Source organism: Acidimicrobiales bacterium (assembly GCA_035294085.1).
GTDB lineage: Bacteria > Actinomycetota > Acidimicrobiia > Acidimicrobiales > Bog-793 > DATGLP01.
In genome coordinates this window covers 1-57671 of sequence record DATGLP010000006.1, presented here as the reverse complement: position 1 = coordinate 57671, position 57671 = coordinate 1, and the positions used below count along the sequence as shown (strand labels likewise).

45 protein-coding genes and 1 riboswitch (1 of these 46 running past the window's edge) are annotated in these 57671 nt (G+C 73.9%); of the genes, 12 read left to right on the top strand and 33 right to left on the bottom strand.

What is annotated here, in order from left to right; all coding sequences use genetic code 11:
* Both VKV23_01600 and VKV23_01595 read right to left on the bottom strand, forming a co-directional pair.
* Positions 1 to 2, bottom strand: partial view of a hypothetical protein gene (locus tag VKV23_01600; GenBank protein ID HLI14735.1) — a 2-nt sliver only. It extends 382 nt beyond the left edge of the window; just 2 of its 384 coding nucleotides fall inside the window; its start codon straddles the left edge of the window (only 2 of its three bases are visible, at positions 1 to 2); its stop codon lies beyond the left edge, outside the window.
* A 362-nt stretch (positions 3 to 364) separates the two neighbouring features.
* Complete coding sequence (locus VKV23_01595) at positions 365 to 991, bottom strand: DoxX family membrane protein (protein HLI14734.1); 627 nt, start codon at positions 989 to 991, stop codon at positions 365 to 367.
* A gap of 332 nt (positions 992 to 1323) precedes the next feature.
* Here VKV23_01595 and VKV23_01590 point away from each other — a divergent pair, with 332 nt between their 5' ends.
* Positions 1324 to 1953: a GntR family transcriptional regulator gene (locus VKV23_01590; protein HLI14733.1), complete on the top strand. Its 630-nt coding sequence runs from the start codon at positions 1324 to 1326 to the stop codon at positions 1951 to 1953.
* Here the strand turns inward: VKV23_01590 and VKV23_01585 are convergent.
* The 10 genes from VKV23_01585 to VKV23_01540 all read right to left on the bottom strand — a co-directional run bounded on the left by VKV23_01585 (position 1925) and on the right by VKV23_01540 (position 11703).
* Positions 1925 to 3379 (bottom strand): MmgE/PrpD family protein, encoded by a 1455-nt coding sequence (locus tag VKV23_01585; GenBank protein HLI14732.1) that lies wholly within the window; start codon positions 3377 to 3379, stop codon positions 1925 to 1927. The two genes, VKV23_01590 and VKV23_01585, sit on opposite strands and share 29 nt — an antisense overlap.
* 1 nt (position 3380) lies before the next feature.
* Entirely contained in the window at positions 3381 to 4370 is a 990-nt protein-coding gene (locus tag VKV23_01580) for an NAD(P)-dependent oxidoreductase (GenBank protein ID HLI14731.1), read from the bottom strand.
* A gap of 20 nt (positions 4371 to 4390) precedes the next feature.
* Positions 4391 to 5875, bottom strand: a complete 1485-nt coding sequence (locus VKV23_01575) for an aldehyde dehydrogenase family protein (protein HLI14730.1) — start codon at positions 5873 to 5875, stop codon at positions 4391 to 4393.
* Positions 5865 to 6614, bottom strand: a complete 750-nt coding sequence (locus tag VKV23_01570) for a GntR family transcriptional regulator (GenBank protein ID HLI14729.1) — start codon at positions 6612 to 6614, stop codon at positions 5865 to 5867. Before VKV23_01570 ends, VKV23_01575 begins: the two co-directional genes overlap by 11 nt.
* Positions 6615 to 6699: 85 nt before the next feature.
* Positions 6700 to 7494, bottom strand: coding sequence for an ABC transporter permease subunit (locus VKV23_01565; GenBank protein HLI14728.1), 795 nt, complete (start codon positions 7492 to 7494; stop codon positions 6700 to 6702).
* A complete protein-coding gene (locus VKV23_01560) occupies positions 7491 to 8327 on the bottom strand; it encodes an ABC transporter permease subunit (protein ID HLI14727.1) in 837 nt (278 codons plus the stop codon). The genes VKV23_01565 and VKV23_01560 overlap by 4 nt, the downstream gene beginning before the upstream one ends.
* On the bottom strand, positions 8324 to 9163 hold the full coding sequence (locus VKV23_01555) for an ABC transporter ATP-binding protein (protein ID HLI14726.1): 840 nt from the start codon (positions 9161 to 9163) through the stop codon (positions 8324 to 8326). Before VKV23_01555 ends, VKV23_01560 begins: the two co-directional genes overlap by 4 nt.
* A gap of 45 nt (positions 9164 to 9208) precedes the next feature.
* The gene (locus VKV23_01550) at positions 9209 to 9847 is read right to left on the bottom strand and encodes an SRPBCC domain-containing protein (protein HLI14725.1); all 639 of its coding nucleotides are present in this window, start codon (positions 9845 to 9847) and stop codon (positions 9209 to 9211) included.
* Positions 9844 to 10257 (bottom strand): cupin domain-containing protein, encoded by a 414-nt coding sequence (locus tag VKV23_01545; protein ID HLI14724.1) that lies wholly within the window; start codon positions 10255 to 10257, stop codon positions 9844 to 9846. The genes VKV23_01550 and VKV23_01545 overlap by 4 nt, the downstream gene beginning before the upstream one ends.
* A gap of 27 nt (positions 10258 to 10284) precedes the next feature.
* Complete coding sequence (locus VKV23_01540) at positions 10285 to 11703, bottom strand: MmgE/PrpD family protein (protein ID HLI14723.1); 1419 nt, start codon at positions 11701 to 11703, stop codon at positions 10285 to 10287.
* A gap of 351 nt (positions 11704 to 12054) precedes the next feature.
* Between VKV23_01540 and VKV23_01535 the strand changes: the two genes are divergently transcribed.
* Positions 12055 to 13704, top strand: a complete 1650-nt coding sequence (locus tag VKV23_01535; protein ID HLI14722.1) for a thiamine pyrophosphate-binding protein — start codon at positions 12055 to 12057, stop codon at positions 13702 to 13704.
* A gap of 21 nt (positions 13705 to 13725) precedes the next feature.
* Entirely contained in the window at positions 13726 to 14652 is a 927-nt protein-coding gene (locus VKV23_01530; protein HLI14721.1) for an aldo/keto reductase, read from the top strand.
* A gap of 22 nt (positions 14653 to 14674) precedes the next feature.
* On the opposite strand, the gene VKV23_01525 is transcribed toward VKV23_01530, so the two are convergent.
* The 5 genes from VKV23_01525 to VKV23_01505 all read right to left on the bottom strand — a co-directional run bounded on the left by VKV23_01525 (position 14675) and on the right by VKV23_01505 (position 21834).
* Positions 14675 to 16315: a thiamine pyrophosphate-binding protein gene (locus VKV23_01525; protein HLI14720.1), complete on the bottom strand. Its 1641-nt coding sequence runs from the start codon at positions 16313 to 16315 to the stop codon at positions 14675 to 14677.
* A gap of 112 nt (positions 16316 to 16427) precedes the next feature.
* Complete coding sequence (locus VKV23_01520) at positions 16428 to 17423, bottom strand: SDR family NAD(P)-dependent oxidoreductase (protein ID HLI14719.1); 996 nt, start codon at positions 17421 to 17423, stop codon at positions 16428 to 16430.
* Positions 17416 to 19065, bottom strand: coding sequence for a thiamine pyrophosphate-binding protein (locus tag VKV23_01515; GenBank protein HLI14718.1), 1650 nt, complete (start codon positions 19063 to 19065; stop codon positions 17416 to 17418). Before VKV23_01515 ends, VKV23_01520 begins: the two co-directional genes overlap by 8 nt.
* On the bottom strand, positions 19062 to 20471 hold the full coding sequence (locus VKV23_01510) for an MmgE/PrpD family protein (protein ID HLI14717.1): 1410 nt from the start codon (positions 20469 to 20471) through the stop codon (positions 19062 to 19064). The genes VKV23_01515 and VKV23_01510 overlap by 4 nt, the downstream gene beginning before the upstream one ends.
* A 133-nt stretch (positions 20472 to 20604) precedes the next feature.
* The gene (locus tag VKV23_01505; GenBank protein HLI14716.1) at positions 20605 to 21834 is read right to left on the bottom strand and encodes an ABC transporter substrate-binding protein; all 1230 of its coding nucleotides are present in this window, start codon (positions 21832 to 21834) and stop codon (positions 20605 to 20607) included.
* A 239-nt stretch (positions 21835 to 22073) separates the two neighbouring features.
* Positions 22074 to 22179, top strand: a riboswitch (TPP riboswitch).
* On the opposite strand from VKV23_01505, the gene thiC reads away from it, so the two are divergent.
* Positions 22168 to 23877, top strand: a complete 1710-nt coding sequence (gene thiC, locus VKV23_01500; GenBank protein HLI14715.1) for a phosphomethylpyrimidine synthase ThiC — start codon at positions 22168 to 22170, stop codon at positions 23875 to 23877. It overlaps the preceding riboswitch by 12 nt.
* Positions 23878 to 23913: 36 nt before the next feature.
* Here the strand turns inward: thiC and VKV23_01495 are convergent, their stop codons facing one another.
* From VKV23_01495 to VKV23_01485, 3 genes are read right to left on the bottom strand one after another with little or no spacing between them, the layout of a single operon-like run.
* The gene (locus VKV23_01495) at positions 23914 to 24813 is read right to left on the bottom strand and encodes a molecular chaperone TorD family protein (GenBank protein HLI14714.1); all 900 of its coding nucleotides are present in this window, start codon (positions 24811 to 24813) and stop codon (positions 23914 to 23916) included.
* On the bottom strand, positions 24810 to 27746 hold the full coding sequence (locus VKV23_01490) for a molybdopterin-dependent oxidoreductase (GenBank protein HLI14713.1): 2937 nt from the start codon (positions 27744 to 27746) through the stop codon (positions 24810 to 24812). Before VKV23_01490 ends, VKV23_01495 begins: the two co-directional genes overlap by 4 nt.
* Positions 27747 to 27763: 17 nt before the next feature.
* Positions 27764 to 29329 (bottom strand): 4Fe-4S dicluster domain-containing protein, encoded by a 1566-nt coding sequence (locus tag VKV23_01485; GenBank protein ID HLI14712.1) that lies wholly within the window; start codon positions 29327 to 29329, stop codon positions 27764 to 27766.
* A gap of 74 nt (positions 29330 to 29403) precedes the next feature.
* On the opposite strand from VKV23_01485, the gene VKV23_01480 reads away from it, so the two are divergent.
* Complete coding sequence (locus VKV23_01480) at positions 29404 to 30327, top strand: LysR family transcriptional regulator (GenBank protein HLI14711.1); 924 nt, start codon at positions 29404 to 29406, stop codon at positions 30325 to 30327.
* A 31-nt stretch (positions 30328 to 30358) separates the two neighbouring features.
* On the opposite strand, the gene VKV23_01475 is transcribed toward VKV23_01480, so the two are convergent.
* From VKV23_01475 to VKV23_01450, 6 genes are all read right to left on the bottom strand, one after another.
* Positions 30359 to 31591 (bottom strand): MFS transporter, encoded by a 1233-nt coding sequence (locus tag VKV23_01475; GenBank protein ID HLI14710.1) that lies wholly within the window; start codon positions 31589 to 31591, stop codon positions 30359 to 30361.
* Between the two features lie 244 nt (positions 31592 to 31835).
* On the bottom strand, positions 31836 to 32576 hold the full coding sequence (locus VKV23_01470; protein ID HLI14709.1) for a PIG-L family deacetylase: 741 nt from the start codon (positions 32574 to 32576) through the stop codon (positions 31836 to 31838).
* Positions 32577 to 32630: 54 nt separating this feature from the next.
* Positions 32631 to 33875, bottom strand: a complete 1245-nt coding sequence (locus tag VKV23_01465) for a dihydrolipoamide acetyltransferase family protein (GenBank protein HLI14708.1) — start codon at positions 33873 to 33875, stop codon at positions 32631 to 32633.
* A 39-nt stretch (positions 33876 to 33914) separates the two neighbouring features.
* Positions 33915 to 34898: an alpha-ketoacid dehydrogenase subunit beta gene (locus VKV23_01460; GenBank protein ID HLI14707.1), complete on the bottom strand. Its 984-nt coding sequence runs from the start codon at positions 34896 to 34898 to the stop codon at positions 33915 to 33917.
* A gap of 10 nt (positions 34899 to 34908) precedes the next feature.
* On the bottom strand, positions 34909 to 35955 hold the full coding sequence (gene pdhA / locus VKV23_01455; protein HLI14706.1) for a pyruvate dehydrogenase (acetyl-transferring) E1 component subunit alpha: 1047 nt from the start codon (positions 35953 to 35955) through the stop codon (positions 34909 to 34911).
* Between the two features lie 71 nt (positions 35956 to 36026).
* On the bottom strand, positions 36027 to 36494 hold the full coding sequence (locus VKV23_01450) for a CBS domain-containing protein (GenBank protein HLI14705.1): 468 nt from the start codon (positions 36492 to 36494) through the stop codon (positions 36027 to 36029).
* Between the two features lie 117 nt (positions 36495 to 36611).
* On the opposite strand from VKV23_01450, the gene lpdA reads away from it, so the two are divergent.
* A complete protein-coding gene (gene lpdA / locus VKV23_01445) occupies positions 36612 to 38051 on the top strand; it encodes a dihydrolipoyl dehydrogenase (protein ID HLI14704.1) in 1440 nt (479 codons plus the stop codon).
* An 18-nt stretch (positions 38052 to 38069) separates the two neighbouring features.
* Positions 38070 to 39272 carry an SLC13 family permease gene (locus VKV23_01440; GenBank protein ID HLI14703.1) on the top strand — a complete coding sequence of 401 codons (1203 nt, stop codon included), beginning with the start codon at positions 38070 to 38072 and terminating at the stop codon, positions 39270 to 39272.
* Here VKV23_01440 and metE read toward each other — a convergent pair.
* The 4 genes from metE to VKV23_01420 are packed head-to-tail and all read right to left on the bottom strand — an operon-like array spanning position 39269 to position 42553.
* Complete coding sequence (gene metE / locus VKV23_01435) at positions 39269 to 41599, bottom strand: 5-methyltetrahydropteroyltriglutamate--homocysteine S-methyltransferase (GenBank protein ID HLI14702.1); 2331 nt, start codon at positions 41597 to 41599, stop codon at positions 39269 to 39271. The two genes, VKV23_01440 and metE, sit on opposite strands and share 4 nt — an antisense overlap.
* Positions 41596 to 41961 (bottom strand): DUF488 family protein, encoded by a 366-nt coding sequence (locus VKV23_01430; protein ID HLI14701.1) that lies wholly within the window; start codon positions 41959 to 41961, stop codon positions 41596 to 41598. The genes metE and VKV23_01430 overlap by 4 nt, the downstream gene beginning before the upstream one ends.
* Positions 41962 to 41963: 2 nt before the next feature.
* Positions 41964 to 42338 (bottom strand): iron-sulfur cluster assembly protein, encoded by a 375-nt coding sequence (locus VKV23_01425; protein ID HLI14700.1) that lies wholly within the window; start codon positions 42336 to 42338, stop codon positions 41964 to 41966.
* Positions 42335 to 42553 (bottom strand): DUF2249 domain-containing protein, encoded by a 219-nt coding sequence (locus VKV23_01420; GenBank protein HLI14699.1) that lies wholly within the window; start codon positions 42551 to 42553, stop codon positions 42335 to 42337. Before VKV23_01420 ends, VKV23_01425 begins: the two co-directional genes overlap by 4 nt.
* A gap of 64 nt (positions 42554 to 42617) precedes the next feature.
* Here VKV23_01420 and VKV23_01415 point away from each other — a divergent pair, with 64 nt between their 5' ends.
* Positions 42618 to 43985 carry a hypothetical protein gene (locus tag VKV23_01415; GenBank protein ID HLI14698.1) on the top strand — a complete coding sequence of 456 codons (1368 nt, stop codon included), beginning with the start codon at positions 42618 to 42620 and terminating at the stop codon, positions 43983 to 43985.
* Between the two features lie 118 nt (positions 43986 to 44103).
* Here VKV23_01415 and VKV23_01410 read toward each other — a convergent pair whose 3' ends face one another.
* The gene (locus tag VKV23_01410) at positions 44104 to 45042 is read right to left on the bottom strand and encodes a DUF2249 domain-containing protein (protein HLI14697.1); all 939 of its coding nucleotides are present in this window, start codon (positions 45040 to 45042) and stop codon (positions 44104 to 44106) included.
* 195 nt (positions 45043 to 45237) lie between these two features.
* Between VKV23_01410 and VKV23_01405 the strand changes: the two genes are divergently transcribed.
* The 3 genes from VKV23_01405 to VKV23_01395 are packed head-to-tail and all read left to right on the top strand — an operon-like array spanning position 45238 to position 53054.
* Complete coding sequence (locus tag VKV23_01405) at positions 45238 to 48927, top strand: nitrate reductase subunit alpha (GenBank protein HLI14696.1); 3690 nt, start codon at positions 45238 to 45240, stop codon at positions 48925 to 48927.
* A 22-nt stretch (positions 48928 to 48949) separates the two neighbouring features.
* Positions 48950 to 51898, top strand: coding sequence for a nitrate reductase subunit beta (narH, locus tag VKV23_01400; protein ID HLI14695.1), 2949 nt, complete (start codon positions 48950 to 48952; stop codon positions 51896 to 51898).
* Between the two features lie 13 nt (positions 51899 to 51911).
* Positions 51912 to 53054: a tellurite resistance/C4-dicarboxylate transporter family protein gene (locus VKV23_01395; GenBank protein ID HLI14694.1), complete on the top strand. Its 1143-nt coding sequence runs from the start codon at positions 51912 to 51914 to the stop codon at positions 53052 to 53054.
* A 16-nt stretch (positions 53055 to 53070) separates the two neighbouring features.
* Here the strand turns inward: VKV23_01395 and VKV23_01390 are convergent, their stop codons facing one another.
* A complete protein-coding gene (locus tag VKV23_01390; GenBank protein ID HLI14693.1) occupies positions 53071 to 54918 on the bottom strand; it encodes a cytochrome b N-terminal domain-containing protein in 1848 nt (615 codons plus the stop codon).
* 263 nt (positions 54919 to 55181) lie between these two features.
* On the opposite strand from VKV23_01390, the gene VKV23_01385 reads away from it, so the two are divergent.
* Entirely contained in the window at positions 55182 to 56849 is a 1668-nt protein-coding gene (locus tag VKV23_01385) for an IS1634 family transposase (protein HLI14692.1), read from the top strand.
* 188 nt (positions 56850 to 57037) lie between these two features.
* Here VKV23_01385 and VKV23_01380 read toward each other — a convergent pair.
* Positions 57038 to 57671, bottom strand: a 634-nt coding sequence (locus VKV23_01380) for a hypothetical protein (GenBank protein ID HLI14691.1), incomplete at its 5' end; no start/stop codon positions are given.

Sequence of the window (57671 nt, the reverse complement as noted above, 5' to 3'; positions counted from 1 at the left end):
ACCGTACGGATCCCCTAGGAGGACGAGTCGCTGAGCGCCCGCAGCACGGCTGCCTGTGGCGGTGTGAGGTCGAGCGGCCGGAGGGCGGCGGCAAGGCGCGCCCTGAGGAGCGAGCGAGCCGTCCGACGCGAGAGCCGGTCGAGCCCTCGAGGGGGCCGGGTACGTGGCGTGCGCCACGGGCGGGAGGGACCGCGGAGAGCACGTCGAGGTCAACCGTAGAGAGCACTACGGCATTCCGCGACTGGTCGCGACGGCCGATCGACGGGGCTCGGAGGCGGCGCCGGAGCGGGTCTGCCCGCGACGCCTCCTCAGGCTCGCTCGAGCGAGGACCGCGCCACGCGCTGCTACCTCGTCACCGCCGTTCTCAGGCGGTCGCCGCGGCCATGCCCGCGTCGCGCTGGCCGTCTGGACCAGATCGGCCGGCATCCTGGCGAGAGGCGTCGTCCTCGCCTCGCGCGGCCTCGTGTCCCGGACCCGTCCCGGCCGTGCTTCTCGTCGTCACCGCGCGGCGGCGACGTCCGATCACCGCGCCAGCAGCCGCCGCGCCGAGCGCGAGCGCGGCGACGCGAAGACGAGGTCGGACCTCGTCCCAGCCGAGGAGTCGGTCGACGGACAGCGACCCCGGACCCGTGAGCGCGAGCGACGCCGCTGCGACGGCGAGAGTCATGGGGAACTCGAGCCCACGCTTGGCGTTGAAGAAGCCGTTGGGCACGTGCGTGCTCGCCGCCACCGCCATCGTCGCGCCGGCGGCCGCTCCGGCCGCGGGCGTCGCGAGGCCCGCCGCGAGGAGGAGACCGCCCCCGGCTTCGCCGAGCCCGGCCGCGAGGGCACTCGCACGGCCAGGACGAAAGCCCATCGTGTCGAAGGAGCGGGCCGTCTCCGCGAGGCCACGCCCCCCGAACCAGCCGAACAGCTTCTGTGCTCCGTGGGCGAAGAGCGTCAGCCCGACCCCGAGGCGGAGCGTGAGGAGTCCAAGGTTCTTGGTGGTCATGTCTCGATGCTACGGGGCGCCGCCCCGGCTGGCCGCGCCCGCGTCCCGGGCCGGTTCCGCTACGGCGGGAAGCGGGCAGATCCCGGACCCCGCGACGCCATCACGGGGAGGACAGCCGTCGCGGAGATGACGGGGGAACGCCTCGTCTCGGCCCGCTGGTAGCCTGAGCACCGGTTTCCTCAGCGCGGGCCGCCGGTAGTGCCGGTACGGAGGGTGCGGCGACGATGCGGACGATGCGTCGGTGTAGGCACGGTGGTGCAGACGTGTTCGGGGCGCGTCCGCACCGGGTGCCGCGGCGCCGTCCTCGCGCCGGTCCGGGCTAGCCGCCCGCGATGGCACGCTCCGTCTACGACGCGCTGCGCGACGAGATCGTGACGGGGAAGCTCGCGCCCGGTACGCCACTCGTTGCGACTGCCCTGGCGAAGCGCTTCCGTGTGTCGAGGACGCCGATTCGCGAGGCGCTGCTCAAGCTGCGCCAGGACGGCCTCGTCGAGCCGACGGGTGGTGGCCTCGAGGTGCGGCGCCAGAGCCCGGAGGAGATCCTCGAGATCTACGAGCTGCGCGTCCTCCTCGAGGAGTTCGCCGCACGCTCGGCCGCGTCGCGCCGGAGCGAGCTCGACCTCAACCGCCTCGTCCACCTCCACCGGGACATGTGCCAGCTCCCCTTCGAGGACGCCGACGCGAGGATCCGCGCGAACCGGGCCTTCCACGAACAGATCTGGGTGGCGAGCCACAACCGGACGCTGCGCGACCTGCTCGAGCGCATCAGCACGCTCCTCCACCGCTACCCCGAGCCGACCCTCAACTACCCCGGACGCTGGGAAACGGTCCTCAGCGAGCACGAGGCGCTCATCGAAGCCATCAGCGAGGGGAGGGCCGAGGAGGCGGCGAAGATCGCCGCACAGCACATGAGCGCGGCGCGCGACCTGCGGCTCAAGATGTACTCGGAGACGCCGGCCTAGCGGCGCGCGAGGTGGCGCGCCCTCTCGCCCCCGGCTCTTCCGACGCACCGAGGTCGGCGATCGTCGCCATCAACGGCGCCAGCGTCGGGGCCTCCTCGATCCGCCACCACGCGCCGCGCACCGTCTCCCGCTGCGATTCGGTCAGCCGACCGGCGCAGGCCACGTCCAGCTTGGCGTTCACGTCGTCGTCGTCGAACGGGTTGCGCGCGTGGCCCTTCGGGAAGGAGGCCTCCGCCTCGAGCACCTCACCGGATCGCTTGCGCACCGTGATCCTCGCGCGCGGCGCCCCGGAGATCTCGCTCCTCGCCGGGCGGTAGCCCGCGGTGAGGTCCGGATCCTCGCGAATCGAGATGCGTGCCATGAGGGGGCGCAGCGCCGGGTCGGCGAGGCGCTCGGGGGTGAAGGAGGCGGGCGTGACCGCGCCGTCGACGAGGCCGACCGCGAGGAGGTACGGCAGGCTGTGGTCCGCGGTCTCGGGCGTCTTCGGATCGTAGACCGAAGGGTGCGAGCCGATCGCGTTGCGCAGCACGGCGTAGGCCTCGATCTCGATCGCCTCGATCTCCTCGACGCTCGTGAAGGCGCGAAGGCGTGGCAGGAGCCCGAGGAGCGCCTGGGCGTGCGACTCGGCGGGGAACAGCTTCTGGTGGGAGAGCTCGATCACGAGGGCGCCCTCGGGGTCGGCGGGCAGCTGCGGCTCGATGCGGCCGGTCACCTGGTCGAAGACACCGCAGGGCCCCTCGAAGGGGTGCGAGGGGCCGGTCATGCCTGCTTCGGCGAACGCGACAGCGTTCGTCGCATTGAGCAGGGCCCAGGCCGTGGCGGCGTTCTTCCACATCGAGATCTCTCCCCGCCGCGTCACGAGCAGCGGGACTGCCGGCACGAGCGACAGCGAGAGCGCATTCGCGAGCTCGCGCTCGCGCAGTCCGAGGAGCTTGCCCATCGCCAGCGCCGCGGCAGCGCCGACGAACAGCCCCTGGTCCCACCCTCGCTCGGTGAGCGGCGCGACGCGGCCGAGCGCGCCGAGGAGCTCGTAGGCGAGGACCGTCGCCTCGAGCACCTGCGCGCCCGACGATCCGGCCACCTCGCCGGTCGCGAAGAGCGCCCCGAGCATGTCACTCGGGTGGCCGCCGCCACGGGCGAGCATGCCGTCGTTCCAGTCGAGAGCGCGCACCATCACGGTGTTCGCGAACGCCGCATAGGCCGGCGCGCTCTTCGTGCCGGCGCCGATCACGGTCGCGCCGGGCTCGTGGCGCAGCGCGCCGGCGAAGCGCCGCGCCCGGCGCCCTGGCTCGGTGCCGTAGCCGGCGATGGCGCACGCGACGGAGTCGACGATGTGGCGCACGGCAGCCCGGCGGGCCCGATCCGGGACCTCGGCGAGCGAGAACGACGAGGTGAGCTCGACGAGCCGGCGAACCAGCGCGTCCACGTCACCCACCGAGGCCGGGGTGCTCCGCGCCGGGCACGAAGATGCGGTCCTCGGCTGGCAGCTCGCCGCTCGCGAGGTAGGACGAGACGTTGGCGAGGGCGCGCTCGACCACGAAGGGGAAGTTGTCCGCGACCGCTCCCGCGCAGTGCGGCGTCAGCACGACCGTGTCGAGCGCGCGCAGGCGCTCGCTCACCACCGGCTCGCCCGCGAAGGTGTCGAGTCCGGCACCAGCGAGCCGACCGCTCGCGAGTGCGTCCGCGAGCGCGTCCTCGTCGACGAGTCCACCGCGCGCGCAGTTCACGACGACGGCCCCCTCGCGCAGTTGAGCGATGCGTTCGGCGCTCAGCAGGTTCGCGCTCGACGGCGAGTACGGGACGTGGAGGGAGACGACGTCCGAGGAGGCGAGCAGCTCGTCGAGGCCGACGAAGCGCAGGCCGAGGCGCCGCTCCGTGGCGCGCGGGGCGCGGCGCAGGTCGGTGTAGAGGAGGAGGACCTCGAAGGGGCGAAGGCGCTTCGCGACCTCGGTACCGACGTGGCCGAGACCGACGAGCCCGACCGTCTTGGCCCGCAGCTGCCGCTGGAAGGCGCGTGCCTCCTCCTTGAACCACTCGCCGGCGCGCACCCTGCGGTCCGAGCTGGCGAGGCGCCGGAGCGACGCGAGGACGAGCATGACGACGTGCTCGGCGACGGCGGGCGCGTTCACGCCGGCGAGACGCGCGACCGCGACGCCCCGCTCCCGGCAGCACTCGAGATCCACCTTGTCGACGCCGACGCCGAGCTTCTGGACGAGGCGGAGGCTCGCCGACGCCTCGAGGACCGGGCGGGACACGGCGGACCAGATGACGAGGACCGCGTCTGCGCTTCGGGCCGCCGCGGCCTGGTCGTCGGTGCGCGCGGAGGCCGCGCAGGCGAGCTCCCAGCGCGCCGGGAGGCGTGCCCTGAGCTCGCGCAGGAGCCCCTCGTCGAGCGGGTCGAGCAGCCCGAGCCGCACCGGTCGTCCTCCGGCCACGGCTAGGCGAGACCCCAGTAGAGGCTCTTCGCCTGCTGGTAGCTGCGCAGCCCGAGAACCCCCTTCTCCCGCCCGAGCCCGCTCTGCTTGAAGCCGCCGAAGGGCGTCGAGATGCTGAGCTCCTTGTAGGTGTTGACCCACACGGTCCCGGCCTCGATCGCACGAGCGACGCGCCACGCCCTGCGGTAGTCGGCAGTCCAGATTCCGCAGGCGAGGCCGAAGGGCGTGTCGTTCGCCTCGGTCACGAGGTCCTCCTCGCTGTCGAAGCGGACGATGCAGAGCACCGGGCCGAAGATCTCCTCGCGAAGGACGCGCGAACCGGCCGCGAGCCCGTCGATGACCGTCGGCAGGAGGTAGGCGCCGCGATCGTACGCCGATCCCACCGGCCGGTCCCCGCCGGCGAGGACGCGCCCGCCCTCGGCGAGCGCGGCGGCGACATACGCCTCGACGCGCTCGCGCTGGGCGAAGCTCGCGAGCGGCCCCATCTGTGCGTCCGGCGACGCCGGGTCGCCGACCCGCAGCGCCCGAGCTCGCTCGACGAGCGCCGAGACGAAGCGGGAGGCGATCGGTCGCTCGACGAGGACCCTCGAGCCGGCGACGCAGGACTGCCCACTCGCCTGGAAGATGCCGGAAGCGACGGCGTCGGCAGCCGCGTCGAGGTCCGCGTCCGCGAAGACGATGTGCGGCGACTTCCCGCCGAGCTCGAGCACGGCCGGGATGATCCGCCGCGCCGCCGCCGCGGCCACGGCGTGGCCGGTCGTCGTTCCGCCAGTGAAGGAGACCATGCGGACCGCCGGCTGCTCGAGGAGCGCGGCGGCAACGTCGCCCCGGCCGGGGAGGACGTTCACCAGGCCCGGCGGGAGCCCCGCGTCGAGCGCGAGCCGGGCGAACTCGATCGCCACGCTCGGCGTCACCTCCGAGGGCTTCAGCACGACAGCGTTGCCCGCGGCGAGCGCCGGGGCCAGCTTCTGGGCCTCGAGGGTGAGGGGCGAGTTGAACGGCGTGATCGCTGCCACGACGCCGTACGGCTCGTAGAGGCACATCGACAGGTAGGGGCCGCGCGGTGGCGTGAGATCGCCGTCCACCGTCTCGCAGACCGCTGCGTAGTAGCGGAAGGTCGCCGCTGCGGCGCGCGCCTGGGCGCTGCACTCGCGTGCCAGCTTGCCGTTCTCGCGCCGCTGCACGGTCGCGAGCTCCTCGGCGTTCGCCTCGATCGCAGCCGCCAGCCGCGCGAGCGCCCGGGCCCGCTCGTGGGGCAGGAGGTCGCGCCAGCCGGAGGAGCGCCACGCCTCGTCGGCGACGCGCACCGCCTCGACGACGTGGTCCTCGCGGGCGGCGCAGACCTCCCAGTTGACGCTGCCGTCGGCCGGGTTCGTCGACACCAGGACGTCGTCGGCGTCGTCGACGAAGCGGTCGCCGATGATGAAGGGCTTCGGCACCGCTGTCCGGCCCTCCAGCTCGCGCCCGGCGCGCCTGCTACTCGGCATGGGGGCGGGCGAGCGGGCCGTCGACCGCTGGCGCCTGTCCGGGAGCCCCCGTCCCCGAGAGCATGAGCAGGCGGATGCGCTCGGCCTCGCGGATGTGCTCGCGGGCGATCTTGCCCGCCCGGGCAGCGTCCCGAGCCTCGAGCGCGTCGACGAGCTGGCGGTGCTGCGCGAGGGCGGACTCGGCGCGCCCGGGGAAGTTGTAGGTCGTGCCCGGCAGCGGGACGCTGTGCGTCGTCCCGGGCACCGGGAGCAGGGCGGAGGCGTTCTCGAGCGATCGCAGGACGATGACGAGGTAGCGGTTCCGAGCCGCTCGGTAGATGACGTCGTGGAACGCGGTGTTCTGCTGGGCGAGGGCGATCGCGTCCGTCGCCGGCGTCTGCGCCTGCTGGTCGAGCAGCGCCCGCAGCGTCGCGAGCTCCGCGCTCGAGGCGTGCTCGGCGGCGAGCTCGGCGGCGAGTCCCTCGAGGACGTCGCGCACCGCGTAGATCTCGGACATGCGCTGCTGGTCGAGTCCGGTCACGACGCGCCCGCCTCGAGGCGCGGCCTCGATCATGCCCTCGGACTCGAGGCGGTTCAGGGCCTCACGGATCGGGGTGCGGCTGATGCCGAGCCACTCGCCGAGCTCGACCTCGCGAAGGCGGGTCCCCGGCTGGAACTGACCGGTGTGGATCGCGGCCTTGAGCCGCAGGTAGGCGCGGTCGACGAGCGACCGCGTCTCGCGCTCTTGCTCTAGGGCCACCGTTCCGCTCCTTCGTCAGCGCCGCCGTGAGCCGCCCGGCACGGCGGACAACCCGGGCACGCCGCGAGCGCGGCCGATGCCGCCATCATCCTCGCGCGCTCCCCGCCATGCGACCGAGGAAGTGCGACTCGACCGCGCGCGACGCCGCCATCAAGACGGCGGAGATGATCGTCCCGACCAAGAGGGCCCCGAGCACCGCGGCGGGGCGGAAGAACTCGCCCGCGGTGTACAGCGTGCCCCCGATGCCGTTGTCCGCCCCGAAGAGGATCTCGGCGCCTACCGCCACGGTGAGGGCGTGCGGGATGACGACGGCGATCGACGTCATGAGGTAGCGGAACATGTGGGGGACGATGAGCGTCCTCGCCACCTGGCGGCGATTCGCCCCGAGGAGGAGGAGCATCTTCACCTGGTCGGTGTCGACGGTGCGGATCCCGCCCACCGTGTAGATCGTCACGACTGGCAGCACGGCGGCGAGCACGAGGTAGGCGCGGGGCAGAAGCCCCGTCCCGACCCAGACGAACAGGATCGGGGCGAGCACGAACTTCGGCATGGCGTAGACGCCGCTGACGACCGGCTCGACGACCTTCGCGAACAGGCTCGGCAGCACGCCGATCGCAACCGCGAGGAGGACGCCGATCGTTGCGCCGAGGGCGAAGCCGAGGAGGGCCTCGGAGAGGGTGACGCGCACCATCGACCAGAGCGCACCGGTCTCGGCGAAGGACCGCAGCTGTGAGAACACCTGGTTGGGCCCCGTGAAGAAGACGGGGGAGAGGTGCGGCGCGAGCACGAAGCGCCACAGCGCGTACCCGAGGCCGAGCGAGCACGCCCACTGGAGGACGGAGGCGCCGGCGCGCCGGGCGAGGCGTAGGGGATTGCTCACGTCGGGAGTCCGACGCCGATGGACGTCGTGTAGGCGCGCAGCCGGCGCCCGATCACGAGATCGAGCAGGTAGCCGATGAGGGCGGTGCACAGCATGATCGCCATCGCCGCCGCGCCGTCGCCAGCGGTGATGAGGTTCTGCAGGAGGACCCCGAGCCCGCTCGAGGTCGGGGCGCGCAGCTCGGCGAAGATCTCGGTCGCGAAGGCGAGCGGGACGCACAGGCGGATCGCGGCGAGCAGGTGCGGGAGCGCCGCTCGCAGGGCGAGCGAGCAGACGAGCTTGAGGCGCGAGGCGCCCATCAGACGCAGCGCGGTGACGACGCCGGGGTCGAGCTCGAGGATCGCCTGGCGGGTGGCGTAGTAGAAGACGAAGAGGATCTGGCTCAGGACGAGGGCCACGTGCGTGTCGGGGTGCGTACCGAGGAGCAGCACGTACAGCGTCACGAGGCCGACCTTCGGGATCGCGTAGGTCAGGTTCACGAGTGGCTGGAGGAGCCAGCCGATCGGCCGGATCGTGGTGAGGAGGCCGAGGCCGACCCCGATCGGCACCGCGAGCACGAGGGCGTAGCACACCGAGAGCGCCGTGAGGCCGAGCGACGAGAAGAACTGGCCGTCGACGACCAGGTGCCAGAGCGAGGCGAGGATGCTCGACGGCCGACCGACCACGTCCGCGGGCAGCACGCTCCTCGGTCCGCCAGCGAAGACCTGCCAGAGCGCGGCGACGACGCCGAGCGTGCCGAGGCGCGCGGCGAGCGCCGCGAGGTCGACCTGGTTGAGGCGGCGCAGCCCGCGTGCCGTCCGGCCCACCCCGATCGTCTGCGTCGCCAGGCTCATCTCGGCAGCTGCGTCTCGAGGGCGTCCCAGAGCGCGCTGTAGGCGCGCTGCGCCTCCGGCTCCTCGCGGAAGCGAGCCACGGTGCGCGGGTGCGGCGCCTCGATCGCCCGCTCGAGGGCGACGCGTCCCGGGCCCTTCGACATGACGACGACTCGGTGGCCGAGCGCGATCGCCTCGTTGAGATCGTGGGTGACGTAGACGATCGCCACCTGCGTGCGCGCCCAGAGGTCGACGAGGAGCTGCTGCAGGCGGATCCGCAGGAGGGCGTCGATGGCGGCGAACGGCTCGTCGAGGAGGAAGACCTCGGCGTCGCTGAGTAGCGCGCGCGCGAGCGACAGGCGGCTGCGCATCCCCCCGGAGAGCTGGTGGGGCCGGCGACGCTCGGCCTCCGCGAGGCCGACGAGCTCGAGGACCGACCGAGCACGCGCGTAGCGCTCGGCGCGGGGGACCTTCTTGATCTCGAGGGGCAAGGCGGCGTTGTCGAGCGCGCTTCGCCACGGCAGCAGCGTGTCACGCTGGGTCATGTAGACGACGCGGCGGTTCAGGCCGTTGACGCACCTCCCGAAGCAGCGGACCTCGCCCGCGCTCGGGCGCAGCGCCCCTGCGAGGAGGTTCAGCAGCGTCGACTTCCCGCAGCCCGACGGGCCGATGAGGGCGACGATCTCCCCGGCGTCGACCCGCAGCGTCACCTCCTCGAGGATTGGCGCGGCGCCTGGGAAGGCGAAGGACACCGCGTCGATCTCGAGCGCGGCCTCGACCCGTGTGCCGGGGGTGGCGCCAGGTTCCGCGGCGGCTTGCGGCGATCCGATGGCAGCAGTGACCGGTCCTCGCTCCACGTCCGTGCCTCCGTCGTTCGTGCCGACCGGCTGCCCCTGCGACCGCTAGCGCTGCGCGCGCTCGAGCGGCGCGCCAGGGCCGTCGGTAGCCTCCTCGGCGGGGGTGCGCCGGCGCAAGGGGCGTGCGATCCTGCGGAGGAGAGCGGCGAGCGTCGCGCGCAGCGCCTCGAGGACGAGGCGCACGGGGATCCGCCTCGCGGCGCGTGCGGGGCCCTCGACCGCGGCTGCGAGGGCAGGTTCGGGGGCGAGGCGCGCCTGCAGGGCGCGACCGAACTCCGCGGTCATTTCGCGCGCGACCGTGGCGGCGCCGGCCTCGACGACCGAGGCGAGCGGACCGCGAAGGTCGATCCTGCTGTCGATCGTGACGGCGGCGCCGTCGGGCTCCTCGAGCACGTGGAAGGTGGCGCTCGCGTGGAAGCGCGTCCCGCCCCGCCCGTCGCGTCCCTGCGCCTGGACGCGCCCGCTGAGCTCCCCTTCCTCGAGCTCGAGGGTCCCGCGCCCTCGGAAGGTGACGACCATCGGCCCGAAGCGCACCGCGAGGCTGCCGCTGAAGGCGCCGTCCAGGACCTCCGGGTCGAGCGATGCGCCCGGGATGCAGGACGCGACGGCGCGTACGTCGGCGAGCACCTCGAAGACGGCCCTCGGCGGGACCGGGACGGCGATGCGCTCGGCGACCTCGATCACCGGGCGCGAGCCTCCGAGGCGTCCCCGGCTTCGACGCGGCGAGCCCGGGGCTGGCGGGGATCGGGCGCGGGTGCGTTGATGGCGATGTGGAGGCTCGGCTCGTGCGCCTCGTTCGCGACTCGGTGGGGCACCTGCGGCGGGAGCACGACGAGACCGCCGGGCTCGACGCTCAGGCGCCTTCCGTCGACGTCGACGCTGAGGGTGCCGTCGAGCACGTAGACGAGCTGCTCGACCTCGTGGACGTGCAGCCCCTCGGGCGAGGCGCCGCCCGGCGGGGTGCGGATGACGGCGAAGGTGCAGTTCGCCGCGCCCGAGCTTGGGTCGAGGAGCCGCTGCGTGACCCGCTCGGTTGCAGGCGTGGCCCGCAGCCGCTCCCAGTCGACGTTCCGTAGGTACTCGAAGTGGTCCACTGCGCTGTCCCCTCCGTGCTCGGTGTCCTAGTCGTCGCCGACGCCCACCGCGTCGCCCGTCGTCGGGGGGGCGAGGGACGAGAGCGTTCTGATCGCGTCGCCGACGTCGTGCAGCGAATCGAGCGACCAGAACGCGGCGCGGATCTCCTCGCGTCTCGCGGGAGCCACGAGTGGCGCGCAGGCCGCCTCGAGCTTCGCATCCGTCTCCCCGGGCGACATCGGGTTGCGGTAGTGGCCCTTCGGGAAGCCGACCTCGGCCACGAACGGGGCGCCGGTGCCACCTCGGACGGTGATACGGGTGCGCGGCGAGCCGGCGATCTCGCGGCCGGTCGGCCGGTACTGGGCCGTGAACTCCGGGTTCTCGCGTACCTCGATCTTCGCCATGAGGTCGCGCAGCGCCGGGTCGGCGAGGCGCTCGGGGGTGAAGGAGGCGGGCGTGACCGTGCCGTCGAGGAGCGCCACAGCGAGCAGGTAGGGCAGGCTGTGGTCGGCGGTCTCGCGAGTGTCGGGGTCCCACTTCGCCGGGTCCGAGCCGATCTCGTTGAAGGCGTGCCAGTAGGTCTCGACCTCGATGGCGCGGATGTCCGTGGGGTCGACGGCAGCTCGGATTGCCGGCGCGAGCGAGATGAGCGCCTGGGAGTGGGACTCGGCCGGGTACGGCTTCAGGTGCGAGAGCTCGACCACGCTCGGACCACCCGGGTTCACCGGCAGCTGGAACTCGAAGGGCCCCGTCACCTGGTCCCACAGACCCGACCTGCCCTCGAACGGCTCGGCGGGACCGGTCATGCCTTCGCTCGCCAGCGACACCGCGAACAGGGCGTTGCGCACGGCGGCAGCCGACGCGCACCCCTTCCACATGGACAGGTGGCCGACACGAGTGACTCGCAGCGGGACGTTCGGCACGATGGCGAGCGACACGGCGTTGGCGAGGTCGTCGGCGCCGAGGCCCGACAGCCTGCCGATCGCGAGGGCGCTCGCCACCGCGATGAACGTCCCCTGGTCCCACCCCCGCTCTCGCAGCCCGGTGGCGCTGCCGAGCGAGCCGAGGACCTCGTAGGCGAGCACGATGGCGGCGAGGACCTCCCGCCCCGAGGCGTGGGCGACCTCGCCGGCCGCGAGCACGGCGGGGATCATGTCGCTCGGGTGCCCCCCGCCGCGCGCGAGCATCCCGTCGTTCCAGTCGAGGGCGCGCACCATCACGGTGTTGGCGAACGCAGCGAGCTCGGGCGCCGTGGGGGTGCCGTCGCCGAACACCGTCGCGGGCAGGTCGGCGCGGACGCGGCGGGCGAGGCGCCGGGCGACGCGCGCCGGGGCCGTGTCGTAGCCGGCGATCGCGCAGGCCACCGAATCGACGACGCGCTGCAGCGCGGCGATCCGCACCGCGGGGCGCAGGTCGGTCTCGGCAGCGAGGGCGTAGGCGACCAGCTTCTCTGTCGTCGCGTCCACGAGCGGCTCCCCTCGCCCCCCTTCGTCTCGCTGCGCGCCACGAACCTGGCGCGAGCGCCGCGCCCGTCACCCCGCCGCGCTCGGCCGCACCATCGGGCCGGGCCACGCGCGGCGGCGGGCGGGCCTTGACGCTTTGTACACAACTGTATACGATACGGCCGTCTCGGTCGGGCGTCAACGGTGCTCGATCTCGAGGGCACGCTGGAGGGGTCCCGGCGACCGGCCCCGTCGCCGTGGCGAGGGGTGCGGGCGAGGTACGCGGTGGCCCCGACCGCGGGATCGGGTCCGTCGGCCCGTCGTCGAGGTGCATCGGCGGCGGGTGCGTCGCCGTGGTCGAAGGGAGCTGGTGAGGTGCGGGTCTACGAAGCACTGGCGAGGGCGTTCGCGCGGGAGGGCACCTCCGCGGTGTTCGGCATGCTCGGCGACGCCAACATGTACTGGATGAACGCCCTCGACGACCTCGGCGTCGAGCAGTACGAGGTGCGGCACGAGGGAGCGGGCCTCGCCATGGCGGACGGCTTTGCCCGCCTCGCCGGCGAGCCGGGGGTGTGCACGACGACGAGCGGTCCCGGGTGCGCCCAGCTGGCGACGACCATGCTCGTCGCCAGCCGGGCCCGCACGCCCCTCGTCGCCTTCTGCGGGGAGGTCGCCTGGGGCGACGACGAGGCGGTGCAGTGGCTCGACCAGCAGCGCTTCGCCGAGGCGATCGAGGCCGCCTTCGTGCGCGTCACCGCGGCGGATACCGCCTACAAGGCGGTGCAGCGCGCCTTCTACCTCGCCCGGCTGGAGTCGAGGCCGGTGATGCTGAGCGCCCCGATGGACGTCCAGCAGGAGATCGTCGACGATGACGAGGAGTACGTGCCCTCCCACGCGCTCCTGCGGACCCCCCCTGCGTACCCGAACCCCGAGCGCCTGAAGGAGGCGGCCGAGATCGTCGCCTCGAGCGAGCGACCCGTGATCGTCGTCGGGCGCGGCGCGATGCGCGCCGGGGCCGGCGACGCCGTCCGTCGGCTCGCGTCGCGCATCGGCGCGCTCATCGCGACGACGCTCATGGCGAAGAACTGGCTGAACGACGCCGAGTTTCACGCGGGGATCTCGGGCCTGTACGCGACCCGCTCTGCCATCGAGCTGTTCCAAGAGGCGGACTGTGTCATCGGCGTCGGCGCGAGCCTCAATCGGTACACGACCGAGCACGGCCTGCTGTACCCGAACGCTCGCGTCGTCCACCTCGACTCGCGGCCCAACGTCGTCATGGGCGACGGCCGTCTCGCGGACTGCTTCGTGCACACCGACGCGCGCCTCGGCGTCGAGGCGCTCGACCGCCTCCTCGAGGAGCGGTCGGTGACCGCCGTCGGCTACCACACGCCGGAGGTGAAGGAGAAGCTGGCGAGCGCGTTCGACGACCCGGCGCGCTTCGACCTCGAGCCGGGCACGGTCGATCCGCGCGAGGCCTGCCGCGTCATCGACTCGATCGTGCCGCCCGAGATCGGTCTCGTCCTCGGGGGCGGCCAGCAGATCTGCTTCAGCACCATGCTGTTCAACCGTGGGCGGTCGTGGCTGCTCGCGAACCAGCACTTCGGCTGCATCGGCCAGGGGCTCACGACCGCCATCGGGGCGCTCGTCGCGAAGGGCAAGCGGCCCGCGTTCCTCGTCGAAGGCGACGCCGGGTTCCTCATGCACCTCGCCGAGTTCGAGACGGCCGTGCGCTACCGCCTGCCCCTCCTCGTCGTCGTGATGAACGACGAGGCACTGGGCGCCGAGTACCAGAAGTCCGTCGCGAAGGGACTGAAGGCCGAGCTGGCGCGCATTCCCACGCCGGACCTCGGTGCCGTGGCGCGAGCCATGGGCGGGGCGGGCGCCCTCGCGCGCACGATCGACGAGGTGCGGGACGCGACGGCGGCCTTCGTCGCGCAGCCCCGACCGACGATCATCGACGTGCGCATCTCCCGCCAGGTGATCAGCATCCCCTACCGGCGCCTGTGGTTCGGCCAGGACGCCTGAGTCCTGCGGGCAGGCGGCGCGGTGGAGACGAGGCGCATCGGTTCGCTCGAGGTCTCCGTCCTCGGGCTCGGCTGCGGCAGCCTCGGCGCGATGGTCGACGAGACGGGCGCGAGGGCCATCGTTGCCGCCGCGCGCGAGCAGGGGGTCACCTTCTTCGACCTCTCGGACCGCCAGGTAGCGGCCGAGGAGTGGGTGGGGCGAGCCGTCCGGTCCTCGCGCGACGAGGTGGTGCTCGCGACGAAGTTCGGCTCCCGCGTTGCACCCGGTGTCGAGGCGTGCGCGGCGCCGGCCCACGTGCGTGCCGCCGTCGACCGGAGCCTGCGGCGACTCGGCACCGACCGGATCGACCTCTACCAGCTGCACCGTCCCGATCCGGCCACGCCCATCGCCGACACGCTCGGCGCCCTCGCGCAGCTCGTCGCTGCTGGCAAGGTCCGTGAGATCGGGTGCTCGAAGTTCTCCGCGGACCAGCTGCTCGAGGCGGAGGCGGCCGCCTCGAGCGGCGTGCGCTTCGTCAGCGTGCAGAACCGCCTCAACCTCCTCGAACCCGGCGACGCGCAGAGCGTGCTGCCTGTCTGCGAGCGGCTCGGGATCGCCTACGTCCCGTACTGCCCGCTTGCGGGCGGGCTGCTCACGGGCAAGTACGAGCGCGGCCGGCCCCCACCGGCGGGGACGCGCTTCGCCGAGTGGGACCGCTGGCGCGCCCGGGTGCCCGAGTGGCTGACGGCGGAGAACTTCGATCGCCTCGACCGCCTCGCCGCCTGGGCACGCGAGCACGGCCGCAGCCTCGTCGAGCTCGCCTTCGCCTTCCTGCTCGCGCACCGGCCGGTCGCGACGGTGATCGCCGGCGCGTCGAGCCCGGCGCACGTCGAGCGGAACGCGGCAGCCTGCGGGTCCTGGCACCTCGAGCCGGACGAGCTCGCCGAGCTCGAGCTCCTCGCGGGCTGACGCGGCGCTCGCGTCGGCGAGCTCAGCCGCGGACGAGCTCGAACCACGACGCGCGCGAGCGCTGGTCGACCCGAGCGCCGATGAGCGCCGGGGCACGCGAGGCCATCGCCTCGCGCAGCGCGTCGCGGAACGAGGCGCGGCTGTCCACGTCCCAGCCGACTCCGCCGAAGGCGGCTGCGATGCGCTCGCAGGACGATGCGGCGACGTCGACGCCGACGCGCCTGAGCGACTGACGGTCCTGCTTCACCGCGATCTGCGAGAGGCAGGCGTCGGACCACACGACGTAGATCGGCGCCACGCCCTGCTCGGCGGCGACCCCGATCTCGCTCGCGCGCAGGTAGAGGGATCCGTCGCCGAGGAAGGCGACGACCGTGCGCTGCGGCCAGACGAGCTTGAGGGCGTTGGCGGCCGGGATCGCGTAGCCCATCGTCGACAGCCCCTGGGAGCTGAAGCAGGCGTTGGGGCAGCGCGCCGCCCACAGGAGCGCATGGAGGGGCTTGCCGAAGCCGGCATCGACGGTGACGATGGTGTCGTCGGGGAGCAGCGAGCGAGCGTCGACGATCGCCGCGGGGATCGTGAGCGCCTCGTCGTCGAGCGAGAACCGCTCGAGCACGCCGGCACGGTAGGCGGCGACGTCGCCAGGCTCCCACGCGGACGCGCCGGCGAGCTCGCCGGCGAGGAGGTCCTCGCACAGCGTCCGCGGGTCCCCGACGACCTGGTAGCGCGCGGGCAGGACGCGCTGCACGCTCGTCGCGTCGGGCTCGACGGCGAGGATCGTGGCGCCGTAGCGCCAGGGGCCGTTGAAGAAGTCGTAGGCGTCGAGCCCCACCGCGAGCACGACGTCGGCTCGCTCGAGCAGCGCCGCCTCGAGGTTGCCGTTGAGGAAGGTGCCGGCGAGGAAGGGGTCGCCGTCTCGCAGCGTCCCCTTGGCCGCCGGCGTCGTGAACGCCGGAGCGCGCAGCGCCGCCGCGAGGCGCGCGATCGGCGGACCGGCGTCGGGCGGGCAGCGGCCGCCGACGAGGACGACCGGTCGGCGCGCCGCGCCGAGCGCCTCGCGCACCGGGGCGAGCGCGCCCGGCGGAGCCACCGGCGGCCCGGGGCGGTCGGTGCCGGCGAGAAGGGGGCGCCAGTCGGGCGCGCCATCGAGCGCCGGGCTGCGCGCCACCGACGGCGGGAGCTCCAGGAAGACGGGGCCGGCGGGGGGTGCGACCGCGGCGTCGAGCGCCTTCGCGAGGAGCTGGTGGACGTGGCCCCCGATGGTCGCCCGCCACTTCGTGACCGGCGCGACGAGCGCGTGGGAATCGAGGGACTGGCGCACGATGAGCGGCCGGCGATCAGGGTCGTGCTGGCCGCTCACGACGAGGAGGGGGACGTGGTCCAAGAACGCGCTCGCCAGGCCGTTCAGGGCGTTCGTGATGCCCGGGGCCAAGGTGACGACGGCGAGTCCGGGCAGCCCGGTCGCCTGGCTCTCGGCGGCCGCCATGATGCAGGCCGCGCTCTCGTCGCGCGCGGGCACGTAGGTGCAGCCGGCGAGCTCGAGCTCGTGGAGGAGGAGGAGGTGGTCCTCGCCGGGCAGGCCGTAGACGCGGCGGATGCCGAGGTCCGCCACGCAGGCCGCGATCGCCGCAGCGACCGTGCCGGTCTCGGCACCGCTGGTCGTCACGAGCTCCGCCGCTTCCAGTCGGCTCGCCGATGCCGGCGGGCGCCCGCGCCCCCTCGGCGAGGCGGCCAGTGGCGGACCCCCGCTGCAATCGAGCGACGCGCCCCAGGCGTGCTCATCGCGGGGCGCCGAGCGCGAAGTGCTCGCCGACCTGCTCCTCGGACCACGCCCACAGGCGCTCGGCGGCGTCCTCGTCGAAGATCCACGGCGCGTGGTCGTCTGCCGACCCTGGCGCCCCCGGCTCGGCGACGACGCGGCAGCGGTAGAGGTAGGCGGCGCCGTGCGCGTCGAGCTCGGGCGCCGTGCACGCCCACACCGTCGTCGCGGCCGCGACCTCCACCGGGTAGCGGCGCTTGTCTCGACTCGCCGCCTCGACGAGCTCGGGCCGCTCGTTGCTCGCGCCCGGGGAGGTGGCTCCGGGGCGAACGGTGAAGGCGTGGACTCCCCGGTTCCCGAGCCGCCGCTCGAGACCGAGGGTGAAGAGCGCGTTCGCCGTCTTCGACTGCCCGTAGGCCTCGCGTACGTCGTAGGGGCGGCGCAGGTAGTGGGGGTCCTCCCAGCGCATCGAGGAGTCGCGGTGGGCGCCCGAGCCCACGTTGATGACCCGGGCGCCGTGCTCGAGGAGGAGCGGCGCGAGCCGACAGGTGAGGAGGAAGTGGCCGAGGTGGTTCGTGCCGAGGCTGAGCTCGAAGCCCTCGAGCGTGCGCGGGGCCTCGGTCACCGGCCCGAGCGAGCGGGGGGTGACGCCGGCGTTGTTCACGAGCAGGTCGAGCGCCTCGCCGCTCGCGCGCACCTCCTCGGTGGCACGACGGACGCTCGCGAGCGAGGCGAGGTCGCAGACCAGCGCGTCGACGAGCGCACCGGGCGCGGCGCGCTCGATCTCCTCCTCGGCGCGCGCGAGCCGCCCCGGGTCGCGTCCAGCCAGCACGACGCGTGCCCCGGCGGCCGCGAGCGCCCGCGCGCTCTCCAGGCCGAGCCCCGCGGTGGCGCCGGTCACGATGGCCCGCCGGCCCGTGAGGTCGACGCTGCGCACGACGTCCGTCGTCGTCGACCACTCGCCGAGCGCAGCGGGCGTCGCCAGCCCGGTGCCAGCGCGCGAGGGTCTAGGCATCGAGACCGTAGAAGCGGCGCCGGTTCGGGATGCTGGGGACGTTGCGGGCGATGCGCACGTCGACGAGGGACGGCGCCGGATCGGCGACGAAGCGCCGTAGCGCGTCGCGCAGCTCGTCGAGGGTGCGGCACAGGGACCCTCGGCCGCCCATCGCGTCCGCGACGCGGCCGAGGTCCGGCGTCGGGATGGCGGTCATTCGCAGGTCCACCCCCTTCGCGTGCATCGAGTGGTACTCGGCCGCCATGCCCTCGTCGTTCATCACGACCACGAGGAGCGGCACCCGGTAGCGGACGGCGGTCTCGAACTCGGCGAGGTGCATGAGGAACCCCGCATCGCCCTCCATCAGGAAACCGGGGCGTCGCCCCATCGCGATCACGGCGCCGATGGCCGTCGTGAGGCCCTGGCCGATCGCCGCGAAGTGGAGGTTCGGCAGGAGCCAGTCTCGCGCCTTGTTGCACAGCATGATGCCGAAATGGTTCTGCTGGCCGCCCCCGAGGATCATCCCGACGTGCGCCGGCAGCTCGGCGTCGAGCGTCCGAACCACGTCGCGCGGGTCGAGCGTGCCGGGCGGGAGATCGAAGCTGGCCGGGTCGTCGAGTGCTGAGGCGAGGCGTGCCGTCAGTTCGGGGCGGTGGAAGCCCTCGCGTCGTACCCCGGCGCGCGCGAGTGCGGCGTCGAGCGCCTCGAGGCCGGGGCGAGCGTCGGACTCGACGTAGCAGTCCGCCGCCCGACCGTCGCCCATGACGAGGTGCGGCCTCGTGTCGAACTGGACGAAGCGCGCCGCGGGGAAGAGGTAGCCGGACTCGGTCGTGTAGATGTTGAGGCTCGCGCCCGCGGCGATGACGCAGTCGGCCGCCGCGAAGCACTCGATGGCTACCCGGCTCGAGAAGAGGCCGCACACGCCGACGTGGTAGGGGTAGTCGTTCAGCCAGTTCTTCGCCATGAGCGTCGTCGCGACCACGGCGCCGAGTCGATCGGCGAGCGAGCGCACCGCCGCGCCCGCGCCCGAGCGCATCGCACCGCGTCCGACGAGGAGCACCGGCCGCTCGCTGGCGGCCACGAGCTCGGCGGCTCGCTCGATGGCGTCTGGTTCTGGCCAGATGGGTGACGGGTCGATGATCGAGGCCGACGGCACGTACTCGTCGTCGTCGTCGAGCTCCTGGTCCTTCACCTCGACTGGCATGCTCAAGATGATCGGGCGCGACTCGATCCTCGCCCGGTAGAAGGCGCGCTGGATCGCCGCGTGGGCGCGCTCGGCGCTCGTGAGGCGTACGAACCCGGCCTCGATCGCGGCGGCGAAGCGCGCCTGGTCGAGGTGCTGCGCATTCTGGTCGTCCCCGAGCGGCACGTCGCCGCAGAACGCGACGAGCGGTGTGCGGGCTCGGCTCGCGGCGAGGGCGGTCGTGGCGAGCTGGGCGCAGCCGGGGCCGCCCGTGGTCGTGCACACGCCGGGCACCCCGGTCATGCGCGCCCACCCGTCGGCCATGGCGAGGCCCGCCCCCTCGTGGCGGACGTGGACGACCTCGACGCCGCGCTCGCCGAGGCGTTGCATCCAGCGGGCGTTCGCGTCGCCCATCATCCCGAACACGGCCGTGACGCCCTCGGCCGCGACCGCGGTCGCGAGCGCTTCGTCGACCCTCATCGTGTGCCGCGCGCCGCACCGTCGGCGGCGAAGCTGCCGAGGAGGGCGAGGAGGCCGCGCACGTCGGGTGCGCGCGCGACCTCCCAGAGCGCGGCTCTGATCTCGTCGCGCACGTCGTCCTTCACGACGCCGGCGCAGATCTTCTGCAGCTTGGCGTCGATGTCCTCGCGTGTGAGTGGGTTGCGGAAGTGGCCCTTCGGGAAGGTGACCTCGCGCGCGAAGGTCTCTCCCGTCGTCTTCCGGATCGTGATCCGGACGCAGGGGTTCCCGGCGATCTCGAGCCCGGGCGGCCGGTAGTTGGCGGTGAGTGCGGGGTCCTCGACGATCCTGATCTTCGCCATCAGGGGGCGCAGCGCCGGGTCCGCGATGCGCTCGGGGCGGAAGGAGTCCAGGGTGACCTCGCCGTCGACCATCGCGACGGCGAGGAGGTAGGGGAGGCTGTGGTCGGCCGTCTCGCGCGTCTTGGGGTCCCACACACTCGGGTGCGAGCCGATCTCGCTGTAGACGATGCGGTAGGCCTCGACCTCGACGGAGGCGATCTCCTCGATCGCCGTCCAGGCGCGGATCTCGGGGACGATGCCGAGCAGGCCCTGCGCGTGGGTCTCGGCGGGGTACGCCTTCAGGTGCGAGAGCTCGACGACCCGTGGTCCGTCCGGGTAGACGGGCAGGGACAGCTCAAGGGGGCCCGAAACCTGCTCGATGACGCCGTGGCGCCCCTCGAAGGGCTCGCTGGGCCCGGTGAAGCCCTCGCGCGCCAGCGCAACGGCGTTCGTCGCGTTGAGGATCGCCGCGGCGGTGGCCGCGCCCTTCCAGTGCGAGAGCTCGCCGCGACGCGTCACCATGAGCGGGATCGCCGGGACGATCGAGATCGACACGGCGTTGGCGAGCTGGTCCGCACTGAGGCCGTAGAGCCGGCCGATGCCGAGGGCGGCGGCCACCCCCATGAAGGTGCCCTGGTCCCAGCCGCGTTCGTGGACGGGCGCGGCGTTGCCGAGGGCGCCGAGGACCTCGTAGGAGAGCGTCATCGCCTCGAGGAGCTCGACGCCTGAGGCCCCGACGACCTCGGCCGCGGCGAGGAGCCCGGCGACGAGGTCGCTCGGGTGTCCGCCGCCTCGAGCGAGCATGCCGTCGTTCCAGTCGAGCGCGCGAACCATCACGGTGTTGGCGAAGGCGCCGTAGGCAGGTGCCGAGGTGATGCCCGCGCCCAGCACGGTCACCGGCGTGTCGCTGCCGACGCGTGACGCGACGCGCACCGCGGCCTGCGCCGGCTCGGTGAAGTAGCCCGCGATCGCGCAGGCGAGCGAGTCGGCGAGGTGACGAACGGCGAGGTCGCGCGCGGACTCTGTCAGGTCCGCCCACGCAAACCCGAGGGTGTAGTCGACCAGTCGGCGCGTCGTGGCGTCCATTCCCCTTCCTCGCTCCTTCGTCGTGGCGTGCTCGGTGGCGTGCGCGCCCGGTTCGTCGCGTGCTCGCCGGCCCCGGATCTCCCCCAGCTGGCGGCCTGCGGAGGCCCGACGTCGCGGGACGGCTCGCCGCCGTCTAGCCGCCGCGCAGCGCCCGGCGCAGCGATGCCGGCAGCTTGTTGCGCAGGTACGCGGGCAGCTGCCGCAGCGCGTTCTTGACGAAGACGTTGTCGACGAGCTGGCCGTAGGTAACCGACAGGGTGCTGCCCTTGATCCCCATGTTGGCGATGCGCTCGGCCGTCGTGAAGCCGCCGAGCGTCATCGACGGGCCGACCCAGAAGTCGTAGTCGCCGTGGAAGATCTTGCTGAGCGCCGTCGGGTCGGTGATGTCGATCGTCTTGTTGTAGGCGTCGCTGATCCGCTCGGCGAGGGTTGGGTGCTCGTGGGCCCAGGCCCAGGCCTCGGTGAGCGCGTTCACGAACGCCTGGACGCTGTCGCGGTGCGCCCGCAGGAAGGAGACGGTCGTCACCGCGTAGAGAGTGTCGGCGCTCGCGACCGGCGGGAGGAGCCCGAGGTTGATGGTCACCGTGCCGGGCAGGACGGCGGTCGGCGGATCGTTGACGAGCGCGTCGGTCGTCCCGTGCTCCACGGCGGCCTGCTGGGCCGAGGCGTTGCCGACGGGGACGAAGGTCACGTCGCCGTTCGGTCCGTACGACACGCCGTTCTGGCGGAAGACGGCCACCGCGTAGTCGTAGGCGGGTGCAGCGAGGCTCGTCACGGCGACGGTGAGGTGGGTGCGGCGCAGGGCGGCGAGCTGCTTCCTCGCCTGCGCGGGGGTCGAGCCGGCCGACGGGATGCCCTTCGCCCGCGCGACGCTCGAGCTGATCGTGATCCAGAAGGGTCCGCCGCGGCGCACGTTGTAGACGGCGATGACCGGTTCGCCGGCCTGGCGCGCCGCCATCTCGGTGGGCGTCGCGGTGAGCAGGAAGTCCTCGTGGTTGCCGATGAAGGCGGCGATCGCGCCGCTCGCCGAGCCGCCCGAGGAGTTGACGATCTGGGCGTTCAGGCCGTTCTTCTTGAAGAAGCCGGCGTTCTCGGCGACCCACGCCGGGAGCATGTCGGCCGTGTAGTTCCCCGTGACCGTGATGTTCGCCTGGCTGAGCCGCTTCTTCTTGCCCTTCGCCTTGTGCGCGACGGCCGTGCCGTGCGCCGCGCGCCGAGGCGCGGCGAGCGCCGGCGTGCCGGCGAGGGCCGTGGCCAGTGCGGCGGCCAGGCCGGCGACGGCGGCGGAACCGAGCCTCCGTCTCGGTCGGCGCTCGAGGTGGCGCGAACTGGACTGTGCGGTCGGGACGGCTCCGGTCGACATGGTGCTCCCCCTTGTCACTCCACGCGATCGCCGGCGAACCGTCCGCTGCCCAACCCGCCTGCGGCGGGCCTTCTCCCTCCCGCTCGGGGCGGACGGCTTGTATGCAAAGGTATACCAACTCGCGGTGGCGGTCAAGTTCGGGGACGGTGCTCCTGCCCGACGCTCGGGGATGCCCGTCCTCGCGAGGCTCGACGAGGGCCGTCACGGGCGGTGACACGAACGGTGCCCGGTGGGTAAGAATCGTGGTGCACGGGAGCCCACAGCGGGCTGAGAGGGCGCCACCGGCGCCGACCGTCGAACCTGATCCGGGTCATGCCGGCGGAGGGAGGCACGATGCACGCGACGCGTCGCAAGATCTACCTCGAGGAGCCACGCTTCGGCGTCCGGGTGCCCTTCACCGAGGTCGTCCTGAGCGAGCCCTCGGGCGGCCGCTCCTCGCTCCTCCTCTACGACACGAGCGGTCCGGGTGCAGAGGGCGGGGCTAGTCTGCCGGCGCTCCGCCGGCCCTGGATCCTCGGTCGTGGCGACGTGGAGGCCTACGAGGGCCGCGCCGCCTCGGCGCGCGACGACGGGCGCGCGAGGCTCCGGCGAGCCGGCGTCGCCGGGGGGCGCCCCGCCGGCGCGCCCCGGGCGCGTCCGCTGCGGGCGCGTCCGGGGCGGACGGTGACGCAGCGGCACTACGCGCGCCGCGGGGAGATCACGCCCGAGATGGCCTTCGCCGCACGGCGCGAGGGCGTCGAGCCCGAGGTCGTCCGCGAGGAGCTCGCCGCCGGACGGGCGATCCTGCCGGCGAACGTCAACCACCCCGAGTCCGAGCCGATGGTCATCGGCCGGCGCTTCCTCGTCAAGGTGAACGCGAACATCGGCAACTCGGCGGTGACCTCCTCGATCGACGAGGAGGTGGCCAAGCTCGCGTTCGCGACGCGCTGGGGAGCCGACACGGTGATGGACCTGTCGACCGGCCCCGACATCCACACGACGCGCGAGCAGATCCTGCGCCACTCGCCGGTCCCGGTGGGGACCGTCCCGATCTACCAGGCGCTCGAGAAGGTGGACGGCCGGCCGGCGGAGCTCACCTGGGAGCTGTATCGCGACACGCTCGTCGAGCAGGCCGAGCAGGGGGTCGACTACTTCACGATCCACGCCGGCGTGCTCCTGCGCTACGTGCCGCTCACCGCGAGCCGCGTGACGGGCATCGTGAGCCGGGGCGGCTCGATCATGGCCGCCTGGTGCCTCGCGCACCACGAGGAGAACTTCCTCTACACCCACTTCGAGGAGATCTGCGAGATCCTCGCCGCCTACGACGTGGCCGTCTCCCTCGGCGACGGGCTGCGGCCGGGGTCGATCGCCGACGCGAACGACGCGGCGCAGTTCGCCGAGCTCGAGACGCTCGGGGAGCTGACCGAGCTGGCCTGGCGCCACGATGTCCAGGTCATGGTGGAGGGTCCCGGGCACGTCCCGATGCACAAGATCGAGGAGAACGTCGAGCGCGAGGCGACACTGTGCCGGGGCGCCCCCTTCTACACCCTCGGCCCGATCACGACGGACGTCGCGCCCGGCTACGACCACATCACGTCGGCGATCGGCGGGGCGATGATCGGCGCAGCAGGTGCGGCGATGCTCTGCTACGTCACGCCGAAAGAGCACCTCGGGCTGCCCGACCGCGAGGACGTGAAGCAGGGGCTCATCGCCTACAAGATCGCGGCGCACGCGGCCGACCTCGCCAAGGGGCACCCGGGCGCGCAGGCGTGGGACGACACCCTCTCCGCGGCGCGCTTCGCCTTCCGGTGGGAGGACCAGTTCAACCTGGCGCTCGACCCCGAGACCGCTCGCGCCCTCCACGACGAGACGCTGCCGGCGCCGGCGGCCAAGACCGCCCACTTCTGCTCGATGTGCGGGCCGAAGTTCTGCTCGATGCGCATCACCCAGGACGTGCGCGAGCTCGCGGCGCGCTCGGGGCTGACCGAGGCCGACGCGATCGCGGCGGGGATGCGCCAGAAGTCCGAGGAGTTCATCGCCCAGGGCGCCTCCCTCTACCACTGAGGCGCCGCCGACGAGGCGGTGCGCGCCCGGGCGTCGCTAGGGCGCGAGGCGGGCGAGCAGGGCGGCGGTCGCTCGCGCGCGCCCCTGCCAGAAGGCGCGGATGCCCGCGTGCGGCTGGGGGGCGGCCCGGTGGAGCCGCTCCCAGCGGCCCGCCTCGCGCGCCAGCCAGGCGAGCGTCGCCCGCCGGTCGGCGGCGAGCAGGGCCTCGAGCGCGAAGCGCCGCTCGCCGACGCGTGCCGCGAGCCCGAGCCTCCCCGCCCCGCTGGCGAGGCGCCGGCGCGTCAGCACCATGCCCGAGCGGATCGCGACGGTGGCGAGGCGGGCGACGTCGTCGACACCCTCCTCCGCTACCGCCGGCGCCGCGCGCAGCGCGAGGGGGAGGTGCGCGGACGCTCGGGCGCGGCGCGCGCTCGCACCTCCCGCTGGCATGGCGAGCGCCGCCCCGACGAGGCGCGCCCAGCGCCGGTAGGGGGGGCTGCCCGCCTCGCGCACGGCGACGAGGAAAACCGGCACCCACGACCACAGGTGCTCGACGAGGAGCACCTCGCGAGCCCGGGCGATCCGGGCGCGCCGTGACGAGCCGGGCGCCTCGCCCGCCTCGAGCTCCCCGAGGGCGGCGAGCAGGGCGAGGATGCTCGCGAGGTGGTCCGGCTCGGTGGGCGGCTCGCAGCCGAGCGCGCGCCAGAACCCCGCGACGCGGTCGGTCGCCTCGCCGCCGAGCATGCCGTCGGGCCCGAGGTAGACCGACGCGTACGGCGGGCACTCGAGGACGAAGGTAGCCGTGTGCTCCTCGCCACTCGGGAGCGGGAGGCCGAGCGACGCGGCGATCCGGCGGTGCTCGGGGGACGGTCGCTCGCAGAGCGCGCCGAGGGCGCGCAGCAGCTCGGAGCGCCCCGCCGCCGGCGCCTGCCGGCGCGTGACCGCCGGCGCGCTCACGGTCCCGACGGGAGCGCCCAGGCCGCGTCGGCCGGCCGGAGCGGGCGCATCAGCCAGGAGGGGCGGCGGGTCCCGTCGGGCGAGAACCGGTCGGCCGGACGCGTCAGGGCGAGCCAGCGCCGGTAGACGTCCCGGGCCTTCGCCGTGTCGACGACGACGTCGCCGAAGGCGTCCCCGGGCCGTGCCGGCCCGACCCGTACGGCCTGGTGCCAGCAGTGCATCCCGGAGATCGGGTCGGGCTGGACCGGGAAGGTGAGGTTCTGGTGCACGCCCACGTCGGTCCACCAGATCCGCGAGGTGTCCGCGTCGGCCGAGCGGTAGGGGGCGACGCCTGCCCGGCGTCTGAGCGCCCAGCTCGACGGCGAGCGCTCGAGCCCGACGGTCGCCATGGCCTGGCCCTGACCCAGCCGATGGCCCTCCGGCTTCCAGCGCCCCATGTGGTGGCTGCAGGCGACGACGCCGGGGCGGATGCCCTCGGTGACGTAGGCACGCGCCACGAAGTGGCCGATCGCCGTCTCGACGCGCACGAGGTCCCCGGTCGCCGCGATGCCGAAGCGCTCGGCGTCGCTCGGGTGGATCCACACCGGGTTGGCGTGCGCGAGCTCGTCGAGCCACTTCGCGTTGGCCGAGCGGGTGTGCACCTGCGTCGGGAGGCGGAAGGTCGAGAGCAGGACGGCCTGGCCCGGTTCGAGCGCACGGGGGTGGACGTGGCTGCGGATGTAGCCGGGCAGGGCGTGCTCGGGCCAGCCCCATGCAGCGAGCGTCGAGCTGTAGAACTCGAGCCGGCCCGACGGCGTCGGGAACCCCCGGCGCACCACGCCGTCGACGAGCACCCCGACGGCGCGCCGACCCTCGGGATCGGGCGGGGGCATCCCGGTCGGGACGATGTTTCGCTCCTCGGGCTTCGGAGCGGCCGTGTAGACGCGGCCGAAGCGGTCGACGGCGACGTCGACGAGCTCGGCGTCGGGCACCGGCTCCTCGTGGCGCTGGCCGACGCCCGAGGCGATCTCGAAGGCCCCGTAGCGGCGCATGTACTCGAGGGGCGTGCAGCCCTGGTCCGCGGCGGCCTCGGCGAGGCCGGGAACGGAGTGCTCGAAGAGGTAGCCGTAGTACTCGTCGACGCCGAGCTTCGTCCCCGGCGAGGTGCGCGACTCGAAGTAGCGGCGGATGCCGAGCTCGCCGTCGGGGTCGATGCGCCAGGAGAGCTCGATCCAGAACTCGTTCTCCTCCCAGACCTCGCCTGGGTTCACCGCCCGGGTGTCGGCGACGGGCTGCCCGAGGCGCTCGCGCGCGGCGCGCAGCACGGGCTGGCGGAAGGCGATCCACTGCCCGTCGTACTGCTCGTAGGAGTGGGTGTCGTGGCGCTCCGGCCCGTGGCCCATCGGCAGGACGAGGTCGGCGAAGAACGCCGACTCGCTCCAGGTGGGGGTGAGCGCCACGAAGCAGCCGACGAGACGCTCGTCGGTCAGTACCTCGACCCAGCTCATCCCGTCGGGGTTCGTCCACACGGGGTTGTAGACGCGCACGAAGTAGGTGTCGAGCCGTCCGCGGCCGTCCTTCAGGAAGTGCGGCAGCAGGAAGGAGAGCTCGTTCTGCGCGAGCGGGTACTCGAGGGGGTAGGTGAGCTCGTTCCAGGTCTCGGGGTGGCCCGGCAGGTGGATCGGGCGCGGCACGAACTTGTTCCACGCGTTCGGGAAGACGCCGCCCTCGGTCGCGACGGCGCCGAGCAGGGCGGAGAGCAGGAACAGCGTCCGGGAGACCTGCCAGCCGCCGAGGTTGCCGGCCGCCGCGGAGCGCCAGTTGTGGGCCGAGAAGCGGGTCCCCGCTGCGGCGATGGCCTCGGCGACCTCGGCGAGCACGGCGGCGTCGACGCCCGACTCGCTCGCCGCGAACTCGAAGGTGTAGTCCGCGTACAGGTCGTGGAGCACGGCCTCGAACGACTCGAACTCGCAGGGCAGCTCGGGGTGGCACGCCGAGAGGTACTCCGCCCAGTTCCACCAGCGCCGGACGAACTCGCGGTCGTAGCGGCGGGTCCGGATGATGTGGTTGGCGATGGCGAGGTTGATGGCCGCCTCGCTGCCCGGCCACGGCGAGAGCCACCAGTCGGCGTGCGTCGCGGTGTTCGACAGCCTCGTGTCGCAGACGATCACCTTGGCGCCGCGCTCGCGTGCCTCGGTGATGCGCTGGGCGTGCGGGTTGAAGTAGTGGCCCGCCTCGAGGTGGGAGCTGATGAGGTAGATCACCTTCGCGTTGGCGTGGTCCGGGCTCGGCCGGTCGATCCCCATCCAGAACTGGTAGCCGGTGCGCCCGCCGCTCGAGCACACGTTCGTGTGCGAGTTGTGCCCGTCCACGCCCCAGGCGGCGAGGACGCGCTCGGTGAAGCCGTCCTCGCCGGGCCGGCCGACGTGCACCATGACCTCGTTGCGGCGCCCCTCGACGATCGCGGCCCGGATCCGGCGCGCGAGGTGGTCGAGCGCCTCGTCCCAGCTGATCTGCTCCCAGCGACCGCTGCCGCGCGGCCCGACCCGTCGCAGCGGGTAGAGGATGCGGTCGGGGTCGGTGACCTGGTTGAGCGTCGCCGGCCCCTTGGCGCAGTTGCGGCCGCGCGAGCCGGGGTGCTCGGGGTTCCCCTCGAACTTGCGGATCTCGAGCGTGTCCCGGTCGACGTAGGCGAGGAGGCCGCAGGCCGACTCGCAGTTGAAGCACGTCGTCGGGACGAGCATCGTGCGCCGCTCGCGCCGCTCCGGCCAGGCTCGGGAGTCGAGCTCCACCCAGTCGTCCCAGCGCTCCCTCGGCGGGAAGGCGCCGAGGTGGACCCGAGAGGCCCCCGGGTAGAAGGTCTCCCCGCGGGCTTCGACCTCCTGGCGCGCCGCGCTGACGAGTCCCGCGAGGTCGGCGAGCTCGACCTCGCCGCCACGCCGCCGGGCGCGCACGGCTCGACCTTGCCGCCTCACGCGAGCGGCACGGACTGGCCGGCGCGCACGAAGGCGTGCTCGTGGGCGAGGACGCCGCCGAGGGCGAAGGCCGCGGCGATCGCCCCGACGAGCGGCGCGGCGAGCGCCACGGCGACGGCGAGGATGCCGACCCAGAAGGCGACCGCCTGGCTGCCTCGGGTCATCTCGCGCACGGCGAGGCGGCCGTGCGCGCTCGGGTGCGCCGTCGTCACCTCGGCCCCGACGAGCGCGAGGTGGGCGGCGGCCGACGAGCAGACCAGCCAGGCGAGCAGGGGGCGTACCGTCGCCGGACCGAGCGCCTCGCCAGCGAGGAGCGCCGTCGCTGCACCGAGGAGCGCTGCCTGCACGGCGAGGTGCGGGGCGAGGAGGGGGCTCTGCCACAGGTCGCGCGCCGTCGCCTGGGCGAACAGCCAGGCCGTGTAGCACGCTGCGGCGAGCGCGAGAGCGACGCCGAACGCGCCGGCGACGCGCTCGGTCGCCACCGAGCCGGCGAGGGACCCGCCGAGGTCAGCGGCGAGGCCGGCGCCGAAGGCGGCGAGGAGGAAGGCTCCCCGCACGAGCCAGCTCCGGAGCTGGTGCTTCGTGAAGATGAGGTAGAAGCGCCAGGGGTGCTTCAGGTCGGCGATGAGGAGGACCCCGGTGAGCGCGAGGAAGGCGAGGCCCGCGCCGGGTGCGAAGAAGCGCACGAGCGCCGCCTGGAAGCCCAGCCGCCCGGCGAGGGCGAGCAGGACGGGGACCGCGAAGCCGCCGGCGGCGAGCCCCTTCGTCCAGGTGTAGCAGCTCACCCGCCAGCCCCACGGGACGGTGTGGGGCACGTCGTAGGAGAGGAGCGCCTCGGCGCTTGAGGCAGGACGCGAGACGCCCGCGGCGACGCCGCCCGTGCGGCCGCGCTGGAGCGCCCACGCGAAGAGGCCGCCCTCGGGGCGGCGCGCGGCGAGGGGGTCGAGCGTCGCCTCGTGCGCGCCGCGGTAGAAGACCTTCGGGTTCGTGTGCTTCTCGGGGCGCCGCACCGTGACGGCGGCGCGCCCGACGGCGCGCGCGACGGCGGAGGCGGGGTCGTTCAGGTCGCCGACGAGGATCGCCCCGGTCGGGCAGACGACGACGCAGGCCGGCTCGAGCCCGACCTCGAGGCGGTGCGCGCAGAAGTTGCACTTCTCGGCCGAGTGGTCCTCTGGGTTGATGAAGATCGCGTCGTACGGGCAGGCCGCGATGCAGGCCTTGCACCCGATGCAGATCCGCTTGTCGAAGTCGACGATGCCGTCGAGCCGGCGGAACATCGCGCCGGTCGGGCACGCGGCGACGCAGGGCGCGTCGTCGCACTGGTTGCACCTCGTCACCTGGAAGGCACGTCGGGTCGCGGGGAAGCGGCCGACGTCGACGGACTTGACGTAGGTGCGCGTCACCCCGAGCGGTACGTCGTTCTCGGACTTGCACGCCGTCGTGCAGGCGTGGCAGCCGATGCAGCGTTGCTGGTCGAGCAGCTTCGCCCAGCGCACGGTCGTGCCGGCCTCGCTCGGCGCGCGTCCCGGCACCGCGATCGCGCGCTCGTTCGCCGCCTCCACTGGGCAGCGAAGCGTACGGGCGCGCCGTCCCACGGTCCAACGAATCATTTCTCTCATTTGGATAAATTTTCAGAATGGAAAGCGATCCTCCACCGGGCAGCGAAATCACGCTCGCCCAGCTGCGGGCGTTCGTGGCGGTCGCGCGCCACGAGCACGTCACGCGGGCCGCCGAGGAGCTCGGCTGCAGCCAGCCGGCGGTGAGCCACCAGCTGCGCTCGCTCGAGGCGCTCGTCGGCCTCCCGCTCCTCGAACGGGTCGGCCGACGCGTGCGCCTGACCGCCGAGGGAGCCGCCCTCGTGCCCGCCGCTTCCGGCGTGCTCGGCGCGCTGCGGGCGCTCGAGGAGGTCGTCGCCTCGCGCCGGAGCCTCGGCTCGGGGCGCCTGCGCCTCGCCGCGAGCAACACCGTCGGCATCTACCGCCTCCCGAGGTGGCTCGCACCCTTCGTCGCCCGCCACCCCGCGCTCGAGGTCCAGGCGCGCCTCGTGAACACGGCGCGGGCGCTCGAGCTGCTCGAGCGCGCCGAGGTCGACTGCGCCCTCATCGAGGGGCCCGGCGAGTGCGACGGCTTCGAGGTGCTGACGATCGAGCGCGACGAGCTCGTCCTCGTGGCCTCGAGCGGCCACCCGCTCGCGCAGGTCGCCCCGGTGACCGCCGACGACCTCGCCGAGCACCGCTACCTCGCGCGCGAGGACGGGTCGGGGACCGAGGCGCTCGCCGCGCAGCTGCTCGGCGCCGCCTACCGACGCGGCCCGGTGCTCGAGCTCGACCAGATCGACGCGGTGCGCGGCGGCGTGCTCGCCGGCATCGGCTACGCCGTGCTGCCGCGCCTCGCCGTCGAGGGCGACATCGCCGCGGGGCGGATCACCTGCCTCGCCACGGCCCGCGCCGCGCTCGAGCGCGAGCTTCGCGCCGTGCGCCGCCGCCGCTCCCACCCACCGGCGCTCGCCGCCTTCTGGCGGCACCTCGCGGGGCTCGTGGGCGCCGCCTCGCCGACGTAGGCCGGGCGAGGCGGCGCCAGGGTGGCGACGCTCACGGCGGGCTGGCGGCGCCGGTACGGCCGAGCGCCATCGGCACGAACGCGACGAGCGCGGCGGCCTGCGTCGCGAGGACGAACACGTGCAGGCCGGCGAGCGAGGTGTCGTAGAGGGCGCCGATGATCGCGCTGCCGCCAAGCCACGCCAGCCCGTAGGCCGCGGTGAAGGTGCCGTAGCCGGTGCCGCGACGGGCGGCGGGCACGAGGTCGGTGACCGCGGCGCGCATCGTCGACTCGTGCACCCCGACGGCCGCACCCCACACGAGGGCCCCGATCCAGGCGAGCACCGGCCGGTCGCTGAAGGCGAGGAACGGTACGACGGCGGTCAGCGCCGGGAGCGCGAGGAGGCCTCGGAGACCGATCCGGTCGTAGCACCAGCCAGAGGCGAGCGCCGCGAGCGCGTCGACGCCCATGGCCGCGGCATAGACGATCGGGATCTGCCAGGCGGGCAGGACGCGGGCCACGGCGAGGTGGTAGGCGAGGACGCCGAAGGTGGCGAAGCCCAGCATCGTGAGGGCCGTGAACGCGCTGTAGGCCCAGAAGCGGCGAGAGAAGCGCCACCACGGCTCGGGCGTGCCGGCGCGAGCAGCGGCGACGGCGTCGCTGCCGACGGGGTCGTAGGCGGCAGGGGTCGGCACGGCACGGCGGAGGTGCCCGAGCAGGGCGACCGCGAGCGCCCCGGGGATCGCGAGTACGGCGAACCCGAGCCGGAAGCCGGAGAGCGCGATCATGCCGGCGACCACCAACGGCCCGAGGAGGGCGCCGGACTGGTCGAGGGCCTCGTGGACCGCGAACGCCCGTCCGCGGCCCAGGCCGGCACTGGCGTGGCCGAGCATCGTGTCGCGCGCCGGGGTGCGCACCGCCTTCCCGAAGCGCTCGGCGACGACGGCGACCGCCGCCTGCCAGAGCGTGGCGACCGCGGCGAGCAGCGGCACGGCGGCCACGGTGATGACGTAGCCGGCGATGGTGATCGGCCAGTAGCGGCGGGTGCGGTCCGACAGCGGCCCGGTGACGAAGCGGAAGAGCAGCGCCGCGGCCTCGCCCGCGCCGGTCACCACGCCGACGACGGCGGCGCTCGCGCCGAAGGTGGCGAGGTACGGGCCGACGATGCTGCGGGCGCCCTCGTAGACGAAGTCGGCGAGCATGCTCACGACGCCGAACACGAGCACGAACCGCCAGGGGCTCAGCCGGTTCGGTGCCCGCTCCCCGGCGAGGAGGTCCGTGCGCACGGGTCGAGGCTAACCACCGGCTGCGCGAGCGGCGAGGCGAGCGGCCCACCGCCGGTGCCGGCGCGCCCCCGACGCTCGCGAGGGACCCGCCGAGAGGCGCCGCGCCCGTGGTCTCGGCAGCCCGGTGAGAGCTCGCCTGCGACGGCCTGCGTCGAGCTCCTCGGCGGTCAGCGGCGGCGCGGGGCGCGCGTCCGCGTCGGCCGGGTGTCCGCGACCCAGCGCACGAGCGCGCGGTGGGCGCAGGTCACAGGGCGAGCACCTCCAGCGCGAGCGCGGCCTCGCAGCCGGCGGCCGTCCCCGCCGCGGCCAGGCTCGCGCGCAGGGCGCGCGCGGCACCCTCGGGGCTGCCGACGGACGCCAGGTAGGCGCGGTGCTCGAGCAGGCCCGCGACGCCGGCCTCGACCGAGCCCGTGAGGTCGAGGGCATGCGTCGGCCGCGGCGAGGTGGCGCAGGCCGCGAGGTGCACGCCGTGCCACGGCTCGAGCCCCTCGCGGAGAAGCTCCCGGCAGACCCAGCGGTTGGCGGCGTCGCGCACGGCGTCGAGCGCCGCTCGGGCGACGACGCGGTGGTCTGCCAGGTTGAGCCCGCCGCCCCCGCCGCGCGCGTGCGGGCTGAGCGTGAAGACGGCGCCGGGACGGTGCCGCCGGATCGCCGCCGCGATCCGGCAGCGGAGGGCCACGCTGTACTCGATGGCACCGTCGGCGAACTCGGCGAACTCGACCGCGCGCACCCCGACGGCGCGCGCGGCGGCGAGCTGCTCGGCGCAGCGCAGGGGCGCCGCCGCCTCCGGTTCCAGGGCGTCGATTCCCGCCTCGCCTCTCGAGCAGACGAGGTAGGCGACGTGCTTGCCGCGCGCCGTCCAGCGGTGAGCGGCGGCACCGAGGCCGCTGTAGTCGACGTCGTCGGGGTGGGCGACGACGATGAGCGCCCGCTCGAAGGACTCGTCGAGGGGCGCGAGGGCCGGCTCCTCGGCGCGCGGCCCCACGCTCAGGCGCCGCCGTCGTCGGCTGGGACCGTGCCCGGGCGTCCCATCGGGTCGCTAGAGCACGAGGCCGAGGGGGTGCTCGAGCACGCGGCGCAGGTCGGCGAGGAAGGCCGCCGCACCGGCGCCGTCGAGTGCCCGATGGTCGACCGTGAGGGTGACCTTCATCGTCGTGCCGATCGCGAGCGCTCCGTCGCGCACCACCGGGGTCGGCGCGACGGCGCCGACCGAGAGGATCGCCGCCTGGGGCGGGTTGATGACGGCGGTGAAGTCGTCGATGCCGTACATGCCGAGGTTGCTGATTGTGAAGGTGCCGCCGCTCACGTCGTCCAGGGTGAGCGTGCCGGCCCGGGCCCGCTCGGCGAGGGCACGGGCCTCGGCGGCCACCTGGCGGAGGGTCTTCGCGTCGGCGTCGTGGACGACGGGCACGATGAGGCCGTCGGGGACGGCCACGGCGACGCCGATGTGGACTCGGCGGAAGCGGAGGATCCGGTCGTTCGCGAAGGACGCGTTCACCGCCGGGTGCTGGGTGAGGACGGTCGCGCACGCCTTCACGAGGAGGTCGGTGACCGTCACCCGCTCGCCGTCGGGGGCGAGGTGCTCGTTGAGCTCGGCGCGCAGGTCCACGAGGCGCCCGGCGTCGACCGTGCTCGTGAGCGAGAAGGTCGGCACGAGCGCGCTCTCGCTCAGCCGCTCCGCCGTACGGCGGCGCACGCGAGAGAGGGCGACCTCCTCGACGTCGGCGACGCCCGGGCCCGCCGGGGGCGTCTCGGGTGCGCGCGCCGTGCCGGCAATGGCGCGCTCCACGTCCGCGCGCACGACTCGTCCGCCCGGACCACTGCCCGAGAGGCTGGCGAGGTCGACGCCGTGGCGCCGGGCGAGCGTGCGGGCGAGCGGGGAGCTGCGCACCGACGCGGCCTCCTCGGGGGCGGCGGGCGGCGCGCCGCCGCCGGGCACGGGGGCGTGGCCGGGCGCGGCGTCGCCGGCGGGCACGGGTGCAGGTGGTGGTGCAGGTGGTGGTGCTGGGGCCGGTGCGCGCGGCGCCTCGGGCGTCGCCGAGGCCACGCCGGGCGTGCCGATCGACGCGATCGGCTGACCGATGGGCACCGTCGCGCCCTCCTCGACGAGGAGGCGCTCCACGACCCCGTCCTCGAACGCCTCGAGGTCCATCGTGGCCTTGTCGGTCTCGATCTCGGCGAGCACGTCGCCGCGCTGCACGCGCTCGCCCGGGCGCTTCAGCCAGCGGGCCACGGTGCCTTCCTGCATCGTGTCGGAGAGGCGGGGCATGACGACGTCGGCCACGTGCGCTCCTTGTCTCAACGTTGTCCCAACGGCCCAGTCTCAACGCCTACCGTCGAGCGTCTCGCGGATCGCCCGCTCGAGGGCAGCCGCGTCGGGGAGCGCGGCGGACTCGAGGGGCTTCGAGTAGGGGAGCGGCACCTCGGCTGCAGCGACCCGCCGCACCGGGGCGTCGAGGTAGTCGAAGGCGCCCTCCTGGATGGTCGCGGCGACCTCGGCACCGACGCCGTAGCTCAGCCAGTCGTCCTCGAGGACGACGGCGCGGGTCGTCTTGCGCACCGAGGCGCAGATCGTCGGGCGGTCGAGCGGGCGAAGGCTTCGCAGGTCGACCACCTCGACCGAGATGCCGTCCTCCTCGAGCCGCCGGGCGACGTCGAGCGCGATCGCCGCGGCCCGCGAGTAGGCGACGACCGTGACGTCGCGTCCGGCCTTCGTCACCTGGGCGGTGCCGATCTCGACGAGGTGGGGACCGTCGGGGACCTCGCCCCTCGTGTTGTACAGGGCGAGGTTCTCCACGACGAGGACGGGGTCGTCGTCGCGGATCGCTGCGGTGAGCAGACCCTTCGCGTCCGCGGGCGTGGCGGGCGCCACCACCTTCAGGCCTGGCATGTGGGCGTAGTAGACCTCGATGTTCTGCGAGTGCGTCGCCCCGAGCTGCTGGCCGCCGCCTCCGGGCGTCCGGATGACGAGGGGCACGGTCGCCTGCCCGCCGAACATGGCGTGCACCTTCGCCGCGTGGTTCACGATCTGGTCGATCGCGAGCAGGCTGAAGTTGATCGTCATGATCTCGACGACCGGCCGCAGACCGAGCATCGCCGCGCCGACGGCCGCCCCGACGAAGCCCGCCTCGCTGATCGGGGTGTCGCGCACGCGTCGCGGGCCGAACTCGGCGAGGAGCCCGGCCGTGATCTTGTAGGAGCCCTCGAAGACGCCGATCTCCTCGCCGATGAGGAACACCGCCTCGTCGCGCAGCATCTCGGCGCGCAGCGCGTCGTGGAGCGCCTGCCGGTAGCTCATCTCCGCCATCGAGCGTTCCTCAGGGTCTCTCGGTGGGGAGGGGGTCGCCCGGGAGGGCGCGTGGCGCGTTCGCCACCGGCGTCGCGTAGGCGTGGGCGAAGAGCTCCGAGACCGGCGGGTCCGGGCTCTCCTCGGCGAAGGCCACCGCGGCGGACACGGCCTCCTCCGCCTCGGCGTCGATGCGCTGGGCCTCCTCGAGGCTGAGGATCCCCGCCGCGATGAGGCGGGAGCGCCACGCCGGCAGCGGGTCGAGGGCACGCAGCCGCTCGGTCTCCTCCCGGCTGCGGTAGCGGGCGGGGTCGACGACCGAGTGGCCGCGCAGGCGGTAGCTCACGGCCTCGAGGAGGCGGGGCTGGCGCTGCTCGCGCGCCGCCTCGAGGGCGCGCCGGGCCGCGTCCCGCACCGCGAGGGGGTCGTTCCCGTCGACCCGCTCGCCGACGATGCGGTAGGAGCAGCCGCGCCGGTACAGCTCCGGCTCGCCCGACGCGGCCTCGACCGGCGTGCCCATGCCGAGGCCGTTGTTCACGCACACGTAGACGATCGGGAGCTTCCAGATCGCCGCCAGGTTGAGCGACTCGTGGAACGCCCCGGTGTTCGTGGCCCCGTCGCCGAGCAGGCACACCACGGCCTCGGCCTGTGGACCCGGCTCGCTTCGGTAGGCGATGGCGAGCGCCGCGCCGGTCGCGGGAGGCAGCTGGCCGCCGACGATGCCGTACCCGCCGAGGAGACGCCGAGCCGCGTCGAACAGGTGCATCGAGCCACCCCAGCCCCCCGAGACGCCCGTCGCCCGTCCGAACAGCTCGGCCATGACGCGCCCGGGCTCGACGCCGCGCGCCAGCGCGTAGCCGTGCTCGCGGTAGGTGGCGAAGAGGTAGTCGCGGGCCTCGAGCGCGTCGACGAGGCCGACGACGGTCGCCTCCTCGCCGAGGTTGAGGTGGCAGTAGCCGCCGATGCGAGCCTTCGCGTACATCTCGGCGGCGCGCAGCTCGAACGCCCGGATGAGCGCCATCTGCCGGTAGTACCCGACGAGGACCTCCGGCTTCTCGCCCGCGAGCTCGGCCGGCACGGCCCTCTCGGCGCCAGGTGCCTCGCCGGCTTCCTCGCCTGTCCGCCCCTGCCCTGCCCTCCGCCGCACGCTCAGCTCCCCGGGGGCTGCTCTTGGAGGACGAAGCGCTCCCGGCCGCCGAGGCAGCGCGGGCAGCCCTGCGGCGCCTCGGTGGAACGCACCGGCTCGCCGCAGACCTGGCAGACCCACTCGGTCGCGAGCGTCGCGACGAGGTCGGCGCGGCTCACGATCCCGACGAGCCTCCCGGCGCGCATGACGGGCACGCGCCGGATGCGCCGCTCGAGGAGGAGGTGGCGCACGTCCTCGACGTCGGTCTCCTCGCTCACGGTGATGAGCGCCGAGGTCATCACCTCGGCGGCGCTCGCTCCGGTCCGGGCGAGCAGGTCGTGCTCGCTCACGATCCCGATCGGAGCCCCGGCGGCGTCGACGACCGGGACCGCGCTGATCCGGCGCCGGACGAGGAGCTGCGCGATCTCGCCCACGGGGGCGTCGGGCGGGACGGTCACGACGGGCGTGGTCATGATCTCCCGGACGCGCACGGGCCCATTGTTACCGATCGCCGGCGCGGGCCGGCCAGGTGGGCGACGCGCGCCGTTCCCGGGTACGGTCTGTCGCGGCCGTCGGTCGCGGTCCGGCCGGCGACGGGGAGGTCGCGCATGGGCGAGCACCGTTCGGAGGAGTTCGACGTCGTCGTGCTCGGCGGCGGCACGGGTGGCTACTCGGCCGCGCTGCGCGCGAGCGGCCTCGGGCTGCGCGCTGCCCTCGTCGAGCGGGACCTCGTCGGCGGGACCTGCCTCCACCGGGGCTGCATCCCGAGCAAGGCGCTCCTGCACGCCGCGAGCGTGCGCGAGGCGATCGAGGACGGCGCCCGGCGGTGGGGGATCGCGTCGCAGGTCACCCGCGTCGACGCCAAGGCCCTCGGGGCGACACGCGACGACATCGTCGAGCGGAACTACCGGGGCCTGCTCGGCCACCTCGCCCAGGAGAAGGTCGCGCTCTTCGCCGGCACGGGCCGGGTCACCTCCCCGCGCACGGTCGAGGTCACCCCCGTGCCGGGCGGCGAGCTCACGGCGCCCGTCGAGCTGCGCGCCCGGCGCGGCCTCGTCGTCGCCACCGGCAGCAGGCCGCGCCAGCTGCCCGGCGCGCCCGCGGACGGAACACTGGTGGTGACCTCCGACGAGGCCACTCGCTCGGAGCACCTCCCGGCGTCGGTGCTCATCGTCGGCGCCGGCGCGATCGGCGTGGAGTTCGCCACCTTCTACCGGGCCTTCGGCGCCGAGGTGACGCTCGTCGAGGTGCTCGAGCGGGTGCTGCCGACCGAGGACCCGGACGTGAGCCGCGAGATGCAGCGAGCCCTGCGCCGCAAGGGCGTCGCCGTCCTCGTCAAGGCCCGCGTCGAGGAGGTCGAGGCGGTCGGGGGCGAGGTGCGCGCCGTCGTGCGCGGCGAGGACGGGGCGCGCACCATCGTCGCCGAGCGCCTGCTCAGCGCGATCGGCCGCGCGCCGGTGACCGAGGGCCTCGGGCTCGAGGAGATCGGCGTCCGCCTCGAGCGGGGCTACGTCCTCCCCGCGAGCTGGGAGCGGCTGGAGACCCACGTGCCGGGCGTGCACGTCGTCGGCGACGTCCTCCCGCCCCCCTCCCTCGCCCTCGCGCACGCCTCCTTCGCCGAGGGCCTCCTCGTCGCCGAGGTGCTCGCCGGCAGGGACCCGTCCCCGATCAGCTACGCGAACGTGCCGCGCGCCACCTACTCGCTGCCCGAGGCGGCGAGCGTGGGGCTCACCGAGCCCGAGGCGCGCGAGCGGGGGATGGACGTCGTCACCAACCGCCTCCCCCTCGGCGCGATCGCGAAGGGCCTCATCTACGGCGAGGGCGGCATGGTGAAGCTCGTGGCCGAGCGCGGCGGCCCCGTCGTCGGCGTCCACCTCGTCGGGCCGCACGTCACGGAGCTCATCGCCGAGGGCATGCTCATCACGAGCTGGGAGGCGCTGCCGCTCGACGTCGCCGACCTCATCCACCCGCACCCGTCGCTGTCGGAGGCGGTCGGCGAGGCGCACCTCACCCTGGCGGGTCGGCGCCTGCACCAGCTGCCGGCCTAGCGAGCGCCCGCGCTGGTCGTGCGTGGCCGCCTCCGGGGCGCCCTCAGCGCGGCGCTCGCCCGCACGGCCGGCGCAGCCGGGCGGCGGCCCGGCCCGCGGCGCGCCGCCTGGCGCGCGTTCGGTCTGGCGGGACTCGCGGGCCTGGCGGCCGCGGCCGGGGCGAGACCGGGCGCGGCCGCGGCGGCCGCCGCCCAGGACTGGCCCCCGTTCGTCCTCGTCACCGGGCTGCTGCTCGTCGGGCTCCTGGCCGACGGCGACGGGCTGTTCGCCGCCGCGGGCAGCGCGATCGCCCGGCTCGCGCCGGGCGGGGGCGCGCTCTTCCTCGGGGCGATGCTCGTCGTCGGCGCGGTGACGGCCGTCCTCAACCTCGACACGTCCGTCGCCTTCCTCACCCCGGTGCTCGTGCACTGCGCGAGGAGCCGGGACGAGGACGACTCGCCCCTCCTCTACGGCTGCCTGCTGTGCTCGAACGCCGGCTCCCTCCTGCTCCCGGGCTCGAACCTCACGAACCTCATCGTCCTCGGCCACCTGCACCTCGGCGGCCGCCGCTTCGCCGCGCGCATGTGGCTTCCGGCGCTGGCGGCGCTCGCCGTGACGATCGCCGTCGTGGCCGTCGCCGAGCGCCGTTCGCTGCGCGCCCGGCGCGACGCGCCCGGCGAGCCCGGCCGCCCCGTCCTCGGCCTCGGCGCGCTTGCCGTCGTTGCCGTGACCGTCCTCGTCGTCGTGCTGCGCGATCCGGCTCCGGCCGTCGCCGGGGTCGGCGCCGGCGCCAGCGTGCTCCGCCTCGCCGCCCGGCGCGAGCGCCCCGGCCGCGTCCTCGAGGTGCTGGGCCTGCCCGTCCTCGTCGGCCTCTTCGGCGTGGCGGTAGCCCTCGGCGTGCTCGGGCGGTCGTGGTCCGGCCCCGCCGACCTGCTCGCCCACCTCGGCGGGTGGGCGACGGGGGCGCTCGGCGCGGCGGTCTCGGTCCTCGTCAACAACCTGCCGGCGGCGTCCCTCCTCGCGGCGGGCCGCGTGCCGCACCCCTTCGCGCTCCTCGTCGGCCTCAACCTGGGGCCGAACCTGGCGGTCACCGGCTCGCTCGCCTGGCTCCTGTGGCTGAAGGCGGCGCGCGCTGCCGGCGCGCGACCGTCGCCGGCGCGCGCGAGCCGCATCGGGCTCGTGGCCGTGCCCTGCTCGATGGCCGCCGCCCTCGGCGCCCTGGCCCTCGCCGGTGCCCGCTAGCGTGCCGCGGCTCGGCCGTCGGTCGGCTGCGCCGCGAGCTCCGCTCGCACCGTCGCCGCCGCGGCGACGAGGTGGCGGAGCGCCGGCTCGACCTCCTCGTAGCGCCGGGTCTTCAGTCCGCAGTCCGGGTTCACCCACAGCCGCTCCGGCCGAAGGCGTTCGAGCGCCGAGCGCAGCAGCGCCGCGATCTCCGCCGCCTCGGGGACGCGCGGCGAGTGGACGTCGTAGACGCCGGGACCGACGCCGCCCGCGTAGCGGCTCGCGGCGAGCTCGCCCACGAGCGCCATCTTCGAGCGCGCCGCCTCGAGCGAGACGACGTCGACCTCGAGGTCGGCGAGCGCGTCGAGGATGTCGCCGAGCTGGGCGTAGCACATGTGCGTGTGGACCTGGGTGGCCGGGCCGGCCGGCGAGACCACGGTCCGAAAGGCGCGGGTCGCCCAGGCGAGGTAGGCGGGGCGCGCCGCGGCCCGGAGCGGGAGGCCCTCCCGCAGCGCCGGCTCGTCGACCTGGATGACGGCGGTCCCGGCGGCTTCGAGCTCGACGAGCTCGTCGCGAAGCGCCAGGGCGAGCTGGAGCGCCGTGTCGGACTCCGGCTGGTCTTCGCGCACGAAGGACCACCGCAGCATCGTCACCGGCCCCGTCAGCATGCCCTTCACCGGCCGGCTCGTCCTCGACTGCGCGTACCGGGTCCACTCGAGGGTGATCGGCGCGGCCCGGCGCACCTCGCCGAAGAGCACCGGTGGTCGGACGCAGCGCGAGCCGTAGGACTGGACCCAGCCCTCGGCTGGGAGCACGAAGCCGTCGAGACGCTCGGCGAAGTAGCGGACCATGTCGTCGCGCTCGGGCTCGCCGTGGACGAGCACGTCGAGGCCGATCTCCTCCTGGAGCGCGACGACGCGGTCGATCTCGGCGCGAAGCGCCCGACGGTACTCGTCGTCGCTCGTCGCGCCCGCCCGCCACGAGGCGCGAAGCGCCCGCAGCGCCTGGGTCTGGGGGAACGAGCCGATCGTCGTCGTCGGGAGCGGCGCCAGGCCGAGGCGCGCGCGCTGGGCGGCGGCGCGCTCCTCGGGTCGCGCCGAGCGACGCGGATCGGGCTCGACGGTGGCGATACGGCGCCGCAGCGCCGGGTCGACGATGCGCGGGGAGCGCCGGCGCGCCTCGAGGAGCGCGCGGTTGGCCGCCAGCTCCTCGGCGATCGCCTCGGCGCCCCCCGCAGCCCCGCGGGCGAGGATCCCGAGCTCGACGAGCTTCTCCTCGGCGAACGCGAGGAGGGGGCGCACCTCCTCGTCGAGGGCTGGCTCGAAGCGCAAGCCGAGGGGGACGTGCAGGAGCGAGCAGGAGGTCGACACGACGACCTCCCTGGCGAGCGGCGCGAGGCGGGCGAGGAGGGCGAGGGATCGCTCGAGGTCGTTCACCCACACGTTCCGGCCGTCGACCACCCCGGCGAAGCACACCCGCTGCCCGAGGCCGCCAGCGGCCTCGAGGAGCTCGAGGTTCTCCGGGCCGCGGCAGAAGTCGAGCCCGATCCCCTCGACGGGCAGCGAGGCGAGGAGGGGCATCGCCTCGCCGACGTGGCCGAAGTACGTGCTGAGCGCCAGCATCGGGCGCTCCGTGCGCTCGCCGAGGCGCTCGTAGGCGCGCCGGACGAGGTCGAGCTCCTCCGTGGAGCGGTCCTCGACGAGCGCCGGCTCGTCGAGGACCGCCCAGGCCGCTCCGTCGCCAGCGAGCGCGGCGAGCACCTCGGCGTAGACGTCCACGAGGCGATCGACGAGGCGCGCCGGCGCGACGCCCGGCTCCTCGGTGCTCGAGCGCAGGAGGAGGGTGCACGGTCCGAGGAGGACGGGCGTCGTCTCGATCCCGAGCCCGGCCGCCTCCGCGAGCTCGGCGCGCGCCTTGGAGGGGTCGGCCCGAAAGGCGGTGGCGGGGCCGACCTCGGGCACGAGGTGGTGGTAGTTCGTGTCGAACCACTTCGTGAGCTCGAGCGGCGCGACGAAGCGGCCGCCGACCGTTCCGCCGCGAGCGAGGGCGAAGTAGGCGTCGAGGCCGAGCGGGGCCCCAGCCGAGAGGCGCGCCGGCAGGGCGCCGGTCATGACCGCGGCGTCGAGCACGTGGTCGTAGAGGGAGAAGTCGTTCGAGGGGATGAAGTCGATCCCGGCCGCCGCCGCGGCGCGCCAGTTCGCCCGGCGGATCGCCGCGCCAGTCGCCTCGAGCTCGTCGGCGCTCGAGCGCCCGGCCCAGTAGGACTCGAGCGCCCACTTGAGCGCGCGCCCCTCGCCGATGCGGCCCATGCCGTGCACGGCGGTCCGCCAGCGGGCCGCCGAGGTCACCGGTGGGGGCGCTCCTCGAGCACCGCGCGCAGGACGGCCGCGCCGGAGCGGTCGACGTCGCGCGTCGCCGTGAGCAGCACGAGGGTGCCCGCGCGGGCGAGCGCGCGGAGTCGCTCGACCTCGGCAGCGGCCGGGGGCGCGCCGAGCTCAGCTCGGTAGCGGCGGGCGAACTCCTCGAAGCGCGCCGGCTCGTGCCCGTAGAAGCGCCGCAGCGCCTCGCTCGGCGCCACGTCCTTCAGCCACTCGTCGTAGTCGACGGCGGCCTTCGCCATCCCGCGCGGCCAGAGCCGATCGACGAGCACGCGGTGCTCGCCGGCGGTGCGCCCGGGGTCCTCGTAGGTGCGGACGATCTCCACGCCCACGGTCACCGCCTCGCCGGGAACCCGAGGGCCGCCGCGGCCTCCTCGCACATCATCGCCGGGCTCCACGGCGGGTCGAAGACGAGGCGGACCTCGACGGGCAACGACCCGCCGAGCGCGGCCTCGACGGCCTCGGCGGCGAGCTCGGGGAGGCTCTCCGCGGCCGGACAGCCCGGCGTCGTGAGGGTCATCTCCACGACGAGCGCGCCGTCCACCGCAGCGATGCCGTAGACGAGACCGAGGGACACGACGTCGAGGCACAGCTCGGGGTCGTAGACGTCGCCGAGCGCCGCCCAGGCGCGCCCGACGGGGTCCTCGGCGTCGGGACGGGTTCGGGCCGGGCCGATCGAGACCGGCCGGCCCGAGCGCTCCTCGCTCACGTCCGCCGGAAGGTGACCCGCCAATCGCCACCTCCGATGTCGACCGCCTCGTAGGCGAACCCCTGCGACGACAGTACCCCCTCGAGGGGCACGGGCTCGAAGGGCGCGAGGACGACGAGCTCCTCGCCGTCGGCGAGCGAGGCAACCGCCGCCATGATCGTCTCGAACGGCTCGCCTCCGGCCGCGATGATCGGACGGGCGTCCACGAGGGCCATCTCGCCACCTCCCCCGGCCGACGGGCCGGTTTTTTCTGGTAACTAGCAGAACTATAGTGCAGGCGTGGACGCTGGGGCGAAGGCCACGGTGCGTGCGGCGGCCAGCGCCCCCGCCGGTGCGCCGGCCGGGCCGTGGGCCGGGCGCCCGTCCGGCGTGCCCGGCAGCGTGCCGCCGCCGTCGGTCCCGCTCGCCTTCCTCGCTGTTGCGGCCGTCGGTCTCGTGGCCTGCGGCATCGCCTGGGCGCTCGTCGCAGGGCAGGCAGCCGTCGACCCGACCGCCGACGAGGTCGTGGCCGCCGCGCACCTCGGCATGCTGGCCACCTTGTCGATGGGCGTGCTCGGGGCGATGCACCAGTTCGTCCCGGTCGTCACGCAGCGCCCGCTGCGCTCGACGCGCCTCGCCCGCGCCACCCTCGCCGCCTTCGCCGCGGCGTGCGCGCTCCTGCCCCTCGGCTTTTCGACCGGGGTCGAGGACCTCGTCGAGGCCGGCGGCGGTCTCGCTGCCGTCGCCGTCGCCCTCGCCGTCGCCAACCTCGCAGCCCCGCTCGCCGCGCGCGGCCGGGGGGCGCCGGTCGCCGGCCTGCGGACCGGCCTCGCCGGCTTCGTGGCGACGGCGTGCTTCGGCGTCGTCTACGTCGCCGACCGCCGGGCGGGCTGGTTCGACCTGTCGGGCCACGTGGTCCTCGCTCACGCCGTCGTCGGTCTGTTCGGCTGGCTCGGACTCGTCTACGTGAGCGTCGCCGAGAAGCTCTGGCCGATGTTCTTCCTCGCGCACCTGCCCGGCCGCCATCGGGTCGCCTGGCTCGCGGTGTCGGCCGTGCCCGCCGGTGCCGCGCTGCTCGCTCCGGGCCTGCTCCTTCGCGTGCCCGCCGTCGCCTGGACCGGGGCGGCGCTCCTCGCGCTCGGGCTCGGGGCGCACCTCGCGTCGCTCGCCGCCCATCTCCGCCGCCGCCGGCGGCGCGCGGACCTCCACCTGCTCTTCGTCGTCACCTCCGCGTGCTGGCTCGTCGCCGGCGCCGCACTCGGCCTCGACGGCGCGCTCGCGGGTTCGGGCGGGCCGGCTCGCGCGTTCGCGGCGGCGAGCGTGGCGGCAATCGCCGGTTGGCTCCTCGTCACGCTCGTCGGGCACGCCCACAAGGTCGTGCCGTTCATCGCCTGGTCCGCCCTGCGCGCCCGGGGCGTGGCCCGCAGCAGCGCTGGCCGCCCGCTCCTGTTCGCCGATCTCTACGGCCACGTCGCAGCGGCGCTCACGTACCTCCTCGTGAACGGCGGTGTCGCGGCGCTGTGCGCCGGCCTCGCTGCCCGAGCACCCGCCGCCACCGCCGTCGGCGGCTCGCTGCTCGCGGCGAGTGGCCTGCTCGGCGCGCTCAACCTGTCGTGGCGCCCGACGGTGCTCGCCGCGCGCGCCAGTTCCGGCGAGCGGACCGCCTAGCGCGCGGACCGCTCCCGCGCCGGCCGCGCGGCGCGCCGCCGTCGAGGCACCTCTCGAACGCGCCCGGCGCTGCGCCGCCGGGCGAGGCGGACGTCCCGGCGGCGCAGCGAGCGGGGGATCAGGACGATCCGGCGACGCCGGCCCGTCCGATGCGTACGCGCCAGACCCGCGGGCCGGTCTCGAGGTCCGCCCAGGTGAACTCGCCGGGGTGCTCGGCCTCGAGCTGGTAGCGAAGGGGGCGCGGCTCGTGGTCGTTCACGAGGACGAAGCCGGTGCCCGGGGCGAGGCGATCGAAGGCGGCGAAGATGGCGCGGTGGCGCTCCGCTGGGGCGAGCGGTCGCACGTCGAGCTCGAGGTCGCCCGGTTCGGGCTCGCCGGGCGCCGCCGCCCGAGCGGGCGCCGCGGCGCTGAGGCGGTGGAGGGCGGCGCCGAGCCGGGCGGCGAGGTCGGGCCGGGAGCGCCGGCACGCCACCCACGCGGCCGCGGCGAGCGAGCACGCCCGCTCGCCGCGGCCGCTCGCCGCCAGCTCCTCGGTCGCCTCGAGGAGGAGCGCCACGAGGGGCCCCGCTACCTCGCCGGCCTCGTCGGGCCGCGCCGGGGAGCCGAGCTCGCCGTGCATCGCGGCGAGGAGCGCGCTGAGGTCGGCGCCAGGGTCGGCGAGGAGGGCGGGCAGCACGACCTCGTTCTCGCGAGCGACGTGGGAGGCGAACAGCTCCTGGATCTCCGCAGCGAGCTGCGGCGTGGCATCGCTCGAGGCGAGGCCGGCGAGGCGGGCCACCGAAGCGGCGAGCGCCTCGTGCTCGCCGGTCATCTCCTCGATAGTCGCGGCGAGCTCCGCACGGGCCGCGGCAGCGGCGTAGACGGAGCGCTCCTCGGCCGCCGCGTGCGGCAGGACCGTCCCGGCGAGGAAGGCGACGAGCTCGCGGGTCGCGCCGGGCGCGCCCTCGCCCGAGCGGTGCGCGTCGCGCACGGCCGCGACTCGACGCGCGACGCCCTCCTCGAGCTCTCGGTGGTGGGCGAGCATCGCCTGGAAGCTCTCGGTCTCCGACACGGTCACGGCGCGCCTCCTCGTGCAGAACTATTTCTAGCATAGAGCAGAAAAACATCGACGACCAGCGGCTGCCCGGCCGCCGCTGCACCACCTCGTGGGGCGATGCGTCGCGTCCTTGACGGCACACGACCGGGCTGCGATGCTGCCCAGAACGAGCGATGCGCCCGGAAGCGAGGCAGCGGGCTTGACCGAGACGGCGACGTGAGCGCAGCGCGCGCCGGCGGGGCCGAGCTCCTCGCCGGCAGCGGCCTCGTGCGGGCGGCCCGCTACCTCCAGCCGGGCGTGCCGTCGCCCGACACGCGTGAGCTGCACCGCCGTGGCGGGCGGCGCGCCGAGGATTTCTACCGGGAGCGCTGGCGCCACGACAAGGTCGTGCGCTCGACCCACGGCGTGAACTGCACCGGCTCGTGCTCGTGGCAGGTCTTCGTCAAGGACGGGATCATCACCTGGGAGACCCAGGCGGTCGACTACCCGTCGGTGGGGCCGGACTCGCCCGAGTACGAGCCGCGCGGCTGCCCGCGGGGGGCGTCGTTCTCCTGGTACACGTACTCGCCGGCGCGGGTGCGCTACCCCTACGTGCGGGGCGTGCTCCTCGAGGCGTGGCGCGCCGCCCGCGAGCGCCTCGGCGACCCGGTGGCGGCGTGGGCGGAGGTGAGCGGCGACCCCGAGCGCGCCCGTGCGTACAAGTCCGCGCGCGGCCGCGGCGGGTTCGTGCGCGCGCCGTGGCCGGAGGTGCTCGAGCTCGTCGCCGCGGCGCACGTGCACACGGTCGCCACCTACGGCCCGGACCGTACGGCCGGGTTCACCGTCATCCCGGCGATGTCGATGGCCTCCTACGCGGCCGGCACGCGCTTCTACTCCCTGCTCGGCGGCGTGGTCCTCTCCTTCTACGACTGGTACGCCGACCTGCCGGTGGCCTCGCCGCAGACCTTCGGCGACCAGACCGACGTGCCGGAGTCGGCCGACTGGTGGAACGCCTCCTACCTCATCGTGTGGGGCACGAACCTGCCGATCACGCGCACCCCCGACGCGCACTTCATGGCGGAGGCCCGCTACCGGGGCCAGAAGGTCGTCGTCGTCTCGCCCGACTACTCCGACCACACGAAGTTCGCGGACGAGTGGCTCGCCGCGGCGCCGGGCACCGACGCCGCCCTGGCGATGGCGATGGGCCACGTCATCCTGACCGAGTTCTACCGGGACCGACCCGACCCGCCCTTCGCCGCCTACGCAGCGCGCTACACCGACCTGCCCTTCCTCGTCTCGCTGCGCGAGCGCGCCGACGCGTACGTGCCCGACCACTTCCTCACCGCCGCCGACCTCGGCGAGCGTGTCGAGCTGGCCGAGTGGAAGACGGTCGTGCTCGACGAGGCGACGGGCGAGCCGGCCGTGCCGAATGGATCGGTCGGCTTCCGCTGGAGCGAGTCGGGGGCCGGCCGCTGGAACCTCGACCTCGGGGAGATCCGCCCGGCGCTCAGCCTCTACGGGCGGCCTGGCGCCGAGGCGCTCCCCGTCGACCTCCCGCGCTTCGACGTCGGGGAGGGTCAGGGGGGCTCGACTGTGCGGCGCGGCGTCCCGGCGGTCCGCCTCGGCGGCCGTCTCGTCACGACCGTGTTCGACCTCGTGATGGCCCACTACGGCGTGGCGCGCCCGGGGCTCCCGGGCGAGTGGCCGTCGTCCTACGACGACGCCGGCGCACCCTACACGCCAGCCTGGCAGGAGGCGATCACCTCGGTGCCGGCCGCCGCGGCCGTGCGCGTCGCTCGCGAGTTCGCCGCCAACGCCGAGGCCTCAGGCGGTCGCTCGATGATCGCCATGGGCGCGGGGACCAACCACTGGTACCACTCGGACCAGATCTACCGCACCTTCCTCGCTCTCCTCCTGCTCACCGGGTGCGAGGGGGTGAACGGCGGGGGCTGGGCCCACTACGTGGGGCAGGAGAAGGTGCGCCCACTGACGGGGTGGTCGACCCTCGCCTTCGCCGCGGACTGGGTGCGGCCGACCCGGCACATGCCGGCCACCCCGTTCTGGTACCTCGCCACGGACCAGTGGCGCTACGAGGCGGCCCGGGCCGACGAGCTCGCCACGCCCCTCGGCGTCGGGCGCCTCGCCGGACGCTCCGTCGCGGACTGCAACCTCTACGCGGCGCGCTGCGGCTGGCTCGCCTCCCACCCGACGTTCGATCGCAACCCGCTCGACCTCGCCGACGAGGCCGTCGCCTCGGGGCGCAGCTGCGACGACTTCGTCGTCGGGGAGCTCGCCGCCGGGCGGCTCCGCTTCGCGGCCGCCGACCCCGATGACCCGGCGAACTTCCCGCGGGTCCTCACGGTCTGGCGCTCGAACCTCCTCGGCTCCTCGGGCAAGGGCCACGAGTACTTCCTCAGGCACCTCCTCGGGGCCGACCATGCCGTCGCGGCCTCTCCGTGTCCGCCCGAGGCGCGCCCGAGGGAGGTCGCGTGGCGCGAGTCGGCGCCCGAGGGCAAGCTCGACCTCCTCGTCGACATCGACTTCCGCATGACCTCGACGGGCATCTACGCCGACGTGGTGCTGCCGGCGGCGACCTGGTACGAGAAGCACGACCTCTCCTCGACCGACATGCACCCGTTCGTGCACTCGTTCAACCCCGCGATCGCGCCCCCCTGGGAGGCGCGCCCGGACTTCGAGATCTTCCAGGACCTCGCCGCGGCCTTCTCCCGGCTCGCGGCCGGGCGGCTCGGCGTGCGCCGGGACCTCGTCGCCGTGCCGCTCCTGCACGACACCCCCGACGAGTGCGCCCAGCCGGGCGGGCGGGCGCTCGACTGGCAGGCAGGGGAGTGCCCGCCCGTGCCCGGCCGGACGATGCCCCGCCTCGTCGTCGTCGAGCGGGACTACCCGGGCCTCGCCGAGCGCTTCGGCGCGCTCGGACCGCTCGTCGACGAGCTCGGCGCGACGACGAAGGGGGTCGTCTTCCCCGTCGGAGCCGAGGTCGAGTACCTGCGCAGCCGGAACGGGACGGTGCGCGGCGGCGTCGCGCACGGTCGTCCTCGTCTCGACCGGGCGATCCTGTTCTGCGAGGCGATCCTCGCGCTCTCGGGGACGACGAACGGGCGGCTCGCGGTCGCCGGCTTCGAGGCGCTCGAGGCGCGCACGGGTGTGCGGCTCGCCGACCTCGCGCACGAGCGCGCCGGCGATCGCATCACCTTCGCCGACACGATCGCCCAGCCGCGCTCGGTCATCTGCTCGCCGGAGTGGTCCGGCGCAGAGTCGTCCCAGCGCCGCTACGCCCCGTTCACCGTGAACGTCGAGCGGCTGAAGCCCTGGCACACCCTCACGGGGCGCCAGCACCTCTTCCTCGACCACGACTGGGTGGCCGAGCTCGGGGAGATGCTCCCCACCTACCGCCCGCCGCTCGACCTCGTCGCCGCCTTCGGCGACCAGCGGCGGCCGGGGACCGGCCCGCAGCTCGTCGCGCGCTTCCTCACCCCGCACTCGAAGTGGTCGATCCACTCCGAGTACCAGGACAACCTGCACATGCTGAACCTGTTCCGCGGCGGGCCGGTCATCTGGGTGAACGACCTCGACGCGCGCCGCCTCGGGGTCGCCGACAACGACTGGGTCGAGGCGTACAACCGCAACGGCGTCACGGTGGCGCGCGCCGCGGTCAGCCATCGCGTCCCGCCGGGGACCGTGCTCATGTACCACGCCGTGGATCGCCACCTCGAGATGCCCCTCTCCGAGCTGTCCGGGCTGCACGGCGGCACCGACAACTCGCTGACGCGCGTCGTCATGAAGCCGACGCACCTCATCGGCGGCTACGCCCAGCTCTCCTACGGCTTCAACTACTACGGGCCGACCGGCTCGCAGCGGGACGAGCTCGCCGTCATCCGGCGCCGCTCGCAGGACGTGGCGTTCTGATCGGGAGGCCGGCGTGCGGGTGATGGCGCAGGTGTGCATGGTGATGAACCTCGACAAGTGCATCGGGTGCCACACCTGCACGGTGACCTGCAAGCAGACGTGGACGAACCGGCCGGGGACCGAGTACGTCTACTTCAACAACGTCGAGACGAAGCCGGGCGTCGGCTACCCGAGGCACTACGAGGACCAGCAGCGCTGGAAGGGCGGGTGGGAGCTCGACCGAAGGGGGCGGCTGCGCCTGCGTGCCGGCGGGCGCCTGCGGCGGCTCGCGACGATCTTCTACAACCCGGACCTGCCGACGATCGAGGACTTCCACGACCCGTTCACCTACGACTACGCGCGCCTGATCGAGGCCCCCGCGGGGACGAAGGCACCGTCGGTCTCGGCCCGGTCGGCGCTGACCGGCCTCGAGATGACCCCGCGCTGGGGCGCGAACTGGGAGGACGACCTCGCCGGGGCGCCCGAGCGCGCGCGCGACGACCCGAACCTCGCTGCCCTCGGCGAGCGCGTCCGGCTCGACTTCGAGTCGGTGTTCATGTTCTACCTGCCGCGCATCTGCGAGCACTGCCTCAACCCCTCCTGCGTCGCCTCGTGCCCGTCGGGCGCGATGTACAAGCGGTCCGAGGACGGCATCGTCCTCGTCGACCAGGACCGCTGCCGAGGGTGGCGCTTCTGCGTCTCGGGGTGCCCGTACAAGAAGGTGTACTTCAACCACCGCACCGGCAAGGCGGAGAAGTGCACCTTCTGCTTCCCCCGCGTCGAGGCCGGACTTCCCACGATCTGCTCGGAGACCTGCGTCGGTCGGCTGCGCTACCTCGGGCTCGTCCTCTACGACGCCGATGCCGTGACCGCCGCTGCCGCGAGCCCCGACCCGGCCGACCTCTACGAGGCGCAGCTCGCGCTCTTCCTCGATCCGGCTGACCCCGCCGTCGCCGCCGAGGCGGAGCGTCAGGGGATCCCGCACGACTGGGTTGCGGCCGCCCGCCGCTCGCCTGCCTACGCGCTGATCGCCCGCCACCGGGTCGCGCTGCCGCTGCACCCGGAGTTCCGGACGCTGCCGATGGTGTGGTACGTGCCGCCGCTCTCGCCGGTCGTCGACGTCGCCGCCGACCGCGGCGACGACGGGCGAGACCCGACGGCGGTCTTCGCCGCCATCGACGCCTTGCGCATCCCGCTCGAGTACCTCGCCAGCCTGCTCAGCGCCGGGCGGGTCGGACCGGTGCGCGACGCGCTGCGACGCCTCGCGGCCGTGCGCGCCCTCATGCGGGCGCGCCAGCTCGGGCGTCCGCCGGCTGTCGATCTCGACGCCGTGGGCATGAGCGACGCGGATGCGGAGGACCTCTTCCGCCTGCTCGCCATCGCCCGCTACGAGGACCGCTACGTCGTGCCCCCGCGCACGCCGAGGAGGGCGGGCGTCTGCTCGCTCAGCACGCCCTCTCCGGCTGCGCGCTCGGCGCTGACGAGGACCCTCGCGTCGCGGCCACGCCGAGCCAGATCCTCGTGCGCGACCCCGCCGATCCGGCCGAGGCCCTCGGCCGCGACGAGGTCCGGCGCCTCCACCTGCGGGTGCTGCCCGATTCGCCGGAGCCGGAGGCGCCGGCGTGAGGCGCCGGGAGGCGGCGGTCCTGTTCGGCTGCGCCTCGGTGCTCCTCAGCTACCCGGAGGAGGGCTACGCCGAGGACCTCGGGGCGGTGCGAGGCGCCCTCGGCCGCCTCCCGGGCTCGCGGGCGCGCGCCCGGCTCGCCGCTGCCTGCGAGGCGCTCGCCCTCCGCTCCCTCCTCGAGGCGCAGGCCGACTACGTCGACACCTTCGACCTGCGACGACGCTCGCTCCACCTCACCTCCTACCGCTACGGCGAGGGGCGCGAGCGGGGGGCCGCCCTCGCCGAGATGGCCGGCACCTACCGGTCGCTCGGCCTCGCGCTCGCGCCGGGCGAACTGCCCGACTTCCTCCCGGCGCTGCTCGAGCTGGCGGCCGTGTCGCCAGTTGGCGCCACCCTCCTCGCCGAGCACCGCAGCGCGCTCGAGGCGCTGAGCGAGGACCTCGGCCCCTCGGGCCCGTACGCCGCCGCGCTCGAGGGGCTGCTGGAGGTTCTGCGTCCGCGGCGCCGACTCGGGCCGCTCGGGCGCCGGCGGGGGGCGAGGGCAGGTGGCGACGGCGCCAGGGCCGCGCCGGCGGTCGGACGCGGTCGGGCGTGCGCCGCGGCGACGTGAGCGGACTCGCCGGCGTCACCGGCTTCCAGCTGTTCTGGTGGGTGATCCTGCCGTACGTCGCGCTCGCCACCTTCGTGATCGGCCACGTCTGGCGCTACCGCTACGACCAGTTCGGCTGGACGAGCCGGTCCACCCAGCTCCAGGAGCGGCGCCTGCTGAAGTGGGGCTCCCCGTTGTTCCACTACGCGACGTTCGCCGCCATCGGCGGCCACGTCATCGGCATCCTCGTGCCCGAGCGTTTCACGCGCGCCATCGGGATCCCCGAGGCGGCCTACCGCTGGTTCGCCGCCTCGGCGGGCACCGTCGCGGCTGCCGGCGTGATCGCGGGCGTCGCGATCCTCGCGGGGCGCCGCCTCTTCGTCGCCCGTGTCCGCGCGACGACGTCCGCCGTCGACTGGGTGGCGCTCGTCCTGCTCGCCATCGTCATCGTGCTCGGGATCGCCGAGACCGTCGGCGTGGGGCTGCTCGGGAGCGGCTACGACTACCGCGAGAGCGTGTCGCTGTGGTTCCGGGGACTGTTCGTCGGCAACCCCGACGTGCGCGCGGTGGCCCGCGCCCCGCTCATCTACCAGGTGCACGCCACGGCCGCCTGGGCGGTGCTCGCCGTGTGGCCCTTCAGCCGCCTCGTGCACGCGTGGAGCTACCCGGTCTGGTACCTGTGGCGGCCGTACGTCGTCTACCGCAGCCGGGTCGCGACGCGCCCGAACGAACCGGGGACGAGCGGCCGGCGCTGGCGGCGCATCGGTGTGCCCTACTGAGCGACGGCCGGACGTGACCGCCGGCGACCCCCTCGCCTGGCTCGAGGGCGGCAGCGCCCCTGCTCGGCCGCCGGCCGCGCCGGGCGCGGGGCGTGCTGGCACCGTGCGGCGCGCGCTCGACACGCTCGACCCCGGCTACTTCGCGTTCGTCATGGCGAGCGGGATCGTCTCCGTCGGCGCCGACCTCCTCGGGTACCCCCTTCTCTCGCAGGTCGTCCTCGGCGTCACGGTCGCCGGCTTCGTGCTCCTCACCCTCGCCTACGGCGCGCGCCTCGTCTGGTTTCGGGCGTCGGTGCGGCGCAGCCTCCTCGACCCGACGACCGCGATGGCCTACTTCACCGTGGTCGCCGGCTCGAACGTGCTCGCGGCGCGCGTCGCGCTCGGCGGGCACCCCCTCGTCGCCCTCGGCCTCGGTGCCGCGGGCGCGCTCGTCTGGCTCGGCCTCACCTACGGCCTGCCGTGGTCGATCGTGGTCGCCGCCCGACGGCCCGTCCTCGGCGAGCTGAACGGCACCTGGCTCGTCTGGGTCGTCGCCACCCAGTCCGTGGCCATCGTGGCCGCCGCGCTCGCGCCCGGGGGTCCCCCGGCCGCGCTGCGCGCCGCGCTTCCGGCGGTCGCGGTCTGCTTCTGGAGCGTCGGCGCCGTCCTCTACCTCCTCCTCATCGGCGCGATCTTCCTCCGCCTCCTGCTCGTCGAGATCACGCCGGCGGAGATGGGCCCGGCGTACTGGATCGCGATGGGGGCGACCGCCATCAGCGTGCGCGCCGCGGCGGGGATCCTCGCCGACGCGCACGTCCCGGGCGGGGCCTTCGTCGGCGAGCTGCGCCCCTTTCTCGTCGGGCTCTCGACCGTCCTGTGGGCCTTCGGCACCTGGTGGATACCGCTCCTCGTGCTGTTCGGGGTGTGGCGCTACCTCCTGCAGGGCTACCCCCGCACGTACGAGCCGCGCCTGTGGAGCGTCGTCTTCCCGCTCGGGATGTACACGGTGGCGTCCTACACGCTCGGGCGTGCCGCCAGGCTCGGGTTCATGGTCTCGCTGGCGAGGGTCTGGTTCTTCGTCGGGTTGTCGGCTTGGGCCGTCGTCCTCGTGCTGATGCTCGCCGCCGGGGCACGTGCCCTCGCGCGCCGCGACGGCACGGCACGTCGGCGCCGCTAGCTCGCCCGGTGCGGGCTCAGCTCGGCCGGCGTTCGCCGAGGGACTCGGCCTCTCGGTAGTAGTGGCGCCAGACGAGGCGGTGGATCGGCACGAGGCGCGGGAGGTCGCGCAGGCCCGGGATGAAGGGTACGAGGAGCAGCAGGAGGGTCGCGGCGCCGGTGAGGTAGATGGCGATGAGGTCGATGTTGGCCGAGGTGTCGATCCCCGGGATGTGGTACCAGAGCTGGTAGAGCCACAGCCAGGGTTGGCCCGGGTAGCTCCCCGTCTCGTTCATCACGCCCCACTGGTTCCCCTGGAGGTGCTCGGCGGTCGCCTGGTTGGCGTAGTAGCTGCCGTCGGCGAGGCAGAGCAGCGGCTTCGTGAAGTTCGTCCCGTAGAAGGGCTGGCGAGCGAGGAGGCTGGCGTCCAGGCCTCCGTCGCGCGCGAGGGTCAGCTCGGCCGCCATGAGCTCGGGCACCGGCCCGTAGCTGCCGGGCGCGACGACCGGTGCGCCCCCGGTCGCGAAGGTGACGCGCCTCGCAGCCGCTGTCGCGTAGGCCTGCGCCCAGGACCGCTGCTGGGCGGGCGAGGCGGCACCCCAGGCAGCGAGGGCGCGACGCAGGGCCCGGTCGTGACCGGCGACGGCGCGCAGCGGGTCGAGGACGAACATCTGCTGCGGGTCGATCGGGTCGAGGATGCCGGCGAGGCGCTGCCAGGAGATGCCGAGGCCCTGCACGGCACCATCGCCGTTGTTGTAGGGCGGGCCGTACGTCGCGGAGAACGAGGTACCTGCGAGCTCGGAGGCGGCGGTGGCCACGAAGTCGGCCGGGTCTGCGCTCGCCCACTGGCGCAGCGTGATCTGGGGCTTGTCCGGCGAGGAGAGCAGCGAGGCGAGAGCAACGGCCGCGAGGACGACGACGACGGTGGCGGCGACGGCCTCCTTCACGAGGTCGTAGCGGCGAACCGGGCCGCGCCAGGATGCCGCGTCGTGGGCCCTGAGCTCGCGTCGAGTCGGCCGGCGCACCTCGGCCGAGCGCTGACCGAGCGCGTCGCGCCCGGCGCGCGCGGGGAACGGGTGCACGACCCCCCGGTAGCGGACGAGGAGGATGTGGACGGCGACGAGGCCGACGAGGACGAGCGGCATGAGGACGACGTGCCAGAGGAGCATCTGGCCGAGGTTCATCACGTTCCAGAAGCCACCCACGCCGGCAGCGTTGAAGGCGTCCTTGCCGTTCGTGGCGATCCACTGCGAGTCGAAGTTCTGCTGGGACAGGTAGCCGGTGAAGCACTCCACGACCGACGCGAGGAAGGCGAGGACGCCGGTCATCCACGTCCGCCCGCGCTGGCCGCGCCAGGCCGCCATCCAGAACTTGCCCCACAGGTGGATGACCATGAAGGCCATGAAGAGCTCGACGCTCCAGAGGTGCAGGCTGTTGAAGAAGTGCCCGCCCGGGTTCGAGTGCCACCAGTCGACGCCGCCCAGCGCGATCAGCAGGCCCGACACGATCGCTACCGCCAGGGCGGCGAGGCTCGCCACGCCGAAGACGTAGATCCAGGAGGCGACGTAGGAGGGCTGCGTCTCGGGGAGCAGCTTGTCTGGTGGGAGCAGGCGCACCCCGAGCCGCCGGAGGCGGCCGGTCCACGACGGCGCGCTGTCCCCGCCCGAGCGACCGGCTCGCTCGGGCCCTTCCGGGTCGCCGACCTGCTCGACCTGGCGCCCCGGCGGGAAGCGCACGAGCAGGGCGCCGGCGAAGATGAGGAGCATCGCGCCGATGACCCCGAGGTTCGCGACGGAGATGACAAGCACGGACCAGTGCAGGTAGGTGCCCGGGGTGTTGAGGTTCACGACGGCCCCGACCAGCGCTGCAGAACCCGCGTGGACCACGGCGACCTCCGATCCTCGTCTCGACCGCCAGCGTCGCGAGCGTAGGGCGATGAGACCGCGCGGTGCTGGATTGCCGGATCGACGCGATCGCTCGGGCGAGCGTCAGCCCGGGTTCGACAGTTGCAGGCCGTCTCTAGGCACGCCGAGCGCTGAACACCCAGGTCAGGGAGTTGGGAGCCCGCCAGAAGGGTCGAAGTGCCTAGGCACACAATATCGCGAGTGATCCGCGTCTGGTCAGGGATGATGTGGTATCATCCTAGGTGATGTACCTGCGGACGATCTCCCGCCGGAACCGAGACGGTTCGGTGGTCCGCTACTGCCAGCTCGCCCACAACACCTGGGACTCCACCCGCCAGCAGGCACGCGCCGAGGTCGTCTACTCCTTCGGGCGTGAAGACGAGCTCGACCGCGAGGCGCTCAAGCGGCTCGTGCGCTCGATCTCGAGGTTCTTGGACCCCGCCGACGCCCTCGAGGCGAGCGCGTCGGGTGAGCTGTCGTTCGTCGCATCTCGGCCCTTCGGCGGCGCCTACGTGCTCGATGAGCTGTGGCGCAAGCTCGAGATCCCCCGCGCCATCGCCAAGGCTGCCTCGGGCAGGCGGCTGTCGGCATCGGTCGAGCGCCTCTTGTTCTGCCTCGTCTGTAACCGGGCCCTCGCCCCCTCCTCGAAGCTCGCCGCCTTGGAGTGGGCGGCAAGCGACGTGGCGCTGCCTGGCATCTCGGGCGTCGGCACCGACCCCCAGGTCTTCTACCGCGCCATGGACTTCCTCTTGGACGCCACAGAGGCGATCCAGCGCGAGGTGTTCTTTGCGGTCGCCAACCTCTTCAACGTAGAAGTCGACGTGATCCTCTTCGACACGACCTCCACCTACTTCGAGATCGACGACACCGATGACTTCCGCCGCTTCGGGCACTCAAAGGACCACAGAGGCGACCGGCCCCAGGTCGTGATCGGCCTGGCCGTCACCAAAGACGGCATCCCCGTCAGGTGCTGGAGCTTTGCGGGCAACGCCTCGGACACCGTCGTCATCCGCCAGGTCCACGACGAGCTCGGCTCCTGGAAGCTCCACCGGGTGCTTTGGATCGGCGACCGGGGGTTCAGCTCCGAGGAGAACCGCACCTACCTGCAGCGTGGGGGCGGCCACGTGCTTCTCGGCGAGAAGCTTCGCCAGGGCAACGCCAACCACGAGGCACTCGCCCGTCCCGGCCGCTTCAAGACGATCGACGATCGCCTCGAGGTGAAAGAGGTCGTGGTCGGCGACGGTCCGGCCCGCCGGCGCTTCGTCGTTGCCAAGGACCCGGCCGAGGCCGAGCGCGACCGCCAGCGCCGGGACGAGGCGATCGCCCGCCTCGAAGAAGAGCTCCAAGCGATCGAGAAGAAGAAAGGTGACGCGCGGCTCGCCGCAGAAGGTGAGCTCCTCTGCCATCCCACGCTGAAGCGCTACCTCACCCGCAGGTCCGGCCGCCTCGTCATCGACAAGGCAAAGGTCCGGGCCGAAGCCCACCTCGACGGCAAGTTCTTGCTGTCCTGCACCGACGACGCGCTCTCGGCCTCCGACATGGCCCGGCTCTACAAGTCGCTCCTCGAAGTCGAGGCGTCCTGGCGGGACCTGAAACAGGTGATCGAGCTGCGCCCGATCTACCACCGCAAGGAGGACCGGATCCGAGCGCACGTGACCTTGTGCTTCTTGGCGCTCATGTTGGTCCGCGTGATCGAGCGGGCAACGGGCGACACGTGGCGCAACGTCCGACGCGAGCTCGAGCGCATGCATCTCGGTGAGTTCTCAGGACCCGCAGGACGCGTCGTCCAGCGCACCGAGACCACGCCGCGCCAGCGCGAGATCCTGAGTGCCCTCGAGCTGCGCGAGCCGCCACTGCTCGTCGAGCACGAGACCGCTCCGCGGCCCCGCCGACGGACTGCAGGGCCGGCCTAGGCACTACACGCCCGCCGGGCCCTTCGCGTCTCCCCTGGTCAACGCCCTCGTTGGCGTCTTGTGTGTCCAGCAACTGTCGAACTCGGGGTCAGGCAGAGGGCGATGTCGCCGCGGCGCGAGCCGGCTGCGGCCAGCGAGCACGAGGCGAAGTGGGCAACCAGTCCGCAGGAAGAGCGGGTGCCGCGGCGTCAGGTTCGGCCGCCGCCCTCGTTCTTCTTCGCGATCGCCGCCTTCCTCCAGAGATCCTTGAGCGGCTCGTACCGCTTGCTGTCGTGCGGATCGGTCCCGGTCAGAGCCGTCAAGATCTTCTGTTTGAGGTTCTCGTCTGCTGGGAGTGGCTGTCCCACGGCCAACTCATCGCTGATCTTCTTGGTAAAGGTAATGCTCTCGACGCACTCCCAGGGAATCCTGTCCATCAGGACCTCGCGATTCTTGCGCGCGCTGTAGATGTACTCGTCGAGCTCATCCGCCGCCTTGCGCTTGATCGGAAGTGTCTTCGACAGGTCCGTGAACGCCGATCTGAGCGCATCCTTGTGTGCTCTCGCCACGTCACGATCGCGCGGATCGGTGCTGAACGCCTTCGGGTACTGCTGCAACTGGTCTCGAATCCCACGAAGACACTGCAACTTCTTTGCTTGAGCTTCCCCAGTCGAACTTGGCGCATCAAACGGAGATAGGAGATCAGAGCCCTCCGAATCTGCCAGGATCTGCATGTCGTCCGTAAACTTCGTGGCCGCTAGCTTAGCCAGCTTCATGAGGTCATCGACAGGGAAGTAGCGGTCGTAGGCCGTCTTGAACTTGTGCGACTCCTCGGAGTGCTGG

Coding starts and splice junctions, on each gene's coding strand:
- VKV23_01595 (HLI14734.1), bottom strand. CDS start 991: ATGACCACCAAGAACCTTGGACTCCTCACGCTCCGCCTCGGGGTCGGG.
- VKV23_01590 (HLI14733.1), top strand. CDS start 1,324: ATGGCACGCTCCGTCTACGACGCGCTGCGCGACGAGATCGTGACGGGG.
- VKV23_01575 (HLI14730.1), bottom strand. CDS start 5,875: ATGCCGAGTAGCAGGCGCGCCGGGCGCGAGCTGGAGGGCCGGACAGCG.
- VKV23_01560 (HLI14727.1), bottom strand. CDS start 8,327: ATGAGCCTGGCGACGCAGACGATCGGGGTGGGCCGGACGGCACGCGGG.
- VKV23_01520 (HLI14719.1), bottom strand. CDS start 17,423: ATGCCTAGACCCTCGCGCGCTGGCACCGGGCTGGCGACGCCCGCTGCG.
- VKV23_01515 (HLI14718.1), bottom strand. CDS start 19,065: ATGAGGGTCGACGAAGCGCTCGCGACCGCGGTCGCGGCCGAGGGCGTC.
- VKV23_01510 (HLI14717.1), bottom strand. CDS start 20,471: ATGGACGCCACGACGCGCCGACTGGTCGACTACACCCTCGGGTTTGCG.
- VKV23_01505 (HLI14716.1), bottom strand. CDS start 21,834: ATGTCGACCGGAGCCGTCCCGACCGCACAGTCCAGTTCGCGCCACCTC.
- thiC (HLI14715.1), top strand. CDS start 22,168: ATGCACGCGACGCGTCGCAAGATCTACCTCGAGGAGCCACGCTTCGGC.
- VKV23_01480 (HLI14711.1), top strand. CDS start 29,404: ATGGAAAGCGATCCTCCACCGGGCAGCGAAATCACGCTCGCCCAGCTG.
- VKV23_01460 (HLI14707.1), bottom strand. CDS start 34,898: ATGGCGGAGATGAGCTACCGGCAGGCGCTCCACGACGCGCTGCGCGCC.
- lpdA (HLI14704.1), top strand. CDS start 36,612: ATGGGCGAGCACCGTTCGGAGGAGTTCGACGTCGTCGTGCTCGGCGGC.
- VKV23_01420 (HLI14699.1), bottom strand. CDS start 42,553: ATGGCCCTCGTGGACGCCCGTCCGATCATCGCGGCCGGAGGCGAGCCG.
- narH (HLI14695.1), top strand. CDS start 48,950: ATGGCGCAGGTGTGCATGGTGATGAACCTCGACAAGTGCATCGGGTGC.
- VKV23_01385 (HLI14692.1), top strand. CDS start 55,182: ATGTACCTGCGGACGATCTCCCGCCGGAACCGAGACGGTTCGGTGGTC.